Source organism: Leclercia sp. GLN_9 (assembly GCF_043105735.1).
GTDB lineage: Bacteria > Pseudomonadota > Gammaproteobacteria > Enterobacterales > Enterobacteriaceae > Enterobacter > Enterobacter adecarboxylatus.
The window spans coordinates 171,465-229,135 of the sequence record NZ_JBICLV010000013.1; the positions used below are offsets into that span (position 1 = coordinate 171,465).

General features: G+C 55.8%; 45 protein-coding genes and 1 pseudogene (1 of these 46 only partly in view). 31 read left to right on the forward strand and 15 right to left on the reverse strand.

Translation table 11 applies throughout. From position 1 onward, the window contains the following. Window positions 1-311: 311 nt before the first annotated feature. Window positions 312-530: a hypothetical protein gene (locus ACF8PE_RS07775; protein ID WP_147320637.1), complete on the reverse strand. Its 219-nt coding sequence runs from the start codon at window positions 528-530 to the stop codon at window positions 312-314. Window positions 531-943: 413 nt separating this feature from the next. Between ACF8PE_RS07775 and ACF8PE_RS07780 the strand changes: the two genes are divergently transcribed. Next, window positions 944-1,357: a hypothetical protein gene (locus ACF8PE_RS07780; protein WP_103791993.1), complete on the forward strand. Its 414-nt coding sequence runs from the start codon at window positions 944-946 to the stop codon at window positions 1,355-1,357. A gap of 264 nt (window positions 1,358-1,621) precedes the next feature. Here ACF8PE_RS07780 and infA read toward each other — a convergent pair whose 3' ends face one another. The 6 genes and pseudogenes from infA to trxB form a co-directional block, all read right to left on the reverse strand. Further along, the gene (infA, locus tag ACF8PE_RS07785) at window positions 1,622-1,840 is read right to left on the reverse strand and encodes a translation initiation factor IF-1 (protein ID WP_001040187.1); all 219 of its coding nucleotides are present in this window, start codon (window positions 1,838-1,840) and stop codon (window positions 1,622-1,624) included. Next, window positions 1,768-1,953: pseudogene (locus ACF8PE_RS07790) on the reverse strand (hypothetical protein); the annotation flags it as partial. The gene infA and the pseudogene ACF8PE_RS07790, both read right to left, overlap by 73 nt. Window positions 1,954-2,126: 173 nt before the next feature. Next, window positions 2,127-2,831: a leucyl/phenylalanyl-tRNA--protein transferase gene (aat, locus tag ACF8PE_RS07795; RefSeq protein WP_032617332.1), complete on the reverse strand. Its 705-nt coding sequence runs from the start codon at window positions 2,829-2,831 to the stop codon at window positions 2,127-2,129. Window positions 2,832-2,878: 47 nt separating this feature from the next. Next, entirely contained in the window at window positions 2,879-4,600 is a 1,722-nt protein-coding gene (gene cydC / locus ACF8PE_RS07800) for a cysteine/glutathione ABC transporter ATP-binding protein/permease CydC (RefSeq protein WP_032617333.1), read from the reverse strand. Further along, the gene (gene cydD, locus ACF8PE_RS07805; protein WP_032617334.1) at window positions 4,600-6,366 is read right to left on the reverse strand and encodes a cysteine/glutathione ABC transporter permease/ATP-binding protein CydD; all 1,767 of its coding nucleotides are present in this window, start codon (window positions 6,364-6,366) and stop codon (window positions 4,600-4,602) included. The genes cydC and cydD overlap by 1 nt, the downstream gene beginning before the upstream one ends. 113 nt (window positions 6,367-6,479) lie before the next feature. Then, entirely contained in the window at window positions 6,480-7,448 is a 969-nt protein-coding gene (trxB, locus tag ACF8PE_RS07810; RefSeq protein WP_392494746.1) for a thioredoxin-disulfide reductase, read from the reverse strand. Window positions 7,449-7,997: 549 nt separating this feature from the next. Between trxB and lrp the strand changes: the two genes are divergently transcribed. The 10 genes from lrp to ACF8PE_RS07860 all read left to right on the forward strand — a co-directional run bounded on the left by lrp (window position 7,998) and on the right by ACF8PE_RS07860 (window position 22,337). Next, window positions 7,998-8,492: a leucine-responsive transcriptional regulator Lrp gene (lrp, locus tag ACF8PE_RS07815; protein WP_000228469.1), complete on the forward strand. Its 495-nt coding sequence runs from the start codon at window positions 7,998-8,000 to the stop codon at window positions 8,490-8,492. A gap of 133 nt (window positions 8,493-8,625) precedes the next feature. Then, entirely contained in the window at window positions 8,626-12,654 is a 4,029-nt protein-coding gene (gene ftsK, locus ACF8PE_RS07820) for a DNA translocase FtsK (protein WP_392494747.1), read from the forward strand. Between the two features lie 131 nt (window positions 12,655-12,785). Then, a complete protein-coding gene (gene lolA, locus ACF8PE_RS07825) occupies window positions 12,786-13,400 on the forward strand; it encodes an outer membrane lipoprotein chaperone LolA (protein WP_032617339.1) in 615 nt (204 codons plus the stop codon). 9 nt (window positions 13,401-13,409) lie between these two features. After that, window positions 13,410-14,753, forward strand: coding sequence for a replication-associated recombination protein RarA (gene rarA, locus ACF8PE_RS07830; RefSeq protein ID WP_392494748.1), 1,344 nt, complete (start codon window positions 13,410-13,412; stop codon window positions 14,751-14,753). A 94-nt stretch (window positions 14,754-14,847) separates the two neighbouring features. Then, window positions 14,848-16,140 (forward strand): serine--tRNA ligase, encoded by a 1,293-nt coding sequence (serS, locus tag ACF8PE_RS07835; protein ID WP_103791999.1) that lies wholly within the window; start codon window positions 14,848-14,850, stop codon window positions 16,138-16,140. 206 nt (window positions 16,141-16,346) lie between these two features. Next, on the forward strand, window positions 16,347-18,791 hold the full coding sequence (gene dmsA, locus ACF8PE_RS07840; protein WP_059308377.1) for a dimethylsulfoxide reductase subunit A: 2,445 nt from the start codon (window positions 16,347-16,349) through the stop codon (window positions 18,789-18,791). A gap of 10 nt (window positions 18,792-18,801) precedes the next feature. Then, window positions 18,802-19,419 (forward strand): DMSO/selenate family reductase complex B subunit, encoded by a 618-nt coding sequence (locus ACF8PE_RS07845; RefSeq protein ID WP_059307999.1) that lies wholly within the window; start codon window positions 18,802-18,804, stop codon window positions 19,417-19,419. 1 nt (window position 19,420) lies between these two features. After that, window positions 19,421-20,284, forward strand: a complete 864-nt coding sequence (locus ACF8PE_RS07850) for a dimethyl sulfoxide reductase anchor subunit family protein (protein WP_059308376.1) — start codon at window positions 19,421-19,423, stop codon at window positions 20,282-20,284. A gap of 274 nt (window positions 20,285-20,558) precedes the next feature. Next, complete coding sequence (locus ACF8PE_RS07855) at window positions 20,559-21,707, forward strand: MFS transporter (RefSeq protein WP_032617345.1); 1,149 nt, start codon at window positions 20,559-20,561, stop codon at window positions 21,705-21,707. Window positions 21,708-21,830: 123 nt separating this feature from the next. After that, entirely contained in the window at window positions 21,831-22,337 is a 507-nt protein-coding gene (locus ACF8PE_RS07860) for an anti-virulence regulator CigR family protein (RefSeq protein WP_059308375.1), read from the forward strand. 34 nt (window positions 22,338-22,371) lie between these two features. Here the strand turns inward: ACF8PE_RS07860 and pflA are convergent, their stop codons facing one another. The 4 genes from pflA to ycaO all read right to left on the reverse strand — a co-directional run bounded on the left by pflA (window position 22,372) and on the right by ycaO (window position 28,675). Next, window positions 22,372-23,112, reverse strand: coding sequence for a pyruvate formate lyase 1-activating protein (gene pflA, locus ACF8PE_RS07865; protein ID WP_032617349.1), 741 nt, complete (start codon window positions 23,110-23,112; stop codon window positions 22,372-22,374). A 203-nt stretch (window positions 23,113-23,315) separates the two neighbouring features. Beyond that, window positions 23,316-25,598, reverse strand: coding sequence for a formate C-acetyltransferase (pflB, locus tag ACF8PE_RS07870; protein ID WP_032617350.1), 2,283 nt, complete (start codon window positions 25,596-25,598; stop codon window positions 23,316-23,318). Window positions 25,599-25,649: 51 nt separating this feature from the next. Continuing rightward, window positions 25,650-26,507 carry a formate transporter FocA gene (focA, locus tag ACF8PE_RS07875; protein WP_032617351.1) on the reverse strand — a complete coding sequence of 286 codons (858 nt, stop codon included), beginning with the start codon at window positions 26,505-26,507 and terminating at the stop codon, window positions 25,650-25,652. Between the two features lie 407 nt (window positions 26,508-26,914). Next, a complete protein-coding gene (gene ycaO, locus ACF8PE_RS07880) occupies window positions 26,915-28,675 on the reverse strand; it encodes a 30S ribosomal protein S12 methylthiotransferase accessory factor YcaO (protein WP_392494749.1) in 1,761 nt (586 codons plus the stop codon). Window positions 28,676-28,813: 138 nt separating this feature from the next. Between ycaO and ACF8PE_RS07885 the strand changes: the two genes are divergently transcribed. The 6 genes from ACF8PE_RS07885 (at window position 28,814) to ihfB (ending at window position 35,174) form a co-directional block, all read left to right on the forward strand. Further along, window positions 28,814-29,506 (forward strand): DUF421 domain-containing protein, encoded by a 693-nt coding sequence (locus ACF8PE_RS07885; protein WP_059308373.1) that lies wholly within the window; start codon window positions 28,814-28,816, stop codon window positions 29,504-29,506. 162 nt (window positions 29,507-29,668) lie between these two features. Beyond that, window positions 29,669-30,757, forward strand: coding sequence for a 3-phosphoserine/phosphohydroxythreonine transaminase (serC, locus tag ACF8PE_RS07890; RefSeq protein ID WP_059308372.1), 1,089 nt, complete (start codon window positions 29,669-29,671; stop codon window positions 30,755-30,757). Between the two features lie 68 nt (window positions 30,758-30,825). Next, window positions 30,826-32,109 carry a 3-phosphoshikimate 1-carboxyvinyltransferase gene (gene aroA, locus ACF8PE_RS07895; RefSeq protein WP_077227505.1) on the forward strand — a complete coding sequence of 428 codons (1,284 nt, stop codon included), beginning with the start codon at window positions 30,826-30,828 and terminating at the stop codon, window positions 32,107-32,109. Between the two features lie 188 nt (window positions 32,110-32,297). Beyond that, complete coding sequence (gene cmk, locus ACF8PE_RS07900; protein WP_032617356.1) at window positions 32,298-32,981, forward strand: (d)CMP kinase; 684 nt, start codon at window positions 32,298-32,300, stop codon at window positions 32,979-32,981. Window positions 32,982-33,092: 111 nt separating this feature from the next. Beyond that, window positions 33,093-34,766, forward strand: a complete 1,674-nt coding sequence (gene rpsA, locus ACF8PE_RS07905) for a 30S ribosomal protein S1 (protein ID WP_032617357.1) — start codon at window positions 33,093-33,095, stop codon at window positions 34,764-34,766. Window positions 34,767-34,886: 120 nt separating this feature from the next. After that, the gene (ihfB, locus tag ACF8PE_RS07910) at window positions 34,887-35,174 is read left to right on the forward strand and encodes an integration host factor subunit beta (RefSeq protein WP_032617358.1); all 288 of its coding nucleotides are present in this window, start codon (window positions 34,887-34,889) and stop codon (window positions 35,172-35,174) included. Here ihfB and ACF8PE_RS07915 read toward each other — a convergent pair. Beyond that, window positions 35,162-35,419, reverse strand: a complete 258-nt coding sequence (locus tag ACF8PE_RS07915; protein WP_392494750.1) for a hypothetical protein — start codon at window positions 35,417-35,419, stop codon at window positions 35,162-35,164. The genes ihfB and ACF8PE_RS07915 overlap by 13 nt on opposite strands. A gap of 53 nt (window positions 35,420-35,472) precedes the next feature. Here ACF8PE_RS07915 and ACF8PE_RS07920 point away from each other — a divergent pair, with 53 nt between their 5' ends. The 7 genes from ACF8PE_RS07920 (at window position 35,473) to ACF8PE_RS07950 (ending at window position 43,756) form a co-directional block, all read left to right on the forward strand. Then, window positions 35,473-37,737, forward strand: a complete 2,265-nt coding sequence (locus ACF8PE_RS07920) for a ComEC family protein (RefSeq protein WP_117385684.1) — start codon at window positions 35,473-35,475, stop codon at window positions 37,735-37,737. A gap of 36 nt (window positions 37,738-37,773) precedes the next feature. Further along, the gene (gene msbA / locus ACF8PE_RS07925; RefSeq protein ID WP_032617360.1) at window positions 37,774-39,522 is read left to right on the forward strand and encodes a lipid A ABC transporter ATP-binding protein/permease MsbA; all 1,749 of its coding nucleotides are present in this window, start codon (window positions 37,774-37,776) and stop codon (window positions 39,520-39,522) included. Then, window positions 39,519-40,514 carry a tetraacyldisaccharide 4'-kinase gene (gene lpxK, locus ACF8PE_RS07930; RefSeq protein ID WP_148568904.1) on the forward strand — a complete coding sequence of 332 codons (996 nt, stop codon included), beginning with the start codon at window positions 39,519-39,521 and terminating at the stop codon, window positions 40,512-40,514. The genes msbA and lpxK overlap by 4 nt, the downstream gene beginning before the upstream one ends. 15 nt (window positions 40,515-40,529) lie before the next feature. Next, window positions 40,530-41,759 carry a winged helix-turn-helix domain-containing protein gene (locus ACF8PE_RS07935; RefSeq protein WP_285126574.1) on the forward strand — a complete coding sequence of 410 codons (1,230 nt, stop codon included), beginning with the start codon at window positions 40,530-40,532 and terminating at the stop codon, window positions 41,757-41,759. A 45-nt stretch (window positions 41,760-41,804) separates the two neighbouring features. Further along, on the forward strand, window positions 41,805-41,987 hold the full coding sequence (gene ycaR / locus ACF8PE_RS07940; RefSeq protein WP_039029479.1) for a protein YcaR: 183 nt from the start codon (window positions 41,805-41,807) through the stop codon (window positions 41,985-41,987). Further along, the gene (gene kdsB, locus ACF8PE_RS07945; RefSeq protein WP_032617365.1) at window positions 41,984-42,730 is read left to right on the forward strand and encodes a 3-deoxy-manno-octulosonate cytidylyltransferase; all 747 of its coding nucleotides are present in this window, start codon (window positions 41,984-41,986) and stop codon (window positions 42,728-42,730) included. The genes ycaR and kdsB overlap by 4 nt, the downstream gene beginning before the upstream one ends. Before the next feature lie 132 nt (window positions 42,731-42,862). Beyond that, window positions 42,863-43,756, forward strand: coding sequence for a YcbJ family phosphotransferase (locus ACF8PE_RS07950; RefSeq protein WP_032617366.1), 894 nt, complete (start codon window positions 42,863-42,865; stop codon window positions 43,754-43,756). On the opposite strand, the gene elyC is transcribed toward ACF8PE_RS07950, so the two are convergent. Then, window positions 43,733-44,512 carry an envelope biogenesis factor ElyC gene (elyC, locus tag ACF8PE_RS07955; RefSeq protein ID WP_117385681.1) on the reverse strand — a complete coding sequence of 260 codons (780 nt, stop codon included), beginning with the start codon at window positions 44,510-44,512 and terminating at the stop codon, window positions 43,733-43,735. The genes ACF8PE_RS07950 and elyC overlap by 24 nt on opposite strands. A gap of 125 nt (window positions 44,513-44,637) precedes the next feature. On the opposite strand from elyC, the gene cmoM reads away from it, so the two are divergent. The 7 genes from cmoM (at window position 44,638) to ACF8PE_RS07990 (ending at window position 55,275) form a co-directional block, all read left to right on the forward strand. After that, window positions 44,638-45,423: a tRNA uridine 5-oxyacetic acid(34) methyltransferase CmoM gene (gene cmoM / locus ACF8PE_RS07960; RefSeq protein ID WP_059308364.1), complete on the forward strand. Its 786-nt coding sequence runs from the start codon at window positions 44,638-44,640 to the stop codon at window positions 45,421-45,423. Continuing rightward, window positions 45,420-46,742, forward strand: coding sequence for a chromosome partition protein MukF (gene mukF, locus ACF8PE_RS07965; protein WP_032617370.1), 1,323 nt, complete (start codon window positions 45,420-45,422; stop codon window positions 46,740-46,742). Before cmoM ends, mukF begins: the two co-directional genes overlap by 4 nt. Beyond that, window positions 46,723-47,427 carry a chromosome partition protein MukE gene (mukE, locus tag ACF8PE_RS07970; RefSeq protein WP_032617371.1) on the forward strand — a complete coding sequence of 235 codons (705 nt, stop codon included), beginning with the start codon at window positions 46,723-46,725 and terminating at the stop codon, window positions 47,425-47,427. The genes mukF and mukE overlap by 20 nt, the downstream gene beginning before the upstream one ends. Then, entirely contained in the window at window positions 47,427-51,875 is a 4,449-nt protein-coding gene (mukB, locus tag ACF8PE_RS07975; protein WP_144838821.1) for a chromosome partition protein MukB, read from the forward strand. Before mukE ends, mukB begins: the two co-directional genes overlap by 1 nt. Window positions 51,876-52,058: 183 nt before the next feature. Continuing rightward, window positions 52,059-53,882, forward strand: a complete 1,824-nt coding sequence (ldtD, locus tag ACF8PE_RS07980) for a L,D-transpeptidase (protein WP_032617373.1) — start codon at window positions 52,059-52,061, stop codon at window positions 53,880-53,882. A 177-nt stretch (window positions 53,883-54,059) separates the two neighbouring features. Beyond that, window positions 54,060-54,608 carry a YcbK family protein gene (locus ACF8PE_RS07985; RefSeq protein ID WP_059308360.1) on the forward strand — a complete coding sequence of 183 codons (549 nt, stop codon included), beginning with the start codon at window positions 54,060-54,062 and terminating at the stop codon, window positions 54,606-54,608. Between the two features lie 19 nt (window positions 54,609-54,627). Beyond that, window positions 54,628-55,275 carry an MBL fold metallo-hydrolase gene (locus ACF8PE_RS07990; RefSeq protein ID WP_032617375.1) on the forward strand — a complete coding sequence of 216 codons (648 nt, stop codon included), beginning with the start codon at window positions 54,628-54,630 and terminating at the stop codon, window positions 55,273-55,275. Window positions 55,276-55,387: 112 nt separating this feature from the next. Here the strand turns inward: ACF8PE_RS07990 and aspC are convergent, their stop codons facing one another. Together aspC and ACF8PE_RS08000 are read right to left on the reverse strand one after the other, a co-directional pair. After that, window positions 55,388-56,578, reverse strand: coding sequence for an aspartate transaminase (aspC, locus tag ACF8PE_RS07995; protein WP_032617376.1), 1,191 nt, complete (start codon window positions 56,576-56,578; stop codon window positions 55,388-55,390). A 184-nt stretch (window positions 56,579-56,762) separates the two neighbouring features. Continuing rightward, window positions 56,763-57,671: the 3' portion of a porin gene (locus ACF8PE_RS08000; protein ID WP_392494751.1), read on the reverse strand. 171 nt of this gene lie beyond the right edge of the window; only the last 909 of its 1,080 coding nucleotides appear in the window; the start codon falls outside the window, past its right edge; it ends in the stop codon at window positions 56,763-56,765.

Below are 57,671 nucleotides of genomic sequence, written 5' to 3' on the forward strand. Positions count from 1 at the left end.
GCGAAAGCCCGGTTTTTTTATGGCTGCTTTTTGCTTCTTATTGTGGGGGGAGTGAGGGCGGCGGGCTGCACAGTATGTCCCTACGGTGGTGGTTCCGTTCACTTTACGATCTGTATTTCTCTGTAAGCCACGTCACCCGTGAACGTGTTAAGGGGGCTTGCCGCCGCCCCCTTAACAATCCCGGCTCCCGGCAAAGAAAATCGCCGCTTCGCGGTGCCCTCAGCTTATTCCGCCAGGCTTTCGGGTCGGGCACCAGCCTGCATCCCTGCAGGCTATGCCCTCTCGGCGCGTCCCTGCGCCTCGCCCCGGCCTTACGGAAACGCTTCGGCGATTTTCAGCCGGACCAGGTCATCGCTGGGAGTGTTGAGGCAAATCTTTGCCGCTGTCATGGCTGCATGCTCGATCGGTTCGGAAAGGGTTAAGATGCCTTCTCGGCGCGTCCCTGCGCCTTGTCCGGCCTTGCGGAACGCTTCGGCGATTTTCAGCCGGACCAGGTCATCGCTGTGAGTGATGAAGCAAATCTTTGCCACTGTCCTGGCTGCATGCTCGATCGGTTCCCTCTCCCTTGAGGGAGAGGGTTAGGGTGAGGGGGAACCGCGCGCACGATCGTAAAATTTTGCGAGGCGTTATCCAGAATTTCAACAGGGATATTGCTGGATAAAACCCCAGTATTAGAATGGCGATGCACCTGCAAAATCAGGTGCCAGGATTGGCGTCCTGACCTAACTCCAGAAATGATGTTGCATTCGCAACCATCAGCGGTTTCGTTCACTCTTTTGGAAGCTGCGGATATAATCCGCATATTCAGATTATGGTGGGCTGGGCCTGGGCTTCTTTGAAGCGCCGATTTTACTGGGATGTTAGTCGGTACGCCAACCTGGTTCAGTCCACCGCCTGAGTTGGCGTTCGGGTGGTCAGTATATTATTTACGGAGATTATAATTATGGATAATTACAACATCCCCCAGCTATACAGCGAACTCGAACTCAATACGCCAGATCTCTCCACGCTTGCCGCGCGCTGTAACCTGCTTACCGAAATTCTGGTCGATTGCAATTCGCTGCCGCAAACACAGCCCATCTGCCGTTGCCTTGCTGCATATCTGGACGCATTCAGAAGTGAGCTGGAAAAATCGATGACCGATTTCCGCGTGCTGGAAGAGGATGAGATCCCACCGATGCACAAGCAGGAGTGGTTGCTCGACAGCACCGAAGCCCAGTGCAATTACTGCCGGGCGTTAAACCATGTGCTGTTGGTGTCGCATTTCGACCGCGATATGTTGCCGCACCTTACCGGCCTGCTGTACGAGATCAGCCATGCGATGCTGGCCGATCTGACCGTGGTGCACGTCCACTGAGTCGGTGCCCCAACGTTGAAGTTAGGCAACGTGTTTGATATCAAGGCGCGGCGGGAGAGCCGTCTGTTCGCGACCTAAATGAGCTGGGATAAAGAGGATCGGAATGCCATCAATGATGACTCCGGCAGCGCAGGCTTTACTGCGGGCGGGACAGGGAATGTTGGCGGACAGACTGAAATCGGGTGTTGACCTCTGCTGAATAAAAAAAGGCCGGGATAACCCGGCCTTTAGTATTCTCTCTACGCCATTTGCGGCGAAAAACTCTTAGCGACTACGGAAGACAATGCGGCCTTTGCTCAGGTCGTACGGGGTCAGCTCAACAGTCACTTTGTCGCCCGTCAGAATACGGATATAGTTCTTACGCATCTTACCGGAGATATGCGCGGTAACAACGTGACCGTTTTCCAGTTCTACGCGAAACATGGTGTTAGGCAACGTTTCAAGAACGGTACCCTGCATTTCAATATTGTCTTCTTTGGCCATCTAATCCTCTGGGGTATCACTACCAAGTTTTGAACCGGCAAGATAATGCCGAAATTCATCAATTAAGTAAAGATTTGCGCGTTTAAAACGCAGCAAAGCAGTTTCAGCGTATTACCCGGACGTCACGGTTCGACCGTACGAAAAGCGCATACGTAAAGGGGAGGTGGCAGGATAAACGATAGGGCGTTATCGGATGCGAACTATTCCCAAACGGCGGCGGGGCAACAGGCAGAACCTACTCTGCGGCAGAATTATAGCACCTTGAGGAAAAATATGCGGAAAACATTTATCCCTGGGGCGTAAATAACGTCGCAGGCACCCAGAAGTTCTGCGGTAATTTTTGCATTCGCAGAGCGGCCAGCTGCGTCAGATATTCATGGCGGGAGATCTCAATCGCCCCCAGCGAGGCGGTATGCTCGTTCAGCACCTGGCAATCAATCAACTTGCCGCCGCTGCGGGTAAAGCGATCGCAGAAAACCAGGAGCGCAGTTTTAGACGCATTCACGGCGCGGCTGAACATCGATTCACCGCAAAATAACGTGCCCTGAGCCACACCATACATGCCGCCCACCAGATCATCACCCTGCCATACCTCAATGGAGTGGGCGTAACCCAGCTCGTGCAGACGATGATATGCATGGATCACCTCCGGGGTGACCCAGGTGCCTTCTGCGCGGTCGCTGGCACAGCCTTCGATAACCTGGCCAAATGCATGATTGAGGGTGACGCGATAGGGGGAGTGGGCGTGAAACCGTTTCATGCTGCGACTGAGATGAAACCGTTCAGGCCACAAAATGGCGCGCGGGTCAGGCGACCACCATAAGATCGGATCGCCGGGCGAAAACCACGGGAAAATACCGCGCTGGTAAGCCATTAATAAACGCGACGGGCTGAGATCGCCGCCCAGGGCCAGCAAACCATTAGGTTCGCGCAGCGCCCCTTCCGGGGAAGGGAACGCAAGAGAATGACGAGAAAGCTGGACCAGGCGCATGACAACACAACTCCAGTACGCGAAGTGGGGATCGGTTCAAATATAGACTACAGACGTTGTTTAAACTGGTAGTAACGACCCTGTTTTGCCAACAGTTCTGCGTGACTACCTTGCTCAATAATCTGTCCGTTGTCCATCACAATAATTTGATCAAAATCCGCCAGTCCGCGCAGGCGGTGCGTCACCATCAGCACCGTTTTGCCCTGCATCTCTTTTTCCAGTAAATCAAGGATTTGCCGTTCTGTTGTTGCATCCAGCCCTTCGGTCGGTTCATCCAGCAACATCAGCGGGGCATTGTGCAGTAGCGCGCGGGCAATCGCCAGGCGACGCAGCTCACCACCGGACAGCTGACGACCTCCTTCACCGAGCCAGCTGTTCAGACCTTCATCGTCCAGCAGCTTGTGCAAACCGACCTTTTCGAGCATCGCACGTAATTCGTCATCAGCGGTTCCCGGCGCGGCTAACAGCAAGTTATCCCGCAGGGTGGCGCTGAAAAGATGGACCCGCTGCGGCACTACGCTCACTGTTTTACGCAGCGCTGGCTCGCTCATCTCTTTGAGAGGCATATCGTTAAACAGGATCTGGCCCTGAGCCGGATCCCAGGCCCGGGTCAGCAGTTGCAGCAGGGTCGATTTCCCGCACCCTGTGCGGCCCAGCACCGCAACGTGTGCACCTGCGGGGATCGTCAGATTGATGTTGTCCAGCGCCGGTTGCGCCTGCCCGTGGTAAGCAAAGCTGACATCTGCCAGACGGAGAGCCAGTTGCTCAGGCACGTCTGTTGCGGCGGTACTGAATTGCACTTCCGGCTGCTGGCCCGTGATCTGGGTAATACGCAGCGCGGAGGCCACTACCTGGCCGAGATGCTGAAAAGCCCCGGTCACCGGTGCCAGCGCTTCGAAAGCCGCCAGCGCACAGAAGACAAACAGCGCAATGAGCGGCCCCGGCTGGGTATTATCCCCCACACCGCCGGAGGCCAGCCACAGCATCGCCATCACGGCAATACCGCCAATCAACAGCATCAATGCCTGGGACAGGGCCGTCAGCTCCGATTGTTTGCGCTGGGCTTCATGCCAGTTCAGCTCGGTGTTCTCCATCCGCGCGCGATAGCGACGGCTGGCGCCAAAAATTGTCAGCTCTGCCTGGCCCTGCAGCCAGCCGGTAAGCTGCTGGCGATATTCGCCGCGCAGTCGGGTCAGGTTTTCACCGGTCGGTTTACCGGCGCGGTAAAACAGCGGCGGCAGCAGACACAGCGTCAGGAGCATGATCCCGCCAAGCACCAGCGCGATGCTGGCATCCAGCAGGCTCAGCCCGAGGGTAACGACCACAATCACCACCAGCGCACCTACCATCGGGGAGATAACCCGCAGATAGAGGTGATCGAGGGTATCGACATCCGCGACAACGCGGTTTAGCAGCTCGCCCTGGCGATAGCGCGCCAGCCCGGCAGGGGAGAGAGGCAGCAGTTTGCTGAAGGTGGTGACGCGCAGGTGCTGTAGCACGCGGAACGTTGCGTCATGGCTGACCAGACGCTCGAAGTAGCGCCCGGCGGTGCGGGTGATGGCCGTGCCGCGCACACCCGCAGCAGGCAGCATATAGTTGAAGCTGTACAGCCCGGCAAACCCGGCCACCGCAGAGGCAGAGAGGAACCAGCCGGAGAGCGTTAACAGGCCGATACTGGCCAACAGGGTGACGATGGCCAGCACGACGCCGAGGATCAGCATCCATTTGTGGCGCATATAGAGCGCCAGATAAGGCAGTAAAGCGCGCATTAAATGTCCTCCTGACGGTTCGCCAGCAGGGCCGCAAACGGCCCCTGTGCCGCCGCGAGCGTGGCGTAATTGCCCTGCTCAACAAGCTGTCCATTGTCCATGACCCAGATCTCATCCCAGTGGGCAATGCCCTCCAGTTGGTGGGTCACCATCAGCGTGGTTTGCTGCTGTGAAGCGGCATCCAGTGCCAGCATCACGCGCTGTTCGCTATGGGCATCCAGGCTGGCGGCGGGTTCATCCAGCAGTAACAGCTGGCAAGGGTTAAGCAGGGCGCGGGCCACGGCGATACGCTGCGCCTGGCCGACGGAAAGCCCCGCCGACTGATCGCCGACAAGGGTATTCACCCCGTCAGGCAGTAGGGGCAGGAATTCACTGACCCAGGCGCGATCGAGCACCGATTGCAGCTCTTCATCGCTGGCATCCGGGCGCGCCAGCAGCACGTTTTCACGTAGCGTGGCCGCCGGAAGCTGCGGGTTCTGACCCACCCAGCTCAAATGGGTGCGCCATTCATCAGGATCGAGCGCAGACAGCTCGGCCTGGTTGATGCGCAGCGATCCGCTGTAAGCCATAAAACCGGATAACGCATTCAGCAGCGAGCTTTTGCCGGAGCCGCTGGTGCCGACCAGCACCACGCGCTGACCTGCTGCGAGAGTGAAGTTTAATGGCCCCGCCAGCACCTTACCCTCCGGCGACAGCACGCAAAAATTCTCTGCTTCAATGCTGACCGGTTTGCTGGTGTTGAGGGTCACGTCCCCACGCTGCGGATGGGCCAACGGCGTTTCAAGGAAGGTTTTCAGGCTGTCAGCTGCGCCCACGGCCTGGGCCTTCGCGTGATAAAAGGTGCCCAGATCGCGCAGTGGCTGGAAGAATTCCGGGGCCAGAATCAGGGTCAGGAAGCCTGCCGAGAGGGTCACCGCAGTGCCGTAATGGCCAAAATCGAGGGCGCCCAGGTAGGAGAAACCAAAATAGACGGCGACCAGCGCAATCGACAGGGAGGTAAAGAACTCCAGTACCCCGGAGGATAAGAACGCCAGGCGTAACACCTCCATGGTGCGCTGACGGAAGTCCTGTGAGGCGTGGCGGATGTTGTCAGTTTCGGCTTCACCGCGACCAAAAATGCGCAGCGTCTCCATGCCGCGCAGGCGGTCAAGGAAGTGGCCGCTAAGACGCCCCAGCGCCAGGAAGTTGCGGCGGTTGGCATCGGCGGCACCCATGCCGACCATCGCCATAAACAGTGGGATCAGCGGGGCGGTGCCCAACAGGATCAGCCCTGCAACCCAGTTATAAGGGAAAATCGCGAATACGATCAGCAGAGGCACAAAGACGGCCAGCGCCATCTGCGGCAGATAGCGGGCATAGTAATCATGCATATCGTCGATTTGCTCAAGGATAAGCGTCGCCCAGCTGCCGGCGGGTTTGCCCTGAATCCAGGCGGGGCCAGCTTCCTGCAGCCTGTCGAGCACCTGGCGGCGGATTTCGTAGCGAATATTCTGCCCGGCGTGAAAACCCACGCGCTCGCGTAACCAGACCACCCAGGCACGCAAAATAAAGACCAGAATCAGCACAATGAAAGGCAGTAACAGGGCCTCACGCGGAATGTTTTCCATGATCATATGGTTAAGAATGCGGGCCAGCAGCCATGCCTGGCCTACAATCAACACACCGCTGATAAACCCTAGAAGACGGGAAATATTCAGCCAGCGGCGGGAAAGAACGCTTTGCTGTTTAAGCCAGCGTGTTAACTCTTGTTGACGGGTTTTTTCCATTGCGTGCTTTGCAGGTGATGTTATTAGGTATTGGGCACGGCAATGTTACATCGCAGAGACAATAAAGGCGACTTATCGCCGCCTTTTTTACGTTTGTTGCTGATTTGTAAAAATTATTTGCTCTGATCGGCCAGTCCGTCGAGATAACGTTCTGCATCCAGCGCCGCCATACAACCGGTGCCCGCAGAGGTGATCGCCTGACGGTAAATGTGGTCCATTACGTCGCCCGCAGCGAACACGCCCGGGATGCTGGTCTGGGTGGCATTGCCGTGGATCCCGGACTGCACTTTGATGTAGCCGTTCTCCAGCTCCAGCTGACCGTCGAAGATCGCGGTGTTCGGGCTGTGGCCGATGGCAACAAACAGACCTGCCACTTCCAGCGTTTCGACATTGTCGGTGTTCCGGGTATCGCGGATACGCAGACCCGCCACGCCCATCTGATCGCCGGTCACTTCTTCCAGCGTGCGGTGAGTGTGCAGCACGATGTTGCCGCTGGCCACTTTGTCCATCAGACGCTTGATCAGGATTTTTTCCGCGCGGAAGGTATCACGGCGGTGAATGAGATGGACTTCAGAGGCGATATTCGCCAGGTACAGCGCCTCTTCCACAGCAGTATTGCCGCCGCCGATGACCGCGACCTTCTGGTTGCGGTAGAAGAAACCGTCGCAGGTGGCGCAGGCAGATACGCCGCGACCCTTGAAAGCTTCTTCAGACGGCAGGCCCAGGTAGCGGGCAGAGGCACCGGTCGCAATGATCAGCGCGTCGCAGGTGTATTCCGCATTGTCACCGATCAGGCGGAACGGACGGTTTTGCAGATCGACCTTGTTGATGTGGTCAAAGATGATTTCGGTATCAAATTTGGCGGCATGCTCGTGCATGCGCTCCATCAGCAGCGGCCCGGTCAGGCCTTCAGGATCGCCTGGCCAGTTTTCTACTTCGGTGGTGGTGGTCAGCTGACCGCCTTTTTCCATGCCCGTAATCAGTACCGGTTGCAGGTTAGCGCGTGCAGCGTAGACCGCTGCGGTGTATCCCGCAGGTCCAGAACCAAGGATTAGCAGCTTACTGTGTTTGGCCGTGCCCATGAGATCCCCATTGTTGTTGGCAGACATTTTCCCGGATTGTAGGGAATTTGTGGTCGTAAAAAAAGGGCGCAGCGATTTTGTTAACGATATGTGTAATAGAAAGCGCCAATCAACGGCAGGGCAGGGAAGGTGATTTTATAACAATAATCATGGCTAATCGCTCGAAACGACGGCGATAAAATGAGGATTAATCCCCGGACGTAATGAATATCCGGCATGTTGTACTAAAAATCGATGTTTTGCTTTGACAATCCCCTGCGCTTTTGCGAAAACATTCAAGGAAGAAAAAAAACGGTCTTTGTGTAACGCATAGTCATGCACAAAATCACCATTTTTACCGGGTCAGCGAAATCTACGCATGGTGTGGACAGATGCCATTCGTGATGTTGATGGCCGCCTCTGGGCAACGGTCTTCATACCACATAACCCCAATCGAATCGCTCAAACTAAATAACAGGCGAGGCGATTAACCGCGGGGAAAGACTCTGAACAGTGAAGTGCACAGGGTCCTGGCAGGAGTTAGGGAAGGAATACAGAGAGACAATAATAATGGTAGATAGCAAGAAGCGCCCTGGCAAAGATCTCGACCGCATCGATCGTAACATTCTTAATGAATTGCAAAAGGATGGGCGTATTTCCAACGTCGAGCTTTCAAAACGTGTGGGACTTTCCCCGACGCCATGCCTTGAGCGTGTGCGCCGACTGGAAAGACAGGGTTTTATTCAGGGCTATACAGCGCTGCTGAACCCGCATTATCTGGATGCCTCACTTCTGGTATTTGTTGAGATTACTCTGAATCGTGGTGCGCCGGATGTGTTTGAGCAGTTCAATGCCGCTGTGCAAAAACTTGAAGAAATTCAAGAGTGTCATCTGGTTTCCGGTGATTTCGACTACCTGTTGAAAACCCGCGTACCTGATATGTCTGCATACCGTAAGCTGCTGGGTGAAACCCTGCTGCGACTGCCTGGCGTGAACGACACCCGTACCTATGTGGTAATGGAAGAAGTCAAGCAGAGCAATCGTCTGGTTATTAAGACGCGCTAACACGGAACAGGTGCATTATCAGCGTACTTTGATTACACTCCTGGTAATCCATACAGCAACAGTGTCGGGCCTCCCGGCACTGTTGTCCGTTTAGCACTCAGGCAGGAATTGCCTGATACCTGGAGAGCCTGTTTTGAGCCAGGAATATACCGAAGACAAAGAAGTCAATTTAACCAAGCTCAGCAGTGGACGTCGACTCCTTGAGGCGTTACTGATCCTTGTTGCTCTTTTTGCCGTCTGGTTGATGGCAGCCTTACTCAGTTTCAATCCCTCCGATCCCAGCTGGTCACAGACCGCATGGCACGAGCCTATCCATAATTTAGGCGGTGTACCGGGCGCCTGGCTGGCAGATACGCTGTTCTTTATCTTTGGCGTGATGGCCTACACCCTCCCTGTCATCATTATTGGTGGCTGCTGGTTTGCCTGGCGTCATCGCCAGAACGATGATTACATCGATTACTTTGCCGTCTCGCTGCGTCTGATTGGCGCGCTGGCGCTGATTCTCACCTCCTGCGGTCTGGCGGCGATTAACGCCGATGACATCTGGTATTTTGCCTCGGGTGGCGTGATCGGCAGCCTGCTGAGTACCGCCCTACAGCCGATGCTGCACAGCAGCGGCGGCACGATTGCGCTACTCTGCGTCTGGGGCGCGGGACTGACGCTTTTTACCGGCTGGTCCTGGGTCAGCATTGCGGAAAAAATCGGCAGCGTCATCCTCAACGTGCTGACTTTTGCCAGCAACCGCACCCGTCGGGATGACACCTGGGTCGACGACGAATATGAAGACGACGACTACGAAGACGAGGAACCGACCACAGAGCGTCGTGAATCCCGTCGCGCCCGCATTATGCGCGGGGCACTGGCGCGCCGTAAGCGCGTGGCAGAGAAATTCGCTAATCCGTTAGGACGCAAGACCGATGCGGCCTTGTTCTCCGGCAAACGGATGGACGACGAGGAAGTGGCATACAGCGCTCGTGGCGTGGCCGCCGACCCGGATGATGTGCTGTTCTCCGGCAACCGTGCGCTGGCCTCCGACTATGACGAGTACGATCCGCTGCTTAACGGCCACTCGGTGGCTGAGCCGCTTGCCGCCGCTGCCGCGGCGACCACAGCAACACAGGCCTATGCTGCCCCGGTTGATCCGGTGACCCCACCAACCCCTTCGATGCCGGATGCCCATCTTCAGCCGCCAGCGGTTGAATGGCATGCGGAACCCGCAGCGCCAGCCGCGCCAGTCTATGCGGAACCACAACCTTATGCCGCCGCGCCGCAGGAGCAGTGGCAGCCGCCTTATCAGCCTGAACCGGTATACGCGCAGCCGCAGTATGAACAGCCACAGTATGAGCAGCCACAGCACCAGCAGCCTCAGTACGCGCAGCCGCAGTATGAGCAACCACAGCACCAGCAACCGCAGTATGAGCAGCCACAGCACCAGCAGCCGCAGTATGAGCAACCTCAGTACGCGCAGTCTCAGTACGAGCAGCCGCAGCACCAGCAGCCACAGCAGCCGCAGTACGAGCAGTCGCAGTACGGACAGCCGCAGCCGCAGCAGTATGAACCGCAGCAAGCTGAGTATCAGCCTGAGCCGGTTGTTGCCCCGCCTGTCGTTGAAGCGCCGCCGGTTGAAGAGGTGAAACCGTCCCGACCACCGCTTTACTACTTTGAAGAAGTGGAAGAAAAACGTGCCCGTGAGCGCGAACAGCTTGCGGCCTGGTATCAGCCGGTGCCAGAGGAAGTACAAGAGCCAGCCCCGGTAAAAGCTGCTGAGATCCCATCGGTACCGGTTCCGGCCGTGGAGCCTGCGTCCGTTGTCGCCCCTGTTGCGGCGAGTGTGCAGCAGGCCACAGCCGCAGGTGCCGCTGCGGCCAGCGCTGCTGCACCTTTATTCAGCCTGGCCACCAGCGGCGCGCCGCGTCCGCAGGTGAAAGAGGGTATTGGCCCGCAACTGCCGCGTCCTAATCGCGTGCGCGTTCCCACCCGCCGTGAACTGGCCTCGTATGGCATTAAGCTGCCTTCTCAGCGGATGGCAGAAGAGAAAGCCCGTGAAGCCGGACGGCAGCAGTACGATGATGAGCAGTACGAAGACGATGCTGACGAAATGCAGCAGGACGAGCTGGCGCGCCAGTTCGCCCAGCAGCAACAGCAACGTTATGGCGATGAGTATCAGCCTGAGCCACAGCAGTCTCAAAGTCAGGTTGACGAAGATGATGCCGCCGAAGCGGAGCTGGCTCGCCAGTTTGCCGCCACGCAGCAGCAGCGTTACGCCGGTGAACAACCGACAGGGGCGAATCCATTCTCGTTGGCGGATTTTGAATTCTCGCCGATGAAAGATCTGGTGGATGATACGCCGAGTGAACCGCTATTCACGCCGGGCGTGATGCCGGAAGCCGAGCCGCCGCGCCAGGCCTATACCTCGCCTAAGCCCGCGGTGGCACCGCCGACCGTGCAGCCGCAGCACCGCGCAGCGCAGCCACAGCAGTATGCACAACCTGCTCAACCGCAGCATGCAGCGCAGCCACAGCAGTATGCACAACCTGCTCAACCGCACCGCGCAGCGCAGCCACAGCAGTATGCACCGCCGCAACAGCCTGTGATTCAGCCACCGCCTCAGCCGCAGGAGAGCCTGATCCACCCGCTGCTGATGCGCAACGGTGACAGCCGACCATTGCAGAAGCCAACTACGCCACTGCCGTCGCTGGATTTGTTAACGCCGCCACCGACAGAAGTTGAGCCGGTAGACACCTTTGCTCTGGAGCAGATGGCCCGTCTGGTTGAGGCCCGCCTGGCCGACTTCCGCATTAAAGCGGATGTGGTGAACTACTCGCCCGGTCCGGTCATCACCCGTTTTGAGCTTAATCTGGCGCCGGGTGTAAAAGCCGCCCGGATTTCAAACCTCTCCCGTGACCTTGCGCGATCCTTGTCGACCGTGGCCGTGCGTGTGGTTGAGGTTATCCCGGGCAAGCCGTACGTTGGGCTGGAACTGCCGAACAAAAAACGTCAGACCGTTTATCTGCGTGAAGTGCTCGATAACGCCAAATTCCGCGATAACCCGTCACCGCTGAGCGTGGTGCTGGGTAAAGATATTGCTGGTGAACCGGTAGTAGCCGATCTGGCGAAAATGCCGCACCTGCTGGTGGCGGGTACGACCGGTTCCGGTAAGTCCGTCGGCGTGAACGCCATGATCCTCAGCATGCTCTACAAAGCGCAGCCGGAAGATGTGCGTTTCATCATGATCGACCCGAAAATGCTGGAACTCTCGGTTTACGAAGGTATTCCACATCTGCTCACCGAAGTCGTGACCGATATGAAGGATGCTGCCAACGCGCTGCGCTGGAGCGTCAACGAGATGGAACGCCGCTACAAACTGATGTCTGCGCTGGGCGTGCGTAACCTTGCCGGTTATAACGAGATCATCGCCGAAGCGGCGAAGATGGGGCGTCCGATCCCGGATCCGTACTGGAAGCCGGGCGACAGCATGGATGCCCAACATCCGGTGCTGGAAAAACTGCCTTACATCGTAGTGCTGGTGGACGAATTTGCCGACCTGATGATGACCGTCGGTAAGAAGGTAGAAGAGCTTATCGCCCGTCTGGCCCAAAAAGCGCGTGCGGCGGGGATCCACCTGGTGCTGGCGACCCAGCGTCCGTCGGTGGATGTAATTACCGGACTTATCAAAGCGAACATCCCGACCCGTATCGCCTTTACGGTGTCGAGCAAAATTGACTCCCGTACCATTCTCGATCAGGGGGGCGCTGAATCGCTGCTCGGGATGGGTGACATGCTCTATTCCGGCCCGAACTCCACCTCGCCGGTGCGTGTCCACGGTGCCTTTGTACGCGATCAGGAAGTGCATGCCGTAGTGCAGGACTGGAAAGCGCGCGGTCGTCCACAATACGTGGATGGCATCACCTCCGACAGCGAAAGCGAAGGCGGCGGTGGTGGTGGCGTTGACGGCGGCGAAGAGCTGGATCCGCTGTTCGATCAGGCCGTTAACTTCGTCACCGAGAAACGCAAAGCCTCTATTTCCGGGGTGCAACGCCAGTTCCGCATTGGCTACAACCGCGCGGCGCGTATCATCGAACAGATGGAAGCGCAGGGCATCGTCAGCGAGCAAGGGCACAACGGCAACCGTGAAGTGCTGGCCCCGCCGCCGTTTGAGTAAACCCCCTCGATTGCAAAGATGGGTAAATCAGCAATAATTAAGCATTTTCTTCTGTCGCCTGCCTGCGGGCAGGTCCAGAATAGTTGACAGAAAACCCCCATTTTCGGGATGACGCTTTGTAAGGACGACCAATGAAAAAAATTGCAATCACCTGTGCATTATTGACCAGCTTCGTGGCCAGCAGCGTCTGGGCAGATGCCGCCAGCGACCTGAAAAGCCGCCTGGATAAAGTCAGCAGCTTCCACGCCAGCTTCACCCAGAAAGTGACTGACGGCAGCGGCAATGCGGTGCAGGAAGGTCAGGGTGACCTGTGGGTGAAACGTCCCAATCTGTTCAACTGGCACATGACGCAACCGGATGAGAGCATCCTGGTTTCCGACGGCAAGACCCTGTGGTTCTTCAACCCGTTTGTTGAGCAGGCCACGGCGACCTGGCTGAAAGATGCCACCAGCAATACGCCGTTTATGCTGATCGCCCGTAACCAGACCAGCGACTGGCAGCAGTACAACATTAAACAGAACGGTGATGAGTTTGTGCTGACGCCGAAAGGCAGTAACGGCAACCTGAAGCAGTTCACCATTAACGTCAGCAATAATGGCACCATCAATCAGTTCAGCGCCGTTGAGCAGGACGATCAGCGCAGCAGCTATCAGCTGAAATCCCAGCAGAACGGGGCGGTTGATGCATCTAAATTCACCTTTACCCCGCCGAAGGGCGTGACGGTGGATGACCAACGTAATAAGTAAGAGGCGTGCGTGAGCAACCTGTCGCTCGATTTTTCAGATAATGCGTTTCAACCTCTGGCCGCCCGTATGCGGCCAGAAAATTTAGCGCAGTATATCGGCCAGCAGCATCTGCTGGCTGCGGGCAAACCCCTGCCGCGCGCCATTGAGGCCGGGCATCTGCACTCGATGATCCTCTGGGGGCCACCGGGTACGGGTAAAACAACGCTGGCAGAGGTCATTGCCCGTTACGCCGACGCCGACGTCGAGCGTATTTCGGCCGTCACCTCAGGGGTGAAAGAGATCCGCGAAGCCATTGAGCGTGCACGGCAGAGCCGTAATGCCGGTCGCCGCACGATCCTGTTTGTCGATGAAGTTCACCGCTTCAACAAGAGTCAGCAGGACGCCTTCCTGCCGCATATCGAAGACGGCACCATCACGTTTATCGGTGCGACCACGGAAAACCCTTCGTTTGAACTCAATTCCGCACTGCTGTCCCGTGCTCGCGTCTATCTGCTGAAATCGTTAACCACCGAAGATATTGAGCAGGTGCTGACGCAGGCGATGGAAGACAAGGACCGGGGCTACGGCGGGCAGGATATCGTACTGCCAGACGATACCCGTCATGCGATTGCCGAGCTGGTCAATGGCGATGCGCGTCGGGCGTTGAATACCCTGGAAATGATGACCGATATGACCGAAGCCGACGACAGCGGCAAGCGGGTGCTGCTTCCGGCTCTGCTGACCGAAATCGCCGGGGAACGCAGCGCGCGCTTTGATAACAAAGGCGACCGTTTTTACGATCTGATCTCGGCGCTGCATAAATCGGTGCGCGGCAGTGCACCCGATGCTGCGCTCTACTGGTATGCGCGCATTATCACTGCGGGGGGCGATCCGTTGTACGTTGCCCGTCGCTGCCTGGCGATTGCTTCGGAAGATGTCGGTAACGCCGATCCACGCGCCATGCAGGTGGCACTCTCAGCCTGGGACTGCTTCACCCGCGTCGGGCCTGCTGAAGGCGAACGCGCCATTGCCCAGGCGATTGTCTATCTGGCCTGTGCCCCGAAAAGCAATGCCGTGTATACCGCGTTCAAAGCCGCGATGTCTGATGCACGTGAGCGCCCTGACTACGATGTCCCTGTCCACCTGCGTAATGCCCCGACCAAACTGATGAAAGAGATGGGCTACGGCCAGGCCTATCGTTATGCCCACGATGAGCCGAACGCATACGCTGCCGGGGAGGAGTATTTCCCGCAGGAGATGGCACAAACACGCTATTATCGCCCGACAAACAGAGGTCTTGAGGGCAAGATTGGCGAAAAGCTCACCTGGCTTGCCGGACAGGATCAAAATAGCCTTATAAAACGCTACCGTTAGAACGATCGTTGCGGTAAGGTTGACGGGAAACTTCAGTGACCGCAGGCTGCGGTCATTTCCTCCTATTTTTTAATTCGATAAGCACAGGATAAGCATGCTCGATCCCAATCTGCTGCGTAACGAGCCAGACGCAGTCGCTGAAAAACTGGCACGCCGGGGCTTTAAACTGGATGTAGATAAGCTGCGCGCTCTTGAAGAGCGTCGTAAAGTTCTGCAGGTTCAAACTGAAAACTTGCAGGCAGAGCGTAACTCTCGATCGAAATCCATCGGCCAGGCGAAAGCGCGCGGGGAAGACATTGAGCCATTACGCCTGGAAGTGAACAAACTCGGTGAAGAACTGGATCAGGCGAAAGCCGAACTGGACGTTCTTCAGGCTGAGATTCGTGATATTGCCCTGGCAATCCCGAATACCCCTGACGACAGCGTACCTGTCGGCAAAGACGAAAATGACAACGTCGAAGTGAAACGCTGGGGCACCCCACGCGAATTCGATTTCGAAGTTCGCGATCACGTTACGCTGGGCGAAATGCACGCGGGGCTGGATTTTGCCGCGGCCGTTAAGCTGACCGGTTCCCGTTTTGTGGTCATGAAGGGCCAAATTGCCCATCTGCACCGTGCGCTGGCGCAGTTCATGCTGGATCTGCACACTGAGCAACATGGCTACAGCGAAACCTACGTCCCGTATCTGGTCAACCACGATACGTTGTACGGTACCGGGCAACTGCCGAAATTTGCCGGCGATCTGTTCCACACCCGTCCGCTGGACGAAGAGGCAGACAGCAGCAACTACGCGCTGATCCCAACCGCAGAAGTGCCGCTGACCAACCTCGTGCGTGATGAGATCATCGACGAAGACGATCTGCCGATCAAACTGACTGCACACTCTCCGTGCTTCCGTTCTGAAGCAGGTTCTTATGGTCGTGATACCCGTGGTCTGATCCGTATGCACCAGTTCGACAAAGTTGAGATGGTGCAGATCGTACGTCCAGAAACCTCCATGGAGGCGCTGGAAGAGATGACCGGCCACGCAGAAAAAGTGCTGGAGTTGCTGGGTCTGCCGTATCGCCGCATGGCGCTGTGCACCGGTGACATGGGCTTTGGTGCCTGCAAAACCTTCGATCTGGAAGTGTGGGTTCCGGCGCAGGGTACCTATCGTGAAATCTCCTCCTGCTCCAACGTTGGCGATTTCCAGGCGCGTCGTATGCAGGCACGTTGCCGCAGTAAGTCCGACAAGAAAACCCGTCTGGTACATACCCTGAACGGCTCCGGCCTGGCAGTGGGCCGTACCCTGGTGGCGGTGCTGGAAAACTACCAGCAGGCTGACGGACGTATCGAAATTCCCGAAGTTCTGCGCCCTTACATGAAAGGCCAGCAGTTCATCGGCTAATTGCCAAAATGTAAAAAAGCGCCTGCGGGCGCTTTTTTTATGCCCCGCTTTTGACATCAGGCAATACCCACTCCCTCTAAAGGGGTAATACTCTCCCGGCAGTTGGTTAGCATAAACCGCTGCTAACGCAATCACTCCTTATATAAATAACTATATAGCGGTTGCTGTTGCACATGGAATTTTGTGAGCAATCAAAGTGAGAGTCTATGAAAATAAAAACGCCTGATGCCTTACTGGCTGCTGAGGTGAGCCGTCGCGGGCTGATGAAAACCACCGCGATTGGCGGCCTGGCCGTTGCCAGTAGCGCATTTACTTTGCCTTTTTCACGCCTGGCCTCGGCGGCTGAATCCGTAACAGCCAAAAAGCCGGATGAAAAGGTAGTCTGGAGCGCATGTACGGTGAACTGCGGCAGTCGCTGCCCGTTGCGAATGCATGTGGTCGACGGTGAGATCAAATACGTCGAGACTGACAATACCGGGGATGATAACTACGACGGGTTACACCAGGTGCGCGCCTGCCTGCGAGGCCGTTCCATGCGCCGCCGTGTTTATAACCCGGATCGCCTGAAATACCCAATGAAGCGGGTAGGTAAGCGTGGGGAGGGTAAATTCGAGCGCATCAGTTGGGACGAAGCCTTCGACACCATTGCCAGTAATATGCAGCGTCTGATAAAGGATTACGGCAACGAGTCCATCTATCTTAACTACGGCACCGGTACCCTCGGCGGAACCCTGACCCGCTCCTGGCCGCCGGGCAAAACCCTCATCGCCCGTCTGATGAACTGCTGTGGCGGCTATCTTAATCACTATGGCGACTACTCTACCGCGCAGATCGCGGCAGGGCTAAACTACACCTACGGCGGCTGGGCGGATGGCAATAGCCCGTCCGATATCGAAAATAGCCAGTTGGTGGTGCTGTTCGGCAACAACCCGGGCGAAACGCGTATGAGCGGCGGCGGCGTGACTTATTACGTTGAGCAGGCGCGCGAAAAATCGAATGCCAAAATGATCATCATCGATCCGCGCTACACCGATACCGGGGCGGGCCGCGAAGATGAATGGATCCCGATTCGTCCGGGAACCGATGCGGCGCTAATCTCCGCCCTGGCGTGGGTGATGATCAATGAAAACCTCGTCGACCAGCCTTTCCTCGATAAATATTGTGTCGGCTACGACGAAAAAACGTTACCAGAAGGCGCACCAGCCAACGGGCATTACAAGGCCTACATTCTGGGGCAGGGCAGCGACGGCATTGCCAAGACGCCTGAATGGGCATCTGCCATTACCGGCATTCCGCAGGCGCGCATTGTGAAACTGGCGCGTGAAATTGCGGGCGCTAAGCCGGCGTTTATTTCGCAGGGCTGGGGGCCTCAGCGCCACGCCAACGGTGAGCTGGTGTCCCGCGCTATCTCCATGCTGGCGATTCTGACCGGCAATGTGGGCATCCACGGCGGTAACTCAGGCGCGCGCGAAGGCTCCTACTCCCTGCCTTTCGAACGCATGCCAACCCTGGAGAATCCGGTCAAGACCAGCATTTCCATGTTTATGTGGACCGACGCCATTGAGCGCGGTCCGGCAATGACCGCCACCCGCGACGGCGTGCGCGGCAAAGACAAGCTGGACGTGCCGATCAAGATGATCTGGAACTACGCCGGTAACTGTCTGATCAACCAGCATTCACAAATCAACCGCACCCACGAAATCCTGCAGGACGACAAAAAGTGCGAGCTGATAGTGGTGGTGGATTGCCATATGACCTCTTCGGCGAAGTACGCCGATATTCTGCTGCCGGATTGCACTGCTTCAGAACAGATGGACTTCGCGCTGGATGCCTCCTGCGGCAATATGTCGTACGTGATTTTTGCCGACCAGGCAATCAAGCCGCGCTTTGAATGCAAAACCATCTATGAGATGACGACGCAGATCGCGAAGCGAATGGGCGTTGAGGAAAAGTTCACCGAAGGCCGCACCCAGGAAGGCTGGATGCGTCATCTTTACGAGCAGTCACGCAAGGCTATCCCTGATCTCCTGCCGTTTGACGAGTTCCGCAAGGCGGGCATGTTCAAACAGCGCGATCCGGAAGGGCATCACGTGGCCTATAAAGCGTTCCGTGAAGATCCAGTAGCTAACCCGTTGACCACGCCGTCCGGCAAAATTGAAATTTACTCGGCGCAGCTGGCGGAGATTGCAGCGACGTGGGAGCTGGAAAAAGGGGACGTCATCGATCCGCTTCCGGTCTACAGCCCGGGCTTTGAGAACTACGATGATCCGCAAAGCAAAGACTATCCGCTTCAGCTGACAGGTTTCCACTATAAGGCGCGTACTCACTCGACCTACGGCAACGTGGACGTGCTGAAGGCTGCCTGCCGCCAGGAGATGTGGATCAACCCGGTTGATGCACACAAACGTGGCATCGCCAACGGGGACCGTATCCGTATTTTCAACAGCCGCGGTGAAGTGCATATCGAAGCCAAAGTCACGCCGCGCATTCTGCCGGGCGTGGTGGCGTTAGGCGAGGGGGCCTGGTACAACCCGGATGCGAACCGTGTCGATCAGGCGGGCTGCATTAACGTGCTGACCACCCAACGCCCGTCGCCGCTGGCGAAAGGCAACCCGTCCCACAGTAACCTGGTTCAGGTTGAAAAGGCGTAAGGAGTAGCCGATGACCACTCAGTATGGATTTTTTATTGATTCCAGCCGCTGCACCGGGTGCAAAACCTGCGAGCTGGCGTGCAAGGATTACAAGGATCTCACCCCGGATGTCAGCTTCCGTCGCATCTACGAGTACGCGGGCGGCGACTGGCAGGAGGACAACGGCGTCTGGCACCAGAACGTCTTCGCCTACTATCTGTCCATCTCCTGCAACCACTGCGAGGACCCGGCCTGCACCAAAGTCTGCCCCAGCGGGGCGATGCACAAGCGCGAAGACGGCTTTGTGGTGGTGGATGAGGATGTCTGCATCGGCTGCCGCTACTGCCACATGGCCTGCCCGTACGGTGCCCCGCAGTACAACGCCGCCAAAGGCCATATGACCAAGTGCGACGGCTGCCATGAGCGGGTGGCGGAGGGCCAGAAGCCGATTTGTGTCGAGTCCTGCCCGCTGCGGGCGCTGGACTTCGGCCCGATTGAAGAGCTGCGCAAGAAACACGGCAAACTGGCCGCTGTCGCGCCGCTGCCGTCGGCGCACTTCACGAAGCCGTCTATCGTCATTAAACCCAATGCCAACAGCCGACCCACGGGTGATACCACCGGCTATCTGGCTAATCCGCAGGAGGTGTGAGATGGGAAACGGATGGCATGAATGGCCGTTGATGATTTTTACGGTCTTTGGACAGTGTGTGGCGGGCGGGTTTATCGTGCTCGCCGTGGCGTTGTTAAACGGCAATCTGAACAGGGAGCAACAGCACCGGCTGGTAATGAGCATGTTTGGTCTGTGGGTGCTGATGGGGATCGGGTTTATCGCCTCCACGCTGCACCTCGGGTCGCCAATGCGCGCATTCAATTCCCTGAATCGTGTGGGCGCCTCTTCGCTCAGCAACGAAATCGCCAGCGGGGCGCTCTTCTTTGCTGTCGGTGGGCTGGGCTGGCTGCTGGCGGCGTTGAAAAAACTGCCGACAGGATTACGCAATCTTTGGCTGATCGTGACCATGGTGCTGGGTGTCGTGTTTGTCTGGATGATGGTGCGGGTCTATAACACCATCGACACGGTCCCCACCTGGTACAGCGTCTGGACGCCAATGAGCTTCTTCCTGACCCTGTTTATCGGGGGCCCGCTGCTCGGCTTCCTGCTCCTGCGCGTAGCAAGCGTCGATGGCTGGGCCATGCGTTTACTGCCTGCCGTGTCGCTGTTGGCGCTGGCGGTCAGTACGATCGTTGCGCTGCTCCAGGGCGCGGAACTGGCGACGATCCACAGCTCCATTCAGCAGGCCTCAACTCTGGTGCCCGATTATGGTTCGCTGATGGCCTGGCGGGTGGCGCTGCTGGCAGTGGCGCTGGTGTGCTGGATTGTGCCTCAGCTGAAAGGCTATCAGCCTGCGCTCCCGTTATTGTCGCTGGCATTTTTGCTGGTGTTGGCAGGAGAATTGATTGGCCGCGGGGTATTTTACGGTCTGCATATGACCGTTGGCATGGCTATCGCCAGTTAACGCTGATTATTGTTATATAAAGCCGGGACTTAGTGCCCGGCTTTTCTTTTTTCAATCATGAAATTTTTCAACTGTCGCCTGGCTTTCATTTTTAATCTAAATAAACAAAAACAAATACATAATTAATATCGATAGCTGACTTTGCATTAGCAGGATGAGTTTTTTCAATCGACAAGGTACATATTGTGCGTGCGCCCCTTTCGGGTGGATTGACTTTGTTTTTGCCAGTGGCATGATGCGCACGAAATCTGAACTTCCTCACGGTTTTTAATCCATGTCGACCTATACCCGGCCAGTGCTCCTGTTGCTCTGTGGCCTCCTTTTGCTGACCCTGGCGATCGCGGTGTTAAATACGCTCGTCCCGCTGTGGCTCGCCCATGAACACTTACCGACCTGGCAGGTGGGTATGGTCAGCTCGTCCTTTTTTACCGGTAATCTGCTGGGCACCCTGATGACAGGAAGCCTGATTAAACGTTTTGGTTTTAACCGCAGCTATTATCTGGCATCGCTTATTTTTGCCGCTGGCTGTGCCGGGTTAGGGCTGATGGTCGGATTCTGGAGCTGGATGGCCTGGCGCTTTATTGCGGGCGTTGGCTGCGCCATGATCTGGGTGGTAGTGGAGAGTGCCCTGATGTGCAGTGGCACCTCCCGCAACCGTGGGCGTCTGCTGGCAGCCTATATGATGGTCTATTACATCGGAACCGTGTTGGGTCAACTGATGGTCAGCAAACTGCCAACTGACCTGATGAGCGTCCTGCCATGGGTGACCGGCATGGTGCTGGCCGCCATTTTGCCGCTGCTCTTTACGCGTATTGTGAACCAGAGCAGCGAGCATCAGGAGGCAACTCACATCTGGCCGATGCTGAGATTGCGTCAGGCGCGTCTGGGAGTAAATGGCTGCATTATCTCCGGGATTGTACTGGGTTCGCTGTATGGACTCATGCCGCTCTATCTGAACCACCAGGGAGTCAGTGATTCCGGGATCGGTTTCTGGATGGCGGTGATGGTCAGCGCCGGGATTGTCGGGCAGTGGCCGATTGGTCGCCTTGCCGACCGCTTTGGCCGTCTGTTGGTGCTGCGCGTTCAGGTCTTTGTGGTGATCATGGGTTGTCTCGCCATGCTCAGTAATGCCGCGATGGCGCCGGCACTGTTCATCCTCGGTGCTGCGGGCTTTACCCTCTATCCGGTGGCAATGGCCTGGGCCTGTGAGAAAGTGGAGCATCATCAGCTGGTGGCCATGAACCAGGCGCTGTTGCTGAGCTATACCATCGGCAGTTTGCTGGGACCCACCTTCACCGCCATGCTGATGCAGAACTATTCTGACAATCTGCTGTTTATCATGATCGCCAGCGTGTCATTTATTTATCTGTTAATGCTGCTGCGTAAAGTGGGCGAACATCCAACGCCGGTGGCGCATGCCTGAGTAAATAAAAGCCTGTCGCCGACAGGCTTTTTTGCTTCTGTCACATATAAGAGTTTTACGCATTGTTTGTTTATTGTGCCAGACGATAATTCAGAAGCGTTCTATCACTAAAAGGCAGCGATCATGTCTACTCGTCGTTTTACCACTACAGCGCTGGCAGTAGTATTGTCTTTAACCTTCGCAACTGCACCCGCTATGGCTAATCCAGGAAACGGAAATGGTCACGGCAACGGACAAGGTAATAGCGGCAATCATGGTAACGGCAATTCCGGTAAGGGGAATGCCGGTAATCAGGGCCATAAACAAAATAACGGTCACCAGAATTCAGGCAAATCGAATAAAAGCGTAAAAGACGATGTCGATGCCCGCGTCAGTTACGATCACGCCCGGCATCTGGCGTTGAATTACGGCTTAACGGGTTATGATTCACTGCCCCCGGGGATTGCTAAAAACCTCGCGCGCGGTAAACCGTTGCCTCCGGGCATCGCGAAAAAGGCCGTTCCGGCATCAATGCTAGGTCAATTACCTTCTTATCCTGGGTATGAATGGCGGGTGGTCGGAAAGGATCTGGTCTTAATTGCGCTGAGTACGGCGATAGTGACCACCATTATTAATGGTGTCTTTGACTAATAAATAAAACGCCCGGTGAAAGCCGGGCGTTTTGTTAATACATGACCTTGTGACCGTACTGCTCCAGAATGCCTTTTACGCGTTCCATGGTCTCTTTTTTCGGCGGCTTAACGCCATCCAGTTTGTACTCTTCGCCCATCGCCACCCATTTATGTTTGCCCAGCTCGTGATACGGCAGCAATTCAATTTTCTCAACGTTGCCCATATCGCGTGTGAACTCACCCAGGCGGTGTGCAGAGTCATCGTCATCTGACCATCCCGGCACCACAACGTAACGGATCCAGGTTTTGATGCCTTTAGCGGAGATGTATTTCGCAAACTCGAGGGTGCGGTGGTTAGAGACGCCGACCAGATTTTGATGGATCTCATCATTCATCTGCTTGAGGTCCAGCATCACCAGATCGGTCACTTCCAGCAGCTCATCAATCACAGGATCGTAGCGACGGACAAAGCCGTTGGTATCCAGACAGGTATGAATGCTCTCTTTATGGCAGGCGCGGAACCAGTCACGAACGAATTCGGCCTGCAGGATCGCCTCTCCGCCGGAAGCCGTCACACCGCCACCAGAGGCGTTCATAAAGTGGCGGTAGGTCACTACCTCTTTCATTAATTCTTCGACAGTAACTTCTTTGCCACCGTGAGTATCCCAGGTGTCGCGGTTATGGCAGTACAGACAGCGCATCAGGCAGCCCTGGAAGAAAGTGATAAAGCGGATGCCCGGGCCATCGACGGTGCCACAGGACTCAAAGGAGTGAATGCGACCAATAGTTGACATTGCGGTGATATCTCCAGATTCGGCCCGTCCGGGGCCTGTGTATATGCACAACTCAATCGGCTGTGTCGAGTCTGTTTTGGCTGTTATCCATTCATTATAGATAGCGGGCAAAAGAGACTAAGGTAGGGGAGGTGTTAAAAAGGCCCCACTTGTGTGGAGCCTTTATTGTACGCGTTTTACGGCGCCATTTCAGTCAAATCCACTTACATGGACTGAGTGAAAGTACGGGTAATCACGTCTTTCTGCTGTTCTTTAGTCAGCGAGTTGAAACGCACAGCGTAACCAGAAACACGGATGGTCAGCTGAGGATATTTCTCAGGGTGTTCCATCGCATCGAGCAGCATTTCACGGTTCATGACGTTCACGTTCAGGTGTTGACCACCTTCGATGGACGCTTCGTGATGGAAGTAACCATCCATCAGACCCGCGAGGTTGGTTTTACGCACTTCGTCGTCTTTACCCAGCGCATTTGGCACGATAGAGAAGGTGTAAGAGATACCATCTTTCGCGTAAGCAAACGGCAGTTTAGCAACGGAGGTCAGAGAGGCAACAGCACCTTTCTGGTCACGACCGTGCATTGGGTTAGCACCTGGTCCGAATGGCGCGCCAGCACGACGACCGTCTGGGGTGTTACCGGTTTTCTTACCATAAACCACGTTAGAGGTGATGGTCAGAACAGACTGAGTCGGGATAGCGTTACGGTAGGTGGTCAGTTTCTGAATTTTCTTCATGAAACGTTCAACCAGGTCAACCGCCATGTCATCAACGCGAGCGTCGTTGTTACCAAACTGCGGGTATTCGCCTTCGATTTCGAAGTCTACAGCCAGGCCGTCTTCGTCACGAATTGGTTTAACTTTCGCATATTTGATAGCAGACAGGGAGTCAGCCGCAACGGACAGACCTGCGATACCACATGCCATGGTGCGAACAACGTCACGGTCGTGCAGCGCCATCAGAGAGGCTTCGTAGCTGTACTTGTCGTGCATGTAGTGGATGATGTTCAGCGCGGTGACGTACTGTTTAGCCAGCCAGTCCATGAAGTGATCCATACGATCCATCACTTCGTCGAAGTTCAGGACGTCGCCTTTGATCGGCTCAGACTTAGGACCAACCTGCATTTTCAGTTTTTCATCAACGCCGCCGTTGATTGCATACAGCATGGTTTTCGCGAGGTTAGCACGCGCACCGAAGAACTGCATTTGCTTACCAACAACCATTGGGCTTACGCAGCATGCAATCGCGTAGTCATCGTTGTTGAAGTCTGGACGCATCAGGTCATCGTTCTCGTACTGCAGAGAAGAGGTGTCGATGGATACTTTAGCGGCATATTTTTTGAAGTTCAGTGGCAGTTTTTCAGACCACAGAACGGTAATGTTCGGCTCCGGTGATGGCCCCATGGTGTACAGGGTGTTCAGGAAGCGGAAGCTGTTTTTAGTCACCAGAGTACGGCCATCTACGCCCATACCGCCGATAGATTCAGTTGCCCAGATTGGGTCACCGGAGAACAGCTCATCATACTCAGGGGTACGCAGGAAGCGAACCATACGCAGTTTCATGACCAGGTGGTCAATCATTTCCTGTGCGTCTTGTTCGGTGATTTTGCCTGCTTTCAGGTCACGTTCAATGTAGGCATCCAGGAAGGTGGATACACGACCGAAGGACATTGCTGCGCCGTTCTGAGATTTAACCGCTGCCAGGTAACCGAAGTAAGTCCACTGGATAGCTTCCTGAGCGTTGGTCGCAGGACCGGAGATATCGCAACCGTATTTCGCTGCCATCTCTTTGATCTGACCCAGCGCACGGTGCTGTTCGGAGATCTCTTCACGCAGTCGGATAGTCGCTTCCAGGTTAACGCCATTTTCCAGATCGGACTGCAGGGACAGGAACTGTGCGTATTTGTCTTTCAGCAGGAAGTCGATACCGTACAGCGCAACGCGACGGTAGTCACCGATGATACGACCACGGCCATATGCATCTGGCAGACCGGTCAGGACGCCTGATTTACGGCAGTTCAGGATGTCTTTGGTGTAAACGTCAAACACACCCTGGTTGTGGGTTTTGCGGTATTCAGTGAAGATTTTCTTCAGCATTGGGTCCAGCTCGCGATCGTACGCTTTGCAGGAACCTTCTACCATTTTGATACCACCGAACGGGATAATCGCGCGTTTCAGTGGTGCTTCAGTTTGCAGACCAACAATCTTCTCGAGGGATTTGTTGATATAACCCGCGTCGTGAGAAGTAATGGTGGACGCGATGGAGGTGTCGAAATCAACAGGCGCGTGAGTGCGGTTTTCCTGCTTAACGCCTTCCATAACGCTGTCCCACAGGGCAGTGGTTGCGTCGGTAGCACCGGCCAGGAAGGATTCGTCACCTTCATATGGGGTGTAGTTTTTCTGGATGAAGTCACGAACGTTGACTTCATTCTGCCAATCACCTTTGGCAAAACCTTCCCATGCTGCGGCTAACTTTTCATTAAGTTCGGACATGTAACACCTACCTTCTTAAGTGGATTTTTTATTTACTGCCTGAGAAAACCATTAATGATGGTTATCGCCACGCAGGTAAATGACCCAGTATGTCAACCCAACCAGCAGACCACCGCCAATAATGTTCCCGATTGTGACTGGGATCAGGTTATCAGTAATGAAGTTCATAACGGTCAGGTGAGAGAAACTTTCCGGGCTGGAACCGACTGCGGTCCAGAACTCCGGGCTGGCAAAATCACGGATTACAATACCCAGAGGGATCATAAACATGTTTGCAATACTGTGTTCAAAGCCGCTGGCAACGAACATGGCGACAGGCAGAACCATGATCATGGCTTTGTCCATCAGGCTGCGCCCTGAGTAGCTCATCCAGACGGCCAGGCAGACCATCAGGTTGGCGAGGATGCCAAGCGCAACGGCTTCAATAAATGTGTGGTGTACTTTGTGGTCGGCGGTTTGCAGGACGTTAAGCCCCCATGCGCCGTTGGCGGTCATATATTCACCTGACAACCACATCAACAGGACAAACAGCAGGCAGCCAACCAGGTTTCCAACGTAAACGTTGAGCCAGTTTTTAGCCAGCTGACCCCAGGTTATCTTACCGCTGGCTTTCGCGACGACGATAAGGACCGTTGAGGTAAAGAGGTCAGCGCCGCAAATTACGCAAAGGATCAGACCCAGTGAGAAACAGATGCCGCCGATAAGCTTAGCGATACCGAAAGGCATCCCGGCAGTACCGGTGGTGGCGGTGATATAGAAAACAAAGGCAATGGAGATGAACACCCCGGCAGTGATGGCCAGGAAGAACGTCGTCATCGGTTGTTTCGTTGCTTTATAGACACCCGCTTCTTCGGCAACTTTTGCCATTGCGGCTGGGAGTAAAAGATCAAAAGGGTTGTCAGCTTTCACACTAACTCTCTCTTTATTAAGTCGGCGACGAGATACTAACAAAGCATTATAGAAGAGAAATTGATGTAGATCATATCTCGCCTGGCTTATAGGCCCGCAAAGTGCGTGGTTTTCCAGCGAATGCGGTGTAAGTGTTTGATTATCCGTATAAAAATATATTTTAAAAGTTATAAAATGATTTGATTTTTTTCTTAATACCTTCTCCCGGGCAGTTAATTATAATGGAGTATTTAATATAAAAAGTAACAATAACCGGTAGGTCGCCAATATCATAGCTACCATTATTTAACCTTATTATTACAATTAAAATTTCTTGCCGCAGAAATAAAAAAAACGGGGCAATAAAATTGCCCCGTAATATAACGTAGGTGATTGTATACGCCTACTGTTTGTAATGCTATGTAACGTTATTTAGCCCAGTAAGCGCTTTTGGCCTTCTGCAATTTCTCATAGGCCTTCAGCAACGACTGGTGAGCAGGGAAGGCTTTCAGATCACTATCCACTGCCTGCAGGCCGTAGAATGGCGCTTCGCCGCTCAGGGCTGCACTAGCATTCTCTACCGCGTCGGCACCGTACATGCGGGTAAAGGCGTTCAGGTACTGCAGCGGCTCACGATCTTCTTCCTGCGCCAGCAACAGCAGCGTCTGCAGACAACGATAGTAGTTCGCGCGTTCTGCGCTGAAGACCGAGGCGTTGAACTCAATGGTCCACTCGGTCCAGATCAGCGCCTGCTCAAGATCGCCGCCTGCCAGCGCCAGCATCGCCTTCAGCTCACCGATACGCAGGGTGTACCAGCCGTTATCTTTGCCTGTTGCCAGGCCCAGCAGCTCGCGCACGCGGGTAAAGTCGTCGTGGCCTTCGTCGTCCAGTTGGGTAATAAGGTTCAGATAGTCCTCTTTCTCCCACGCGCTCTCCGGCAGGGCCAGCAGGGTTTCGCGCAGGTGCGCGCCCATGCTGTTGTTCGCCAGCCACAGGTCTTCAACCGGATAGATATCGGACATGCCCGGAACCAGAATACGGCAGGCGTACACGCCAAGGTGCTCGTAATCCGCGATGTACACTTCCTGGTTTTCGGCAGTGAAGATCGCCATCAGGGTAGCGAACTCTTCTTCCGTGGTGCCAGCGAAGCTCCAGTCAACAAATGGATAATCCGCGTCCTGCTTGAACATATCCCAGGAGATCGAGCCGCTGGAGTCGATGAAGTGGGTTTCCAGGTTGGCGTGCTCAGCCACTTCCTCATCATCGAAGGTCGGCGGGGTAAACACGTCCAGATCTTTCAGGCTACGGCCCTGCAGCAGCTCGGTGACGGTACGCTCCAGCGCCACGCCGAAGTCCGGGTGTGCACCGAAGGAGGCGAAGCAGGTGCCGTTCGCCGGGTTGAACAGCACGACGCAGATCACCGGGTACTTACCGCCCAGAGAGCCGTCATAGGCAAAGATTGGGAAACCTTCGGCTTCCAGTTTGGCAATGGACTCCACCACGCCCGGATAGCGGGCCAGCACGTCAGCCGGGATCTCCGGCAGGCTGATGGATTCTGCGATAATGCGGTTTTTAATATGACGCTCAAACACCTCGGACAAGCCCTGAACGCGCGCTTCGTTGCGAGTGTTACCGGCGGACATGCCGTTTGAGACATACAGGTTGCCGACGATGTTCATCGGGATATAGACGGTTTGTTCATCAGACTGACGGGTAAACGGCAGGGCGCAGATACCGCGATCTTCGTTACCTGACTGCAGATCGATCAGCATGCTGGCGGTCAGCTGATTTTCCAGATCGTAAAACGCGCGCAGGCGATCGTCGAGGATCCCTTCTGGCAGTTCGTCGTCTTCGGTCAGCGGGAACCATTTTTCATTTGGGTAGTGAACAAACGGGCCATTCGCCACGGTATTGCCCAGCCAGAAATCGGCAAAGAAATAGTTGGTGGACAGACGCTCAAAATACTCACCCAGTGCAGAGGCCAGTGCTGCTTTTTTAGTGGCACCTTTGCCGTTGGTAAAGCACAACGCGCACTCTTTATCGCGAATATGCACAGACCAGACATGAGGGACCGGGTTGAGCCAGGAGGCTTCTTCGATATTAAAGCCCAGGTCGGTCAGTTTTTGCTGGAAGCGAGCGATGGAATCTTCCAGGGCGGCGTCTTTGCCGGGGATAAACGTTTGAGTCATGGCGATCACTTATATCGTACGGAAAGCGCGCAATGATACGGGTTTTGCATGGCAGGCGCTATCTTCCCGGCGGTTTCGGCGAAAATAAAAGGCTGGGCTATGCTTACATGGAGTAACTTACTGTAAAGGAATATAAAAATGAAAGCATTCGATCTTCAACGAATGGCCTTTGATAAAGTCCCCGTTGAGTTTTTAGGCGAGGTTGCGCTGCGAAGTCTTTATACCTTTGTACTGGTTTTCCTGTTCCTCAAAATTACCGGGCGGCGCGGCGTGCGTCAGATGTCGCTCTTCGAAGTGTTAATCATTCTGACACTGGGATCGGCAGCAGGTGACGTGGCGTTTTATGACGATGTGCCGATGATTCCCGTCTTCATTGTTTTTGTCACCCTGGCGTTGCTCTACCGGCTGGTAATGTGGCTGATGTCGAAAAGTGAAAAGCTGGAAGATCTGCTGGAGGGAAAACCGGTCGCCATTGTCGAAGATGGCAAGCTGGCCTGGGAAAAAGTACAGCGTGCCAACATGACCGAGTTTGAATTCTTTATGGAACTGCGGGCCAGCAGCGTCGAGCAGCTAGGGCAGGTTAAACTTGCCATTATGGAGACCAATGGGCAGATAAGCGTTTACTTTTACGATGATGACCAGGTTAAGCCCGGTCTGTGCATCTTGCCGGATGAATTTGTGGAACGTTTTATGACGATACCGGAAGTCGGAGACTATGCCTGCCGGCGTTGTGGTCATGTTCAGACTCTACAGGCCGGGGCGCATCAATTATGCCCACGCTGCACGAATCCAGAATGGACGAAGGTTAGCCGGGCCAAACGCATCACCTGACAGCGATTTTGTCGGTTTTGTGACAGCCCGCTGGCAGAATCTATTGTGTGACGGCGGGCACATTTCCAGGGTCATAAGTTTTAGACATTGCGGCGCGTGTCACTGAATGATAAAACCGATATCCACAGTTATAACTTATGGCTTTTAGCGTGGTGAGGGGAAATGGCTCAGGTCTTTAATTTTAGTTCAGGTCCGGCAATGTTACCGGCGGAAGTGCTCAAACAGGCTCAACAGGAGCTGTGTGACTGGAACGGTCTGGGCACGTCAGTGATGGAAGTCAGCCACCGTGGTAAAGCGTTTATTGAGGTGGCAGAAGAGGCAGAAGCAGATTTTCGTTTCCTGCTGAATATCCCCTCAAATTACAAAGTATTATTCTGCCACGGCGGCGGACGCGGTCAGTTTGCGGGCATTCCACTGAACCTGCTGGGTGACAAAACCACTGCGGATTATGTCGACGCTGGCTACTGGGCGGCAAGCGCAGTAAAAGAAGCGCATAAATACTGCTCCCCGAACGTCATCGATGCCAAAGTTACTGTCGATGGTTTACGTGCGGTGAAGCCGATGAGCGAATGGCAGCTCTCCCAGGATGCAGCCTACCTGCACTACTGCCCGAATGAGACCATCGACGGCATCGCCATCCACGAAGAGCCAAACTTTGGCGAAAACGTGGTCGTCACAGCGGACTTCTCCTCCACCATTCTCTCTTCGCCGCTGGATATCAGCCGCTACGGCGTAATCTATGCCGGCGCACAGAAAAACATCGGCCCGGCAGGCCTGACGCTGGTGATCGTGCGTGAAGATTTACTGGGTAAAGCCCACAAGTCTTGCCCGTCGATTCTGGATTACACCGTGCTGAACGATAACGACTCGATGTTCAACACCCCGCCGACTTTTGCCTGGTACCTCTCTGGCCTGGTCTTTAAATGGCTGAGAAACAACGGCGGCGTGGCGCAGATGGATAAGATCAACCAGCAGAAATCTGAACTGCTGTATAGCGTGATCGACGGCAGCGACTTCTACCGTAATGACGTCGCCAAAGCTAACCGTTCCCGCATGAATATCCCGTTCCAGCTGGCCGACAGCAATCTCGATAAACTGTTCCTGGAAGAGTCCTTCGCCGCAGGCCTGCACGCGCTGAAAGGCCACCGTGTCGTCGGCGGGATGCGTGCTTCTATTTATAACGCCATGCCGCTCGAAGGCGTTAAGGCCCTGACCGACTTCATGACTGACTTCGAACGTCGCCACGGTTAATTGTGACCCTGTTTACCCCGCGGCCAGGCTGCGGGGTTTTTATTATGTTGAATTGAGAGTTAAGTTTCATGGAATCCCTGACGTTACAACCTATCGCGCGGGTAGATGGCACCATTAATCTGCCTGGTTCAAAAAGTGTCTCGAACCGCGCCTTGCTGCTGGCAGCGCTGGCAAACGGCACCACTGTTCTCACTAACCTGCTGGACAGCGATGACGTTCGCCATATGCTCAATGCGCTGAAAGCGTTGGGAGTCCACTATACCCTGTCTGCCGATCGCACTCGCTGCGAAGTCACCGGCAATGCCGGGGCACTGCAATCCGCTGACGCGCTGGAATTGTTCCTCGGAAATGCCGGTACGGCAATGCGCCCGCTGGCGGCGGCGCTGTGTCTGGGTAGCAACGACATCGTGCTGACGGGTGAACCGCGCATGAAAGAGCGTCCGATTGGCCATCTGGTGGACGCGCTGCGTCAGGGCGGCGCGCAGATTGATTATCTGGAGCAGGAAAACTATCCGCCGCTGCGCCTGCGTGGTGGCTTTACCGGTGGCGACGTGGCGGTAGACGGCAGCGTCTCGAGCCAGTTCCTCACCGCGCTGCTGATGACGGCACCGCTGGCACCGCAGAACACCACCATCACCATCAAAGGTGAGTTGGTTTCCAAACCTTATATCGATATCACGCTGCATCTGATGAAGACCTTCGGTGTGGACGTTGAAAACCACAGCTACCAGCGTTTCGTGGTGCGCGGCGGGCAGCAGTACCAGACGCCGGGTCATTACCTGGTGGAAGGCGATGCCTCATCGGCCTCTTACTTCCTCGCCGCAGGCGCCATTAAGGGCGGTACCGTCAAAGTGACCGGTATTGGCCGCAACAGCGTGCAGGGCGATATTCGCTTTGCCGATGTGCTGGAGAAGATGGGCGCAATGGTCACCTGGGGCGATGACTTCATCTCCTGTACCCGTGGTGAACTGAACGCTATCGATATGGACATGAATCATATCCCCGATGCGGCGATGACCATTGCCACTGCGGCACTGTTTGCCAAAGGCACGACCACGATGCGCAACATTTACAACTGGCGCGTGAAAGAGACCGATCGCCTGTTCGCGATGGCCACTGAGCTGCGTAAAGTAGGAGCCGAGGTGGAAGAGGGCGAGGACTACATTCGCGTAACGCCACCGGCACAGCTGCAGGCTGCGGAAATTGGCACCTATAACGACCACCGCATGGCGATGTGTTTCTCGCTGGTGGCGCTGTCGGATACGCCAGTCACCATTCTTGATCCGAAATGCACCGCGAAAACCTTCCCGGACTATTTCGAGCAGTTGGCGCGTATCAGTACACTTGCCTGATGATCCCCAGCCGCACCGCCCGGTGCGGCATCTTATTTGCTTACGCTTCCTGACATCATCATCGTCCAATTCTTCTACACTCAGCTTCAAACATTTCGTAATTTACATGCAAAGGTAACAGTTGTGCGCATTGACGCGTATAATGCGCGGCGTTTACACAACGGTATGCCTACTTTAAGGAGAAAAAGATGACGGCAATTGCCCCGGTTATCACCATTGACGGGCCGAGTGGAGCAGGTAAAGGAACTCTGTGCAAAGCGATGGCGGAAGCATTGCAATGGCATCTTTTAGATTCAGGCGCAATCTATCGTGTGCTGGCGCTGGCTGCTTTGCATCACCATGTTGATGTGGCCTCTGAAGAGGCGCTGGTGCCGCTGGCCGCCCATCTGGACGTGCGTTTTGTCTCCACCAACGGCAATCTGGAAGTGATTCTGGAAGGGGAAGACGTGAGCGGTGAGATCCGCACCCAGGACGTGGCGAACGCCGCTTCTCAGGTCGCCGCGTTCCCGCGCGTTCGCGAGGCACTTTTACGTCGCCAGCGCGCCTTCCGGGATGCGCCGGGTTTGATCGCTGACGGACGCGACATGGGGACCGTGGTTTTCCCTGATGCGCCGGTGAAAATTTTCCTTGACGCTTCCTCGGAAGAGCGTGCGCAGCGCCGTATGCTACAGTTGCAGGAAAAGGGCTTTAGTGTTAACTTTGAACGTCTTTTGTCCGAGATAAAAGAACGCGACGACCGCGACCGTAATCGCGCCGTTGCGCCGCTTGTTCCCGCAGATGATGCATTAGTTCTGGATTCTACCAGTTTAACTATTGAGCAAGTGATTGAAAAAGCGCTACAATATGCGCGCCAAAAACTGGCAATCGCGTAATCGCGACCGATTTAGCAGTACCCCCGCTGCAATGGATTGACGGCGGGTATGTGAAACAACCCCATCCGGCACGGAGCCAGGTGGACGTTAATATTAACCTGAAGATTAAACATGACTGAATCTTTTGCTCAACTGTTTGAAGAATCCTTAAAAGAAATCGAAACCCGTCCGGGTTCCATCGTTCGTGGTGTTGTTGTTGCTATCGACAAAGATATCGTACTGGTTGACGCCGGTCTGAAATCTGAGTCTGCCATTCCGGCAGAGCAGTTCAAAAACGCCCAGGGCGAGCTGGAAATCCAGGTTGGTGACGAAGTTGACGTTGCGCTGGACGCAGTAGAAGACGGCTTCGGTGAAACCCTGCTTTCTCGTGAGAAAGCTAAACGTCACGAAGCATGGATCACCCTGGAAAAAGCTTACGAAGAAGCTGAAACTGTGGTCGGTGTTATCAACGGCAAAGTTAAAGGTGGCTTCACTGTTGAGCTGAATGGTATTCGCGCGTTCCTGCCAGGTTCACTGGTAGACGTTCGTCCAGTTCGTGACACCCTGCACCTGGAAGGCAAAGAGCTTGAGTTCAAAGTAATCAAGCTGGACCAGAAGCGTAACAACGTTGTTGTTTCCCGTCGTGCCGTTATCGAATCCGAAAACAGCGCAGAACGCGATCAGCTGCTGGAAAACCTGCAGGAAGGCATGGAAGTCAAAGGTATCGTTAAGAACCTCACTGACTACGGCGCATTCGTTGACCTGGGCGGCGTTGATGGCCTGCTGCACATCACCGACATGGCGTGGAAACGCGTTAAGCACCCAAGCGAAATCGTGAACGTGGGCGACGAAATCACTGTTAAAGTGCTGAAGTTCGACCGCGAGCGTACTCGTGTATCCCTCGGCCTGAAACAGCTGGGCGAAGATCCATGGGTTGCTATCGCTAAACGTTACCCAGAAGGTACTAAACTGACTGGTCGCGTTACCAACCTGACTGACTACGGCTGCTTCGTTGAAATCGAAGAAGGCGTTGAAGGCCTGGTTCACGTTTCCGAAATGGACTGGACCAACAAAAACATCCACCCATCCAAAGTTGTTAACGTTGGCGATGTAGTGGAAGTGATGGTTCTGGATATCGACGAAGAACGTCGTCGTATCTCCCTGGGCCTGAAGCAGTGCAAAAACAACCCATGGCAGCAGTTCGCGGAAACCCACAACAAGGGCGACCGTGTTGAAGGTAAAATCAAGTCTATTACTGACTTCGGTATCTTCATCGGCCTGGACGGCGGCATCGACGGCCTGGTTCACCTGTCTGACATCTCCTGGAACGTTGCAGGCGAAGAAGCAGTACGTGAATACAAAAAAGGCGACGAAATCGCAGCAGTTGTTCTGCAGGTTGACGCAGAGCGTGAGCGTATCTCTCTGGGCGTTAAACAGCTCGCAGAAGATCCGTTCAACAACTGGGTTGCACTGAACAAGAAAGGCGCAATCGTAAACGGTAAAGTGACTGCAGTTGACGCGAAAGGCGCAACCGTAGAACTGGCTGACGGCGTTGAAGGTTACCTGCGCGCTTCTGAAGCTTCACGTGACCGCGTTGAAGATGCAACTCTGGTTCTGAGCGTAGGCGACGACGTTGAAGCTAAATTCACCGGCGTTGACCGCAAAAACCGTGCAATCAGCCTGTCTGTTCGTGCTAAAGACGAAGCTGATGAGAAAGATGCAATCGCAACTGTTAACAAACAGGAAGATGCAAACTTCTCTAACAACGCAATGGCTGAAGCTTTCAAAGCAGCTAAAGGCGAATAAGTTACTCGTAGAGTAACTTGACAGATTGCAGGATTCGTCCTGTAATCAATAACAAAGGGCGGCTACGGCCGCCCTTGTTTAAGCTGTTTAGCTAATGGGTTTGAAGGAACCGGAGGAATCATGACCAAGTCAGAATTGATTGAAAGACTTGCCAGCCAGCAATCGCACATACCTGCTAAAGCAGTGGAAGATGCCGTAAAAGAGATGCTGGAGCATATGGCGACCACTCTTGCACAGGGCGAGCGCATTGAAATCCGCGGTTTCGGTAGTTTTTCTCTGCACTATCGTGCTCCACGCACCGGGCGTAACCCGAAGACTGGCGACAAAGTAGAGCTGGAAGGTAAATACGTTCCGCACTTTAAGCCGGGTAAAGAATTGCGCGATCGCGCCAACATTTACGGCGACTGAGTTTGGCCTGTGGGCGAAACTGAGTAACCACAAGAAAGCACCTGCGGGTGCTTTTTTTGTTTTTGTTTTTGTTTTTCCTGAACCTGAACCTGAACCTGAACCTGAACCTGAACCTGAACCTGAACCTGAACCTGAACCTGAACCTGAACCTGAACCTGAACCTGAATCGGCATCGCAAGTTTTGCTGCCGGTTGCTGCAAAGCGAACATTTCCCACCAGCCTGCGCTGCAATCTGATTTTTTCACACCTGACTTGCTAAACAGCCCGCTGCACACTGCCCGGATACAGGGAGGTGTAAATGCGTTTGTCTGCGTTAGCGACATGTTTGATTCTCGCCATCTTACCGCTGCTCTGGTTGCCCACGCTGCCAGCGCTGCCGCTTATCCAGGCCATGATTGTTGCCGGGTTCTTGCTCGCTTTAATTCGCCATACCATGGCGCGATACATCGGCCTTTGGCTGCTCTTTTTTGCCTGGGGCGGGCTCGCCGCGTTAAGCGCAGTCTGGCCGATCCAGCACCTGACCCACGGACCGCAGAAGGCAGAGCTGGAGATTATGGCGATCGGGAGCGATAAGATGTATCAGGCCCGTATCGTCAGGCTTAATGGCAGGGCAATGCTGCCTGCGGTGGGGGTTACGCTGTATGGCAATACGCTACCGCAGCCAGGTTGTGCCGGGCAGCGCTGGAAGATGACCCTGACGTTACGGCCTGTTCACGGTCAACTCAACGAGGGAGGATTCGATGCCCAGCGCTATGCTCTGGCGCAGCATCAGTCCCTGACCGGGCGTTTCACCAACCCGGAAGTCACAGATGACCGCTGCAGCTTACGCGCCCGGTATCTTGCCACGCTGACGGCCAGGCTTTCGTCTTATACTTGGGGGCCGGTTCTGCTGGGGCTGGGGATGGGGGAACGTCTGGCATTGACGCCAGACATTAAAGATTTGATGCGGCAAACGGGTACGGCGCATCTCATGGCGATTTCGGGATTGCATATTGCCCTTGCAGCATCGGTTATCTGGCTGCTGGTACGAGGCATGCAGTTTTTTGTTCCGGCTCGCTGGGTGAACTGGCAAGCCCCGCTGGTGGCGGGATTCTGCTTTGCTGCCTTTTATGCCTGGCTTACCGGCATGCAGCCCCCCGCGCTGCGTACCGTCGTTTCACTAGGCACCTGTCTGGCGCTGCAGCTGAGCGGCCGTCTCTGGTCGCCCTGGCAAGTATGGCGAGTCTGCATCGCCGCCATTTTGCTGGTCGACCCGCTGGCAGTGCTATCGCATAGCCTTTTACTTTCGGCCTTTGCGGTGGCAGCGCTGATTTTCTGGTATCAGTGGGTGCCTGCCCCCCGTTTATCCGGGCCGTGGATAATCAGAGCGGGAGGCAATCTGCTGCACCTGCAGCTCGGCATGCTGTTGCTGTTGCTACCTGTACAGGTGATGGTCTTTCACGGATTCAGCCTGTCATCACTGGTGGCGAACCTGGTGGCGGTGCCGCTGGTGACCTTTGTCTCGGTGCCGCTCATTCTGCTGGGGATGTGTCTGCATCTCGGGCTATGGCCGCTCGCGGAACATCTGGTCTGGCGGCTGGCAGATGGTTCACTCTCCCTGTTGTTTGGCTTCCTGACCTCGCTGCCTGACGGTTGGATCGGGGTCGATAAACGCTGGTTGTGGCTAACTCTGTTGCCCTGGGCGGCGATTATCGCCTGGCGGATGCGCGGCGCACGAACCTACCCGGTGGTCTGTGTGTCGGCACTGGTGCTGGCGGCCAGTCCGTTATGGCGAACAAACAAAACGGAAGGTTGGTCGGTGCATATGCTGGATGTCGGACAGGGACTGGCAATGGTTATCGAGCGTCAGGGGAAAGCGATTTTGTATGATACCGGGCCTGCGTGGCCAGGCGGGGACAGTGCTCAACAGGTTATTATCCCCTGGCTGCGCTGGCATCACTTACGCCCGGAAGGAGTGATAGTCAGCCATGAACACCTTGACCATATCGGCGGGCTGGCCTCGTTACGCCAGGCGTGGCCGAATATGTGGATACGCAGCCCACTGCGCCAGAAGGGACATGATGCCTGTTTTCGCGGCGAACGCTGGCAGTGGCAGGGGCTGACCTTCAGCGCGCATTGGCCTCTCGCCACCGCACCGCAGCGCGGCAACAACGGTTCCTGCGTGGTCAAAATTGAGGACGGCACTCATAGCCTGTTGTTAACCGGGGATATTGAGGCGCAGGGAGAAAAAGCGATGCTCAGTCGTCACTGGCAATATCTTGCGTCTACACTTATCCAGGTGCCGCACCATGGCAGTAATACCTCTTCATCACTCCCTCTGGTGCAGCGTGTGGGTGGGCGTATCGCCCTGGTGTCTGCATCCCGCTATAACGCGTGGCGACTGCCTTCGTACAAGGTGGCGCGCCGCTACAGAAAGGAGGGGTATCTCTGGTTAACTACGCCCCGATCTGGACAAATCACGGTTTCATTTTCGCAACATGGCTGGCAAATCCAACGCTTACGGGATCAAATTTTGCCCCGTTGGTATCATCAGTGGTTTGGCGCGCCCGGAGATAACGGGTAGAATATGCGGCTATTTCAACAAATGCTGGTTTTTTGAATGCATAACGACAAAGATCTCTCCACGTGGCAGACCTTCCGCCGGCTCTGGCCGGTGATTGCGCCCTTCAGAACGGGCCTTATCGTGGCGGGCGTAGCGTTAATCCTCAACGCAGCCAGCGATACCTTCATGTTATCGCTCCTCAAACCGTTACTGGACGACGGTTTTGGTAAAACGGATCGCTCAGTGCTGCTTTGGATGCCACTGGTGGTTATCGGCCTGATGATTTTACGCGGCATCACCAGCTATATCTCCAGCTACTGCCTCTCATGGGTATCGGGCAAGGTGGTAATGACCATGCGTCGTCGCCTGTTCAGCCATATGATGGGCATGCCGGTGGCGTTCTTCGACAAGCAGTCGACCGGTACCTTGCTGTCGCGTATTACCTACGACTCCGAGCAGGTTGCGTCTTCCTCCTCCAGCGCGCTCATTACCGTGGTGCGTGAAGGGGCCTCGATCATTGGTCTGTTTGTCCTGATGTTCTGGTACAGCTGGCAGCTGTCGTTGATCCTTATCGTGCTGGCGCCGATTGTGTCGATCGCCATCCGCGTGGTCTCCAAACGTTTCCGCAGCATCAGTAAGAACATGCAGAACACGATGGGGCAGGTCACTACCAGTGCAGAGCAGATGCTGAAAGGACACAAAGAGGTGTTGATTTTTGGTGGCCAGGAAGTGGAAACCAAGCGCTTCGATAAGGTCAGCAATAAGATGCGTCTGCAGGGGATGAAGATGGTTTCTGCCTCTTCCATTTCCGATCCCATCATTCAGCTTATCGCCTCTCTGGCACTGGCATTTGTTCTCTACGCCGCCAGCTTCCCGAGTGTAATGGAAACCTTAACCGCCGGTACTATTACCGTGGTCTTCTCGTCGATGATTGCCCTGATGCGCCCGCTGAAATCGTTAACCAACGTTAACGCCCAGTTCCAGCGCGGGATGGCAGCCTGTCAGACCCTGTTTGCGATCCTCGATTCCGAACAGGAAAAAGACGAAGGTAAACGCGTGATTGAGCGCTCAACCGGTGATGTAGAATTCCGCAACGTGACCTTTACCTACCCGGGTCGTGATGCGCCAGCGCTGCGTAACATCAATCTGAAAATCCCGGCAGGAAAGACCGTCGCGCTGGTGGGCCGCTCTGGCTCAGGTAAATCGACCATTGCCAGCCTGATCACTCGCTTCTATGACATCGATGAGGGAGAAATCCTGATTGATGGCCACGATCTGCGCGAGTACACCTTGCGGTCGTTACGTAACCAGGTTGCTCTGGTCTCGCAGAATGTGCATCTCTTCAACGACACCGTGGCCAATAACATCGCCTATGCCCGTAACGAAGAGTACAGCCGTGAGCAGATTGAAGCTGCAGCGCGAATGGCCTACGCCATGGACTTTATCAATAAGATGGATAACGGTCTGGATACCATTATCGGTGAAAATGGCGTGCTGCTCTCCGGCGGCCAACGCCAGCGTATCGCCATTGCGCGCGCGCTGCTGCGTGACAGCCCAATCCTGATCCTCGATGAAGCCACCTCGGCGCTGGATACAGAGTCCGAACGTGCCATCCAGTCTGCGCTGGATGAGCTGCAAAAGAACCGCACCTCTCTGGTGATCGCGCACCGTCTGTCGACTATCGAAAAAGCCGATGAAATCGTGGTGGTGGAAGATGGCTATATCGTTGAACGCGGTAGCCATACCGATCTGCTGGCGCATCAGGGCGTGTACGCGCAACTTCATAAGATGCAGTTTGGCGCATGATTGCCCGCATCTGGTCCGGTGAGTCTCCACTCTGGCTGCTGCTGTTGCCGCTCTCCTGGCTGTATGGCCTGGTGAGCGGCCTGATCCGCCTCAGCTATAAAGTGGGGCTGAAGCGGGCCTGGCGTGCCCCGGTGCCGGTGGTGGTGGTGGGGAACCTCACCGCTGGCGGCAACGGCAAAACGCCGGTGGTTATCTGGCTAGTGGAACAGCTGACCCAACGCGGTATCCGTGTGGGGGTTGTCTCCCGGGGCTACGGCGGAAAGGCGGAGCGCTACCCGTTGCTGTTGACCGGGCAAACTACCACCGCGCAGGCGGGGGATGAGCCGGTGCTGATCTTTCAGCGCACCGGTGCTCCGGTCGCGGTCTCACCGGTGCGCAGCGAGGCGGTTCAGGCCCTGCTAAGTCAGACGGACGTGCAGATGGTAATCACCGACGATGGGCTGCAGCACTACGCCCTGGCCCGGGATAAAGAGATTGTGGTGATTGACGGCGTGCGCCGCTTTGGCAACGGCTTGTGGTTACCCGCCGGGCCGATGCGCGAGCGTGCTTCTCGCTTAAAATCTGTGGACGCGGTTATCGTCAACGGCGGTTCCGCACAGGCGGGGGAAATCCCGATGCAGTTGCGTCCTGGCCTGGCCGTGAATCTGCTGACCGGCGAAAGGCGTGATGTTGCTGAACTCCCGAACCTGGTGGCGATGGCCGGTATTGGTCATCCCCCGCGCTTTTTCTCTACGCTCGAAGCCTGCGGTGCCCGGCTCCTCAATACGGTACCGCTGGCCGACCATCAGGCGCTGAGCCAGGCGCAGGTTGCAGGTTTTACTGCGCCCGGTCAGACGCTGATCATGACCGAAAAAGATGCGGTGAAATGCCGCGCCTTTGCCCGCGATAACTGGTGGTATTTACCGGTTGATGCTGAACTGCAGGGCGAACAGCCTGAACGACTGCTGCAGGCGCTCATTGCCCTGGCAGAAGAGGGTTCACCCGCGCACTAACACACAGGAAATGGCATGGCTTTACCGCAACTCACGCTTTCAGCCGCACGTCATCTTCACCTTGCCGCGCAGGGGCTTTTGAAAAAGCCCCGTCGCCGCGCGCAGCCCGCCGATATTCTTACAACCATCCAGCGCATGTCGCTGCTGCAGATCGACACCATCAATATCGTTGCCCGCAGCCCGTATCTGGTGCTGTTTAGCCGTCTCGGCCACTATCCGCCCGAATGGCTGGACAGCGCCCTGCGTCAGGGCGAACTCATGGAGTATTGGGCGCATGAGGCGTGCTTCCTGCCGCGCAGCGATTTTGCCCTGGTGCGTCATCGGATGCTCTCCCCTGACAACATGGGCTGGAAATACCGCCAGGCATGGATGCAGGAACACGCAGAAGAAATTGAACAGCTGATCGCTCATATCCACGAGAAGGGGCCGGTACGTTCCGCCGATTTCGAACATCCTCGTAAAGGCACCAGCGGATGGTGGGAGTGGAAGCCGCATAAACGCCATCTTGAGGGGCTATTTACCGCCGGAAAGGTGATGGTGATCGAAAGACGTAACTTTCAGCGCGTCTACGATCTTACTCACCGGGTGATGCCGGAGTGGGATGACAGCCGGGATATGCTGACCCAGGCGGCGGCCGAGGCCGTGATGCTGGAAAACAGCGCCCGTAGCCTGGGCATTTTTCGCGGGCAGTGGTTAGCCGATTATTACCGCCTGCGCCAGCCGGCGTTGGCTCCGCTGCTTGAAGGCTGGCAGGCGCAGCAGCGAGTGGTGCGTGTCGAGGTAGAAACCCTGGGCGAAATGTGGCTGCATGCCGATCTGCTGCCGCTGCTTACGCAGGCGCAGGCGGGCAAACTCACCGCCACTCACAGCGCTGTCCTGTCGCCGTTTGATCCGGTGGTCTGGGATCGTAAGCGTGCGGAGCAACTGTTTAACTTCAGCTACCGGCTGGAGTGCTATACCCCGGCACCGAAACGTCAGTACGGCTATTTCGTTCTGCCGCTGCTGCATAAAGGGCAACTGGTGGGGCGAATGGACGCAAAAATGCACCGTAAAACCGGTGAGCTGCAGATTATCGCCCTCTGGCTGGAAGAGGGTGTGCGGGTCAGCGCAGGGCTGGAAAAGGGGCTGACCGCTGCGATAAGTGATTTTGCGGGCTGGCAGGGCGCAACGCGGATAGCGCTGGGCCATCTTCCTGACGGACTTTTTGCGGCCTGTCGAAGTGGCTGGGAAATAGAAGCGGTCTGAAAATGGAATATGGTAAACTTTAACGATTATTGATACGGAGGAACTATGGATCACCGTTTACTGGAAATTATTGCCTGCCCGGTGTGCAACGGCAAACTCTACTACAGCCAGGACAAGCAGGAGTTAATCTGCAAACTGGATAGCCTTGCCTTCCCACTGCGCGACGGCATTCCCGTCCTGCTTGAAACCGAAGCCCGTTCGCTGGCGGCCGAAGAGAGCAAACCATGAGTTTTGTTGTCATCATTCCGGCGCGTTTTGCCTCCACCCGCCTGCCGGGTAAACCGTTGGTCGACATCAACGGTAAGCCGATGATTGTCCACGTGCTGGAACGTGCGCGTGAGTCCGGCGCTGACCGCATCATCGTCGCCACCGATCATGAAGAGGTAGCGCGTGCGGTTGAAGCGGCGGGCGGCGAAGTGTGCATGACCCGCGCCGATCATCAGTCCGGCACCGAGCGCCTGGCGGAAGTGGTCGAAAAATGCGGCTTCAGCGATGACACGGTGATTGTCAACGTGCAGGGCGATGAGCCGATGATCCCGGCGGTGATTATCCGCCAGGTCGCAGAAAATCTGGCCCAGCGTCAGGTTGGTATGGCGACGCTGGCCGTGCCGGTACACAGCGCCGAAGAGGCATTCAACCCGAATGCCGTGAAAGTGGTGCTGGACAGGGAAGGCTACGCGCTCTATTTCTCCCGCGCGACCATTCCCTGGGATCGCGACCGCTTTGCCGCTTCCCGCGACGCGATCGGCGACAACATACTGCGACATCTGGGTATTTATGGCTATCGCGCCGGCTTTATTCGCCGTTACGTGACCTGGCAGCCGAGTCCGCTGGAAAATATCGAAATGCTCGAGCAACTGCGCGTACTGTGGTACGGCGAGAAGATCCATGTTGCCGTCGCGCAGGAAGTTCCCGGTACAGGCGTTGATACGCCAGAGGATCTCGCCCGCGTTCGCGCTGAGATGCGTTAATCCCCCCTCATCCCCTCGGCTGAGGGGATATTTTATCTTCTGTATTTCTTCTCAAGAATCGTCGCATAAGAGTGACATTCGCCCGCCAGGCGCTCATTATAAAAGCAGTAGTCTTAATGGGGGTAATCTGAAATGGAACAGCTGCTTGTCGAACTCAGCCATCTGCTGGGTGAAAAACTGAGCCGTGTGGAGTGCGTGCATGAAAAAGCAGATACTACGCTGTGGTCGTTATATGACAGCCATGGAAACCCCATGCCGTTACTGGCCCGAAGCTTCACTTCACCGGATGTTGCCAGACAACTGGCGTGGAAAATCTCCATGCTGGCCCGCAGTGGCACAGTCAGAATGCCGACCGTATATGGTGTGATGACCCACGAGGAGCATCCGGGTCCTGACGTACTGCTGATCGAGCGCCTGCGGGGCGTCCCGGTTGAAGCCCCGGCCCGCACCCCGGAACGCTGGGAACAGCTGAAAGATCAGATTGTCGAAGCGCTGCTGGCCTGGCACCGGATGGACAGCGGGGGGCTGGTCGGGTCGGTTGACAGCACCCAGGAGAATCTGTGGCCGCTCTGGTATCGCCAGCGGGTTGAGGTGTTGTGGGGAACGCTAAACCAGTACCGCAATACCGGCCTGACCATGCAGGACAAACGGATACTGTTTCGAACCCGGGAATGCCTGCCCGCCCTGTTTGAGGGCTTCAACGACAACAGTGTGCTGATCCACGGCAACTTTACCCTGCGCAGTATGCTCAAGGATCCCCGTAGCGATCAGCTGTTGGCGATGGTCGGGCCAGGGGTGATGCTGTGGGCGCCGCGGGAGTATGAACTGTTTCGCCTGAGCGAGAGCGGGCTGGCAGAAGATCTGCTCTGGCACTATCTGCAGCGCGCGCCGGTCTCAGAGTCCTTCCTCTGGCGGCGCTGGCTGTATCTGCTGTGGGACGAAGTGGCGCAGCTGGTGAATACCGGGCACTTTAACCGCGCCAACTTCGACCTGGCCTCGAAATCACTGCTTCCCTGGCTCGTCTGACGGCCCTTTGAGCCATTGCCAGATGCGCCCGAGCGTCTCATAACCCACGCGATCGCTGTGCATCAGCCAGACCGGGGACGGAATAATCCGTTCCCAGGGGTTGAGCGGCGCGCTAATCGCCAGCTGGTTAGCCGGGGCGGGCAGCGGGTGTAACCCCTGCTGTTCAAAGAAGATCATTGCCCGCGGCAGGTGTGAGGCGGAGGTCACCAGCAGGAAGGGAGCATCACCGATCGCCTGCTTCACCGCTGCGGCTTCCTCTTCGGTATCTTTTGGGCTGTCGAGGATGATGATGTCCTCCCGTGGCACTCCCAGTGACTGCGCCACACGTGCACCGGCTTCTGCGGTGCTCACCGGATTGCTTTTCGCCGCCGCCCCGGTGAAGATCATTTTCGAACCCGGATTAGCCAGCCACAGGCGCATCCCTTCATTGAGTCGCGGCAGGCTGTTGTTAATCAGATTGGAACTCGGTGCCCAGTCAGGATCCCAGGTATAACCTCCGCCGAGCACCACTATGTACGCAACCTTTTGATTTCCCTGCCAGGTCGGGTATTTGTCTTCTATTGGACGTAATAAGCCATCGGCCACCGGTTGCAGGCTCAGCAGCAGCAGCACCAACCAGCCTGCCGTCGCGATAATTTTGCCGGTTTTCTGAAAGCGGCTGAACCACAGCAACCCCAGGCCCAGCGCGATACACAGCAGAAGAAGAGGGAGGGGAAGCATCATGCCGCCAATATATTTTTTTAGGGTAAAAAGCATCCTTTCTGGCTCCTTTTTTGACCATACAGCTGAGGATTGTCAGGGATATTACACCAGAGAGGTTCATTATCCGTCCGGCTGTGACAAAATAGCGGTTTTGTTGTTAGTGGGTGGAGCCTCTCCCAATGCGGGATCGCAATTTTGATGACATCGCGGAAAAGTTTGCCCGCAATATTTATGGCACGACCAAGGGCCGATTGCGTCAAACGATCCTCTGGCAGGATCTGGACATCCTTCTTGCCCGCTTCGGGTCAAAAAAATTGCGCGTTCTCGACGCTGGCGGCGGTGAAGGTCAGACGGCGATAAAAATGGCCGAGCGGGGACACCATGTCATCCTGTGCGACCTGTCGGCAGAGATGATCGCCCGTGCCGAAAGCGCCGCGGCGGAAAAAGGTGTGAGCGATAACATGCAATTTATACATTGCGCCGCTCAGGACATCGCTCAACATTTGGAAAGCCCGGTTGATCTGATATTGTCTCATGCGGTGCTGGAGTGGGTCGCCGATCCCCAGGCGCTGTTGCAGACGCTCTGGTCGATACTTTGCCCCGGTGGCGCGCTGTCGCTGATGTTTTACAACGCCAATGGCCTGCTGATGCGTAACGTGCTGGTGGGCAATTTTGGCTATGTGCAGCAGGGCATGTACAAAAAGAAACGGCGCACGCTTTCACCGGACTTTCCGCGCGATCCGCAGCAGGTCTATGGCTGGCTGGAAGCGATGGGCTGGCAGATCGCCGGTAAAACCGGTATCAGGGTGTTTCACGATTACCTGCGTGATAAACAAAAGCAGCATGACTGTTTTGACGCCCTGACAGAATTAGAGACGCGGTACTGTCGCCAGGAACCCTGGATTAGCCTTGGCCGCTACATACACGTCACCGCGCACAAGCCGCAGAGCAAGGATAACTTATGAGTGAATTTTCCCAGACAGTCCCCGAGCTGGTTGCCTGGGCCAGAAAAAACGATTTCTCCCTCTCGCTGCCGGTAGACAGACTCTCTTTTCTGCTGGCGGTTGCCACGCTGAACAGCGAGCGGCTGGATGGAGAAATGAGCGAGGGCGAACTGGTGGATGCGTTCCGCCATGTCAGTGATGCGTTTGAGCAAACCAGCGAAACCATTAATGTGCGTGCCAATAACGCGATTAACGATATGGTGCGTCAACGTCTGCTGAACCGCTTTACCAGCGAGCAGGCGGAAGGAAACGCCATCTATCGTCTGACGCCACTGGGTATCGGCATCACCGACTATTACATTCGTCAGCGCGAATTCTCGACCCTGCGCCTTTCAATGCAGCTCTCCATTGTGGCGGGCGAACTGAAGCGAGCGGCCGATGCCGCTGAGGAAGACGGCGACGAGTTCCACTGGCACCGCAACGTCTATGCACCGCTGAAATACTCGGTGGCTGAAATTTTCGACAGCATCGACCTGACACAGCGCATCATGGACGAGCAGCAGCAACTGGTGAAAGACGATATCGCCCAGTTGCTGAACAAAGACTGGCGGGCGGCGATTTCCAGCTGCGAAATGCTGTTATCGGAAACTTCCGGCACCCTGCGTGAACTGCAGGATACGCTGGAAGCTGCGGGCGATAAGCTGCAGGCCAACCTACTGCGCATTCAGGATGCCACCCTGGCCCATGACAACCTGCATTTTGTCGATCGTCTGGTCTTCGACCTGCAAAGCAAACTCGACCGCATTATCAGCTGGGGTCAGCAGGCCATCGACCTGTGGATCGGCTATGACCGCCACGTGCATAAATTTATCCGTACCGCTATCGACATGGATAAAAACCGCGTCTTTGCCCAGCGTCTGCGCCAGTCGGTTCAGACCTACTTCGATGCACCGTGGGCACTGACCTACGCCAGTGCCGACCGCCTGCTCGATATGCGTGACGAAGAGATGAGCCTGCGCGACGAAGAGGTGACCGGTGAACTGCCAGCCGATCTTGAATATGAAGAGTTTAACGAAATACGGGAACAGCTTGCGGCGATGATCGAGGAGCAGCTGGCGATCTTCAAAGCCAAAAACAAACCGCTGGATCTCGGTCTGGTGGTGCGTGACTACCTCGCACAATACCCGCGTGCGCGCCATTTTGATATCGCCCGCATCGTGGTTGACCAGGCGGTACGCCTGGGCGTCGCGCAAGCAGATTTCACCGGCCTGCCGCCGAAGTGGCAGCCAATTAACGATTACGGAGCCAAGGTACAGGCGCATGTCATTGACAAATATTGAACACGTGATGCCAGTTAAACTGGCCCAGGCGCTGGCAAATCCGATCTTTCCGGCGCTGGACAGCCAGCTGCGTGCCGGTCGTCACATTGGTCTCGACGAGCTGGATAATCACGCCTTTTTGATGGATTTCCAGGAATACCTGGAAGAGTTTTACGCCCGCTATAACGTGGAGCTGATCCGCGCCCCGGAAGGTTTCTTCTACCTGCGCCCGCGTTCCACCACGCTTATTCCGCGTTCGGTGCTGTCCGAGCTGGACATGATGGTCGGCAAAATTCTCTGCTACCTCTATCTCAGCCCGGAGCGTCTGGCTAACGAAGGTATCTTCACCCAGCAGGAGCTTTATGACGAGCTGATGACGCTGGCCGATGAAGGCAAGCTGCTGAAGCTGGTGAACAACCGCTCCACCGGTTCCGACGTTGACCGTCAGAAGTTACAGGAAAAAGTACGCTCTTCCCTGAACCGTCTGCGCCGTCTGGGCATGGTGTGGTTTATGGGCCACGACAGCAGTAAATTCCGCATCACGGAATCGGTATTCCGCTTTGGCGCCGACGTGCGCGTGGGTGACGACGCCCGTGAAGCGCAGCTGCGCATGATCCGTGATGGCGAAGCGATGCCGGTGGAAAACCATCTGCAGCTCAATGACGAGCATGAAGACACTCAGCCGGATAGCGGGGAGGAAGAGTAATGATTGAACGCGGTAAATTTCGCTCACTGACGCTGATTAACTGGAACGGTTTCTTTGCCCGCACCTTTGATCTCGATGAGCTGGTAACGACGCTCTCGGGCGGTAACGGGGCAGGGAAATCCACCACCATGGCGGCGTTCGTCACTGCCCTGATCCCGGATCTGACGCTACTGCACTTCCGTAATACCACCGAAGCCGGTGCAACCAGCGGCTCCCGCGATAAAGGTCTGCACGGCAAGCTGAAGGCGGGTGTCTGTTACTCAGTGCTGGACGTGATCAACTCCCGTCACCAGCGCGTGGTCGTCGGCGTGCGTCTGCAGCAGGTTGCAGGGCGTGACCGTAAGGTGGACATCAAGCCGTTTGCCATTCAGGGATTGCCAACGTCCGTTCAGCCAACCTCGCTGTTAACGGAAACCCTCAACGACCGTCAGGCGCGTGTGCTGACGCTCCAGGAGTTGAAAGACAAGCTGGAAGCCATCGAGGGCGTACAGTTTAAGCAGTTCAACTCCATTACCGAATACCACTCTCTGATGTTCGATCTGGGTGTGGTCGCACGACGTCTGCGCTCGGCTTCGGATCGTAGTAAGTACTATCGCCTGATTGAGGCCTCGCTGTACGGCGGGATCTCCAGTGCCATTACCCGCTCCCTGCGCGACTACCTGTTGCCGGAAAACAGCGGCGTGCGTAAGGCCTTCCAGGATATGGAAGCGGCGCTGCGTGAAAACCGCATGACGCTGGAAGCGATCCGCGTAACCCAGTCGGACCGCGACCTGTTTAAGCATCTGATCAGCGAAGCCACCAACTATGTGGCGGCGGACTATATGCGCCACGCCAACGAGCGCCGTATCCATCTGGATCAGGCTCTTGAGTATCGCCGCGAGTTGTTTACCTCGCGTAAGCAGCTGGCGTCTGAGCAGTACAAGCACGTCGAGATGGCGCGTGAACTGTCCGAACATAACGGGGCGGAAGGGGATCTGGAGGCCGATTACCAGGCCGCCAGCGATCACCTGAACCTGGTCCAGACCGCGCTGCGCCAGCAGGAAAAAATTGAGCGCTACGAAGCGGATCTCGATGAACTGCAAATTCGTCTGGAAGAGCAGAACGAAGTGGTGGCCGAAGCCGCCGACAAGCAGGAAGAGAACGAAGGCCGCGCAGAAGCCGCCGAGCTGGAAGTGGATGAGCTGAAAAGCCAGCTTGCCGATTATCAGCAGGCGCTGGACGTGCAGCAAACCCGCGCGATTCAGTACAACCAGGCGTTGCAGGCCCTGCAGCGTGCGAAAGACCTCTGCCATCTGCCGGATCTGACCCCGGAGAGCGCCGATCAGTGGCTGGAAACCTTCCAGGCAAAAGAGCAGGAAGCGACCGAGAAACTGCTGAATCTCGATCAGAAAATGAGCGTGGCGCAATCCGCTCACAGCCAGTTTGAGCAGGCTTACCAGCTGGTGGCGTCTATCAACGGCCCGCTGGCGCGCGCTGAGGCGTGGGAAGTGGCCCGCGAGTTACTGCGTGATGGCGTCAATCAGCGTCATCTGGCAGAACAGGTTCAGCCGCTGCGTATGCGTCTGAACGAGCTGGAACAGCGCCTGCGTGAACAGCAGGAGGCGGAACGTCTGCTGGCTGAATTCTGCAAGCGTCAGGGTAAACGGGTCGATATTGACGATCTGGAGGCCCTGCATCAGGAGCTGGAAGCCCGTATCGCGTCGCTGTCTGACAGCGTCTCTAACGCCCAGGAACAACGCATGGCGTTGCGCCAGGAGCTGGAGCAGCTGCAGTCGCGTATTCAGACGCTGATGCAGCGCGCCCCGATCTGGCTGGCCGCCCAGAGCAGCCTCAGTCAGCTTAGCGAGCAGTGCGGCGAGGAGTTTGAATCTGGCCAGGAAGTAACAGAGTACCTCCAGCAACTGCTGGAGCGTGAACGCGAAGCGATTGTTGAGCGTGATGAAGTGGGCGCGCGCAAGCGTGCCGTCGATGAAGAGATCGAACGCTTAAGCCAGCCGGGCGGGGCAGAAGATGCGCGTCTGAACACCCTGGCAGAGCGTTTTGGCGGCGTGCTGCTGTCCGAAATTTATGACGACGTCAGTCTGGAAGATGCCCCGTACTACTCGGCGCTGTATGGCCCGTCCCGCCACGCTATCGTAGTGCCGGATCTATCGCTGATCGCTGACCAGCTTGAAGGCCTGGAAGATTGCCCGGAAGATCTGTATCTGATCGAAGGGGATCCGCAGTCGTTCGATGACAGCGTCTTTGGCGTCGACGAACTGGAAAAGGCCGTGGTGGTGAAAATCGCCGATCGCCAGTGGCGTTATTCGCGCTTCCCGTCGTTGCCGCTGTTTGGCCGCGCCGCACGTGAAAGCCGCATCGAGAGCCTGCATACCGAGCGTGAGGCGCTGTCTGAGCGCTTCGCCACGCTCTCTTTCGATGTCCAGAAAACCCAGCGTCTGCACCAGGCGTTTAGCCGCTTTATCGGTAGCCATCTGGCGGTGGCGTTTGAAGCCGATCCAGAGGCGGAGATCCGCAAGTTCACGACCCGTCGTACCGAGCTTGAGCGGGCACTTTCCGCGCACGAAAACGATAACCAGCAGAGCCGCGTTCAGTTCGAACAGGCTAAAGAGGGTGTCGCTGCGCTGAACCGCATCCTGCCGCGCCTTAACCTGCTGGCGGATGACACCCTTGCCGATCGTGTTGATGAGATCCAGGAGCGTCTCGACGAAGCACAGGAAGCCGCGCGCTTTGTGCAGCAGCATGGCAACCAACTGGCGAAACTCGAACCGCTGCTGTCAGTTCTGCAAAGCGATCCCGAGCAGTATGAACAGCTAAAAGAAGATTACGCCTGGTCACAGCAGGTTCAGCGCGAAGCCCGTCAGCAGGCGTTTGCCCTGACCGAAGTGGCCCAGCGCCGGGCGCACTTCAGCTACTCCGACTCGGCGGAAATGCTGAACGGTAATAGCGATCTGAACGAGAAGCTGCGCCAGCGTCTGGAGCAGGCGGAAACGGAACGTACCCGCGCCCGTGAAGCGATGCGTAGCCATGCCGCGCAGCTGAGCCAGTACAGCCAGGTGCTGGCATCGCTGAAAAGCTCCTTTGATACCAAGAAAGAGCTGCTGACCGACCTGCATAAAGAATTGCAGGATATCGGCGTGCGGGCCGACAGTGGGGCAGAGGAGCGGGCGCGTATCCGTCGCGACGAACTGCATGCCCAGCTCAGCAACAACCGTGCGCGCCGCAACCAGCTGGAAAAAGCGCTCACCTTCTGCGAAGCGGAGATGGATAACCTGACCCGTCGTCTGCGCAAGCTGGAGCGCGACTACCACGAGAAGCGTGAGCAGGTCGTCACCGCCAAAGCGGGCTGGTGCGCCGTGATGCGGATGGTGAAAGACAACGGCGTTGAACGTCGTCTGCACCGCCGCGAGCTGGCCTATCTTTCTGGCGACGAACTGCGTTCCATGTCGGATAAGGCACTGGGTGCGTTGCGTCTGGCAGTGTCTGATAACGAACACCTGCGCGATGTGCTGCGCATGTCTGAAGATCCGAAACGCCCTGAGCGCAAAATTCAGTTCTTCGTGGCGGTCTATCAGCATCTGCGCGAGCGTATTCGTCAGGATATCATCCGCACCGACGATCCGGTCGAAGCCATCGAACAGATGGAAATCGAGTTGGGCCGTCTGACGGAAGAGCTGACCTCCCGTGAGCAGAAGCTGGCGATCAGCTCCCGCAGCGTGGCCAATATCATCCGTAAGACGATCCAGCGCGAGCAGAACCGAATCCGTCAGCTGAACCAGGGTCTGCAGAGCGTCTCCTTCGGCCAGGTCAACAGCGTGCGACTGAACGTCAATGTGCGTGAAGCCCACGCCACGCTGCTGGACGTATTGGCTGAACAGCACGAGCAGCATCAGGATCTGTTCAACAGTAACCGCCTGACCTTCTCCGAAGCGCTGGCGAAGCTGTATCAGCGCCTGAACCCGCAAATCGACATGGGCCAGCGTACACCGCAAACCATCGGTGAGGAGCTGCTGGACTACCGCAACTATCTGGAGATGGAAGTGGAAGTTAACCGTGGCTCAGACGGCTGGCTGCGTGCAGAATCGGGCGCGCTGTCTACCGGTGAAGCTATCGGTACCGGGATGTCGATTCTGGTGATGGTGGTACAGAGCTGGGAAGACGAATCCCGGCGTCTGCGCGGCAAAGATATCTCGCCATGCCGCCTGCTGTTCCTCGATGAAGCGGCACGTCTGGATGCCCGCTCCATCGCCACACTGTTTGAGCTGTGCGACCGTCTGGATATGCAGCTGATTATCGCGGCGCCGGAAAACATCAGCCCGGAGAAAGGCACCACCTATAAACTGGTGCGTAAGGTCTACCAGAACAGCGAGCACGTTCACGTTGTCGGTCTGCGCGGTTTTGCCCCGCAGCCCCCGGAGTCCCTCCCGGGAACGGCTGACGCTTCCTGAAGATTCCTAAAATTACCCATGGCGGCCTTCGGGCCGCCTTTTTTTTACCTTGAGCTTGTACTGGCGGCTGCGTTAACTTTAAACTTCTTTACATAAGGCAAGGCTGGTACCGGTCTGTCTTCCTATAATGAAAATGAAGCCCCGGTGATGAGGGCGCGACGTAAAGCAAACAGGGGGCAAGGGATGTTGCTGAATAAAATGTATGGTCGTCAGCTGTCAGCACTCAGTTTATGCCTGACAGTAGTAGTGGCTCCACTGTTTAACGCCCGGGCCGATGAGCCCGAACTGGTTCCTGTCGACAGCTCCGCCACTATGGGCGCGCAGCCTACGTCGCTGTCACAACCGCTGGATCAATCGCCAGCCACCGCCATCATGGCCGGGATTCGACCGCTGCCTGCCGATGTCAGCGCGGAACAACGCCGCGAACAGTTGCTGTCGGCCCTGCCTGCGGGATACTCCCCGGTCTATCTCAACCAGCTTACGCTGCTGTATGCCGCCCGCGACATGAAACCCATGTGGGACGATCGCGAGGCCGTGCGGGCGTTCCAGCAACAGCTTGCTGAAGTCGCTATCGCCGGTTTCCAGCCGCAATTTACTGCCTGGGTGGAACTGCTGACCCAGCCTGCGATAACCGGAATGGCGCGGGACGTGATTCTGTCGGATGCCATGATGGGCTATCTGCAATTTGTGGCGGGGATCCCGGTCAACGGTAACCGCTGGCTCTACAGCACCAAGCCGTACAAGATGGCAACACCGCCGCTGTCAGTGATAAACCAGTGGCAGCTGGCACTGGATAACGGGACGGTGCCGCATTTTATTGCCGGTCTTGCGCCGACCCATCCGCAGTATGCGGTGATGCACGAATCACTGCTGGAACTGGTGGCCGATACGAAACCCTGGCCGCAGCTACGGAGCACCACCAAACTGAGTCCAGGGCAGTGGAGCAGCGACGTACCGGCCCTGCGTGAAATCCTGAAACGCTCCGGCGTACTCGACGGTGGGCCTAAAATTGCTCTGCCGGGTGACGATTCGCAAAGCGTGGTGGTCAGCCCGTCCGCCCCGGCGCTCGAAAAGAAAACGAAGCCCGTCTCCAGCAAACCGGCTTCCTATGACCGCAGCCTTGTCGAGGCGGTAAAAGCCTTCCAGATCACTCAGGGGCTGGGTGCGGATGGCGTTATTGGCCAGGGCACCCGTGATGCGCTGAATCTCACCCCTGCCCAGCGTGCCGGGGTACTGGCGCTGAACATCCAGCGTCTGCGCCTGCTGCCGGGAACACTCTCTACCGGCATTATGGTGAATATCCCGGCCTTTTCACTGGTCTATTATCAGAACGGCAATGAGGTACTGGCATCAAGAGTGATTGTCGGTCGCCCGGATCGTAAAACGCCGATGATGAGCAGCGCGCTGAATAACGTGGTGGTTAACCCGCCATGGAACGTGCCTCCGACGCTGGCGCGCAAAGATATTCTGCCGAAAGTGTGGAATGACCCGGGTTATCTTGAACGTCACAACTACACCGTTCTGCGAGGCTGGAACAGTAAAGAGGCCATCGATCCGTGGCGAGTAGACTGGGCGACCATTACCCCTGCGAATCTGCCATTCCGTTTCCAGCAGGCACCTGGGGCGCATAACTCGTTGGGGCGGTATAAATTCAATATGCCTAGCTCGGATGCTATCTATCTGCACGATACGCCTAACCACAACCTGTTCCAGAAAGACGTTCGCGCACTTAGCTCCGGTTGTGTACGTGTAAATAAGGCGTCTGAACTGGCGAACATGCTGTTACAGGATGCAGGCTGGAACGACACACGTATCTCCGACGCGCTGAAGCAAGGCGACACGCGTTATGTGAATATCCGCCAAAATATTCCGGTTAATCTGTACTATCTGACTGCCTTCGTGGGTAAGGACGGTAGAACCCAGTATCGTACAGATATTTACAATTATGATGAGATTGCCCGGTCTAATACCCAAATCCTGACAAAGGCTGAACAATTGATCAGATAAATGAACAAGTTCGGAAAATTCTGCTGTTTTAAGTGGTGAAAAGATACGGGGCTTGCGGCTGCAAGCCCCGTATTTCCTGGTTTTGCTACCTTGACGCTGACAGGTTTGCCCGGTAAGGTGCCTTTCGTGCGCTGTATTGCATATATACGATAACACTGACCTGTAGACCTGATTATCATGGACAAATTCGACGCTAATCGCCGTAAGTTGCTGGCGTTAGGGGGCATTGCGCTGAGCGCTGCCATCTTACCGACGCCATCATTTGCCACGCTCTCCACCCCCAGACCTCGTATTTTGACGCTCAATAACCTGCATACAGGTGAGTCTATCAAAGCCGAGTTTTTTGATGGACGGGGCTATATTCAGGATGAATTAGCAAAGCTGAATCACTTTTTCCGTGATTTCCGCGCAAATAAGATTAAAGCCATCGATCCAGGATTATTCGATCAGCTTTACCGCCTGCAGGGCCTGCTGGGAACCCGTAAACCGGTCCAGCTGATCTCTGGTTACCGCTCCCTTGATACGAATAACGAATTACGCGCCCACAGCCGTGGGGTCGCTAAAAAAAGTTATCACACCAAAGGGCAGGCGATGGATTTTCATATTGAAGGCGTTTCGTTAGCCAATGTTCGCAAAGCTGCGTTATCTATGCGCGCAGGTGGTGTAGGATATTACCCACGTAGCAACTTTGTGCATATTGATACCGGGCCATTGCGGCACTGGTAATAACGAAATCAGGAGCAGTATGAACTATCGTATTATTCCGGTCACCGCGTTCTCCCAGAACTGTTCGCTTATCTGGTGTGAGCAAACCAAACTGGCAGCCCTGGTCGATCCCGGTGGTGATGCAGATAAAATCAAACAGGAAGTCGCAGCCGCTGGCGTGACCTTAATGCAGATTTTACTGACTCACGGTCACCTCGATCATGTGGGGGCTGCGGCCGAGCTGGCGCAACATTATGGTGTGCCGATCGTAGGCCCGGAAAAAGAAGATGAGTTCTGGCTGCAGGGCCTGCCGGCACAAAGCCGTATGTTCGGTCTGGATGAATGTCTGCCTTTTACGCCCGATCGCTGGCTGAATGAAGGTGAGCGCGTCAGCGTCGGTAATGTGACTTTACAGGTATTCCATTGCCCCGGACATACGCCAGGCCATATTGTCTTCTTTGATGACCAGTCGCGTCTGCTGATTTCCGGCGACGTGATCTTCAAAGGCGGAGTAGGGCGCAGCGATTTCCCCCGTGGCGATCACGGTCAGCTGATTCGCTCCATCAAAGAGAAGTTATTGCCGTTGGGTGATGATGTGACCTTTATTTCCGGCCACGGCCCGATGTCCACCCTGGGCTACGAACGGCTGCATAATCCGTTCCTCCAGGATGAACTGCCGGTCTGGTAACGAACAAATAAAAAAGCCTGCTCAAAGCAGGCTTTTTTTTGCCCGGTGGCGCTGCGCTTACCGGGCCTGCATCATGTAGCCGGGCAACCGCAGTGTCGCCCGGCTTAAAGCATTACAGCACCGCGACGATCGCTTCGCACAGTGGCGCCATGTTATCCGGCGTCATACCCGCCACGTTAACACGACCAGAAGCCACCGCGTACACGCCAAACTCTTCACGCAGACGCAGAACCTGATCTTTGGTCAGGCCGCTGAAGGAGAACATGCCGTTCTGCTTGATGATGAAGCTGAAGTCGCGATTCGCGCCTTTTTCCGCCAGGGTATTCACGAACAGCAGGCGCATGCGCTGAATACGCTGACGCATGTCGTTCAGCTCCTGTTCCCAGATAGCGCGCAGTGCGTCATTGCTGAGAATGGTTGCCACCACAGACGCACCGTGAGCCGGTGGGTTGGAGTAGTTGGCACGAATAACGGATTTCATCTGGCTGAACGCACGATCGACAGTCTGCTCATCGGCAGCGACCAGTGTACAGGCACCTACGCGTTCATTGTACAGACCGAAGTTCTTGGAATAGGAGCTGGCAACAATCAGCTCTTTATGCAGCGCAGCGAACGCGCGCAGGCCTTCGGCATCTTCTTCCAGACCACGGGCAAAGCCCTGGTAGGCGAAGTCGAACAGCGGCAGCCAGCCTTTTTCGACGGACAGCTTCGCCAGCTGTTCCCACTGCTCAAGCGTAGGATCGATGCCGGTTGGGTTATGGCAGCAGCCATGGAACAGAACCACATCACCCGCCTGCGCTTCGCTCAGGCTGGCCAGCAGACCGTCAAAGTCGAGAGCGTGATTCGCCGCGTCGTAGTAAGCATATTCACGCACTTCCAGACCAGCAGAGTTGAAAACGCTCTTATGGTTCGGCCAGCTTGGATTGCTCACCCAGACCGTTTTTACGCTGGTATTTTTAGCGAGGAAATCCGCTGCCACGCGCAGGGCGCCAGTACCGCCAGGGGTCTGTGCGGTGCGGGCGCGTTTATCGTTGATAATCGCGTTGCCTTTGCCGAACAGCAGCTCCTGAGTGCAACGACCAAATTCCGGAATACCGTCGATGCCGAGGTAGTTTTTGGTATTTTCGTTTTCCAGCAGATACTGCTCAGCTTTTTTAACGCTGGTCAGCACCGGGGTCTTGCCGGTCTCATCTTTATAGACACCAATACCCAGGTTGATTTTTCCAGGGCGGTCATCGGCACGAAACAGATCGGCCAGGCCCAGAATTGGGTCGGCAGGGGCGGCGGTAATGTTCTCAAACATGACGAAGTTCCATTGTGGTTACGGAAGTGAAATCCGCTATCAGGTTAACGATAGTTCTACAAAATGCCAACCGTTTGCTACAAAAAGCGTGCGGCTTTTCAAAAGTCGCCATTTTTAGCTTTCAGGCATAAAAAAACAGGGCCGAAGCCCTGTTTTTTAGACATATAACAAAGTGGTGTACTGATTAGAACTGGTAAACGATACCAACACCCGCCTGGTCGTCGGTAGACAGGCCAGTTGCTTCAGTGTAGCTGTTGTCGTCCAGCAGGTTGAAGCGGTACGCAGCGTACACGTTCATGTTCTTGTTGAAGTAGTACCAGGTACCCACTTCTACGTATTTCACCAGGTCAGCATCGCCACCGCTGAAACCGTTACGAGCAGTCAGATCTTTACCTTTGGACTGTACGTAACCCACGGATGGACGCAGACCGAAGTCGAACTGGTACTGAACCACAGCTTCAACGTTCTGAGTCTTGTTAGCGAACTGGCTGTCGTTTTCACGAGTCATGTTCTGAGATTCGCCGTACATTACCGCTGCGTACAGGTTGTTTGCGTCATACTTCAGGGAGGTTGCCCAGCCTTCAGCACGTTCGCCTTTACCGTCTCGGTTCTGCGCAGCAGTACGATCGGAGTTAGAGTAGGCTGCAGTTACGTTGAAGCCTTCAGCGAAGTCATAACCCAGAGAGTAGCTGCCGCCGTCGCCGTTCTGACGCTCGGTATCGTGGTTAGACGTGTTTGTGCCCTGGTACTGCAGACCCAGCGCCAGGCCGTCAACCAGACCGAAGAAGTCAGAGTTACGGTAGGTAGCCAGACCGGTGCTACGGCCAGTCATGAAGTTGTCGGATGCAGCCAGGGAGTCGCCGCCCCAGATAACGAACATATCGGTAGAAGCCAGCGCATCGTAGAACACGCCGTAGTTACGACCGTAATCGAATGAACCGTATTCACCGGCTTTCAGGCCTGCGAATGCCAGACGGGTTTTAGTACCCTGTTTGCCTTCCTGACCGGAGGCGTCCATGTTGTATTCCCACTGACCGTAACCAGCCAGTTGGTCATTAATCTGGGTTTCACCCTTAAAGCCGATACGCGCATA

Excerpts from the sequence above, each read along its gene's own strand:
- ihfB (WP_032617358.1), top strand. The coding sequence starts at position 34,887 with ATGACCAAGTCAGAATTGATTGAAAGACTTGCCAGCCAGCAATCGCAC.
- kdsB (WP_032617365.1), top strand. The coding sequence starts at position 41,984 with ATGAGTTTTGTTGTCATCATTCCGGCGCGTTTTGCCTCCACCCGCCTG.
- ACF8PE_RS07855 (WP_032617345.1), top strand. The coding sequence starts at position 20,559 with ATGTCGACCTATACCCGGCCAGTGCTCCTGTTGCTCTGTGGCCTCCTT.
- ACF8PE_RS07885 (WP_059308373.1), top strand. The coding sequence starts at position 28,814 with ATGAAAGCATTCGATCTTCAACGAATGGCCTTTGATAAAGTCCCCGTT.
- ACF8PE_RS07845 (WP_059307999.1), top strand. The coding sequence starts at position 18,802 with ATGACCACTCAGTATGGATTTTTTATTGATTCCAGCCGCTGCACCGGG.
- elyC (WP_117385681.1), bottom strand. The coding sequence starts at position 44,512 with ATGCTTTTTACCCTAAAAAAATATATTGGCGGCATGATGCTTCCCCTC.
- aat (WP_032617332.1), bottom strand. The coding sequence starts at position 2,831 with ATGCGCCTGGTCCAGCTTTCTCGTCATTCTCTTGCGTTCCCTTCCCCG.
- aroA (WP_077227505.1), top strand. The coding sequence starts at position 30,826 with ATGGAATCCCTGACGTTACAACCTATCGCGCGGGTAGATGGCACCATT.
- ycaR (WP_039029479.1), top strand. The coding sequence starts at position 41,805 with ATGGATCACCGTTTACTGGAAATTATTGCCTGCCCGGTGTGCAACGGC.
- cydC (WP_032617333.1), bottom strand. The coding sequence starts at position 4,600 with ATGCGCGCTTTACTGCCTTATCTGGCGCTCTATATGCGCCACAAATGG.
- mukE (WP_032617371.1), top strand. The coding sequence starts at position 46,723 with ATGTCATTGACAAATATTGAACACGTGATGCCAGTTAAACTGGCCCAG.
- ycaO (WP_392494749.1), bottom strand. The coding sequence starts at position 28,675 with ATGACTCAAACGTTTATCCCCGGCAAAGACGCCGCCCTGGAAGATTCC.
- msbA (WP_032617360.1), top strand. The coding sequence starts at position 37,774 with ATGCATAACGACAAAGATCTCTCCACGTGGCAGACCTTCCGCCGGCTC.
- ACF8PE_RS07920 (WP_117385684.1), top strand. The coding sequence starts at position 35,473 with ATGCGTTTGTCTGCGTTAGCGACATGTTTGATTCTCGCCATCTTACCG.
- lrp (WP_000228469.1), top strand. The coding sequence starts at position 7,998 with ATGGTAGATAGCAAGAAGCGCCCTGGCAAAGATCTCGACCGCATCGAT.
- pflA (WP_032617349.1), bottom strand. The coding sequence starts at position 23,112 with ATGTCAACTATTGGTCGCATTCACTCCTTTGAGTCCTGTGGCACCGTC.
- mukB (WP_144838821.1), top strand. The coding sequence starts at position 47,427 with ATGATTGAACGCGGTAAATTTCGCTCACTGACGCTGATTAACTGGAAC.
- ldtD (WP_032617373.1), top strand. The coding sequence starts at position 52,059 with ATGTTGCTGAATAAAATGTATGGTCGTCAGCTGTCAGCACTCAGTTTA.
- ACF8PE_RS07990 (WP_032617375.1), top strand. The coding sequence starts at position 54,628 with ATGAACTATCGTATTATTCCGGTCACCGCGTTCTCCCAGAACTGTTCG.
- ACF8PE_RS07935 (WP_285126574.1), top strand. The coding sequence starts at position 40,530 with ATGGCTTTACCGCAACTCACGCTTTCAGCCGCACGTCATCTTCACCTT.
- serS (WP_103791999.1), top strand. The coding sequence starts at position 14,848 with ATGCTCGATCCCAATCTGCTGCGTAACGAGCCAGACGCAGTCGCTGAA.
- ACF8PE_RS07850 (WP_059308376.1), top strand. The coding sequence starts at position 19,421 with ATGGGAAACGGATGGCATGAATGGCCGTTGATGATTTTTACGGTCTTT.
- ACF8PE_RS07780 (WP_103791993.1), top strand. The coding sequence starts at position 944 with ATGGATAATTACAACATCCCCCAGCTATACAGCGAACTCGAACTCAAT.
- ACF8PE_RS07985 (WP_059308360.1), top strand. The coding sequence starts at position 54,060 with ATGGACAAATTCGACGCTAATCGCCGTAAGTTGCTGGCGTTAGGGGGC.
- aspC (WP_032617376.1), bottom strand. The coding sequence starts at position 56,578 with ATGTTTGAGAACATTACCGCCGCCCCTGCCGACCCAATTCTGGGCCTG.
- cydD (WP_032617334.1), bottom strand. The coding sequence starts at position 6,366 with ATGGAAAAAACCCGTCAACAAGAGTTAACACGCTGGCTTAAACAGCAA.
- cmk (WP_032617356.1), top strand. The coding sequence starts at position 32,298 with ATGACGGCAATTGCCCCGGTTATCACCATTGACGGGCCGAGTGGAGCA.
- infA (WP_001040187.1), bottom strand. The coding sequence starts at position 1,840 with ATGGCCAAAGAAGACAATATTGAAATGCAGGGTACCGTTCTTGAAACG.
- trxB (WP_392494746.1), bottom strand. The coding sequence starts at position 7,448 with ATGGGCACGGCCAAACACAGTAAGCTGCTAATCCTTGGTTCTGGACCT.
- rpsA (WP_032617357.1), top strand. The coding sequence starts at position 33,093 with ATGACTGAATCTTTTGCTCAACTGTTTGAAGAATCCTTAAAAGAAATC.
- mukF (WP_032617370.1), top strand. The coding sequence starts at position 45,420 with ATGAGTGAATTTTCCCAGACAGTCCCCGAGCTGGTTGCCTGGGCCAGA.
- ACF8PE_RS07950 (WP_032617366.1), top strand. The coding sequence starts at position 42,863 with ATGGAACAGCTGCTTGTCGAACTCAGCCATCTGCTGGGTGAAAAACTG.
- ACF8PE_RS07860 (WP_059308375.1), top strand. The coding sequence starts at position 21,831 with ATGTCTACTCGTCGTTTTACCACTACAGCGCTGGCAGTAGTATTGTCT.
- pflB (WP_032617350.1), bottom strand. The coding sequence starts at position 25,598 with ATGTCCGAACTTAATGAAAAGTTAGCCGCAGCATGGGAAGGTTTTGCC.
- lolA (WP_032617339.1), top strand. The coding sequence starts at position 12,786 with ATGAAAAAAATTGCAATCACCTGTGCATTATTGACCAGCTTCGTGGCC.
- dmsA (WP_059308377.1), top strand. The coding sequence starts at position 16,347 with ATGAAAATAAAAACGCCTGATGCCTTACTGGCTGCTGAGGTGAGCCGT.
- lpxK (WP_148568904.1), top strand. The coding sequence starts at position 39,519 with ATGATTGCCCGCATCTGGTCCGGTGAGTCTCCACTCTGGCTGCTGCTG.
- cmoM (WP_059308364.1), top strand. The coding sequence starts at position 44,638 with ATGCGGGATCGCAATTTTGATGACATCGCGGAAAAGTTTGCCCGCAAT.
- serC (WP_059308372.1), top strand. The coding sequence starts at position 29,669 with ATGGCTCAGGTCTTTAATTTTAGTTCAGGTCCGGCAATGTTACCGGCG.